Source organism: Enterobacter cloacae complex sp. P2B (genome assembly GCF_014895985.1).
Taxonomy (GTDB): domain Bacteria; phylum Pseudomonadota; class Gammaproteobacteria; order Enterobacterales; family Enterobacteriaceae; genus Enterobacter; species Enterobacter bugandensis.
The window spans coordinates 1-57,671 of the sequence record NZ_JADBQQ010000025.1 but is presented as its reverse complement, the minus strand read 5'-3'; the positions used below and the strand labels follow the sequence as shown (position 1 = coordinate 57,671).

48 protein-coding genes (1 of these 48 running past the window's edge) are annotated in these 57,671 nt (G+C 58.1%); 26 read left to right on the top strand and 22 right to left on the bottom strand.

Features of this window, described 5'->3' with window-relative positions:
• The 6 genes from IM313_RS20950 to IM313_RS20925 form a co-directional block, all read left to right on the top strand.
• A protein-coding gene (locus IM313_RS20950; protein ID WP_192971721.1) for a LysR family transcriptional regulator crosses the window boundary here: on the top strand, positions 1–144 show its 3' end. The gene continues 759 nt to the left of window position 1, outside the view; only the last 144 of its 903 coding nucleotides appear in the window; its start codon lies off the left edge, out of view; the stop codon is at positions 142–144.
• Between the two features lie 416 nt (positions 145–560).
• On the top strand, positions 561–917 hold the full coding sequence (locus IM313_RS20945) for a hypothetical protein (protein WP_028014145.1): 357 nt from the start codon (positions 561–563) through the stop codon (positions 915–917).
• An 830-nt stretch (positions 918–1,747) separates the two neighbouring features.
• A complete protein-coding gene (locus IM313_RS20940) occupies positions 1,748–11,857 on the top strand; it encodes a BapA/Bap/LapF family large adhesin (protein ID WP_192971720.1) in 10,110 nt (3,369 codons plus the stop codon).
• Between the two features lie 80 nt (positions 11,858–11,937).
• Positions 11,938–13,341, top strand: coding sequence for a TolC family outer membrane protein (locus IM313_RS20935; protein ID WP_192971719.1), 1,404 nt, complete (start codon positions 11,938–11,940; stop codon positions 13,339–13,341).
• Positions 13,338–15,533, top strand: a complete 2,196-nt coding sequence (locus IM313_RS20930) for a type I secretion system permease/ATPase (RefSeq protein WP_028014148.1) — start codon at positions 13,338–13,340, stop codon at positions 15,531–15,533. Before IM313_RS20935 ends, IM313_RS20930 begins: the two co-directional genes overlap by 4 nt.
• Positions 15,534–15,543: 10 nt before the next feature.
• Positions 15,544–16,713, top strand: a complete 1,170-nt coding sequence (locus IM313_RS20925) for an HlyD family efflux transporter periplasmic adaptor subunit (protein WP_088204896.1) — start codon at positions 15,544–15,546, stop codon at positions 16,711–16,713.
• A 152-nt stretch (positions 16,714–16,865) separates the two neighbouring features.
• On the opposite strand, the gene IM313_RS20920 is transcribed toward IM313_RS20925, so the two are convergent.
• A complete protein-coding gene (locus IM313_RS20920; protein WP_192971718.1) occupies positions 16,866–17,582 on the bottom strand; it encodes a helix-turn-helix domain-containing protein in 717 nt (238 codons plus the stop codon).
• A 97-nt stretch (positions 17,583–17,679) separates the two neighbouring features.
• On the opposite strand from IM313_RS20920, the gene IM313_RS20915 reads away from it, so the two are divergent.
• Entirely contained in the window at positions 17,680–18,099 is a 420-nt protein-coding gene (locus IM313_RS20915; protein WP_023619020.1) for a nuclear transport factor 2 family protein, read from the top strand.
• A 45-nt stretch (positions 18,100–18,144) separates the two neighbouring features.
• On the opposite strand, the gene IM313_RS20910 is transcribed toward IM313_RS20915, so the two are convergent.
• Entirely contained in the window at positions 18,145–19,326 is a 1,182-nt protein-coding gene (locus IM313_RS20910) for a PLP-dependent aminotransferase family protein (protein WP_192971717.1), read from the bottom strand.
• Positions 19,327–19,346: 20 nt separating this feature from the next.
• Positions 19,347–20,234: a LysR family transcriptional regulator gene (locus tag IM313_RS20905; protein WP_192971716.1), complete on the bottom strand. Its 888-nt coding sequence runs from the start codon at positions 20,232–20,234 to the stop codon at positions 19,347–19,349.
• A 97-nt stretch (positions 20,235–20,331) separates the two neighbouring features.
• Here IM313_RS20905 and IM313_RS20900 point away from each other — a divergent pair, with 97 nt between their 5' ends.
• Positions 20,332–20,934, top strand: coding sequence for a short chain dehydrogenase (locus tag IM313_RS20900; protein WP_192971715.1), 603 nt, complete (start codon positions 20,332–20,334; stop codon positions 20,932–20,934).
• Here IM313_RS20900 and IM313_RS20895 read toward each other — a convergent pair.
• The 5 genes from IM313_RS20895 to IM313_RS20875 all read right to left on the bottom strand — a co-directional run bounded on the left by IM313_RS20895 (position 20,928) and on the right by IM313_RS20875 (position 25,710).
• Positions 20,928–21,662 (bottom strand): bifunctional 2-polyprenyl-6-hydroxyphenol methylase/3-demethylubiquinol 3-O-methyltransferase UbiG, encoded by a 735-nt coding sequence (locus IM313_RS20895; RefSeq protein ID WP_192971714.1) that lies wholly within the window; start codon positions 21,660–21,662, stop codon positions 20,928–20,930. The genes IM313_RS20900 and IM313_RS20895 overlap by 7 nt on opposite strands.
• A 74-nt stretch (positions 21,663–21,736) precedes the next feature.
• Positions 21,737–22,735: a transketolase family protein gene (locus tag IM313_RS20890; protein WP_047364369.1), complete on the bottom strand. Its 999-nt coding sequence runs from the start codon at positions 22,733–22,735 to the stop codon at positions 21,737–21,739.
• A complete protein-coding gene (locus IM313_RS20885) occupies positions 22,735–23,580 on the bottom strand; it encodes a transketolase (RefSeq protein ID WP_192971713.1) in 846 nt (281 codons plus the stop codon). Before IM313_RS20885 ends, IM313_RS20890 begins: the two co-directional genes overlap by 1 nt.
• Before the next feature lie 12 nt (positions 23,581–23,592).
• Complete coding sequence (locus IM313_RS20880; RefSeq protein ID WP_003862216.1) at positions 23,593–24,342, bottom strand: SDR family NAD(P)-dependent oxidoreductase; 750 nt, start codon at positions 24,340–24,342, stop codon at positions 23,593–23,595.
• Between the two features lie 36 nt (positions 24,343–24,378).
• Positions 24,379–25,710, bottom strand: a complete 1,332-nt coding sequence (locus IM313_RS20875) for an MFS transporter (protein ID WP_192971712.1) — start codon at positions 25,708–25,710, stop codon at positions 24,379–24,381.
• Between the two features lie 215 nt (positions 25,711–25,925).
• On the opposite strand from IM313_RS20875, the gene IM313_RS20870 reads away from it, so the two are divergent.
• On the top strand, positions 25,926–26,846 hold the full coding sequence (locus IM313_RS20870; RefSeq protein WP_028014161.1) for a LysR substrate-binding domain-containing protein: 921 nt from the start codon (positions 25,926–25,928) through the stop codon (positions 26,844–26,846).
• 18 nt (positions 26,847–26,864) lie between these two features.
• On the opposite strand, the gene IM313_RS20865 is transcribed toward IM313_RS20870, so the two are convergent.
• The 6 genes from IM313_RS20865 to IM313_RS20840 all read right to left on the bottom strand — a co-directional run bounded on the left by IM313_RS20865 (position 26,865) and on the right by IM313_RS20840 (position 34,429).
• Positions 26,865–28,244, bottom strand: a complete 1,380-nt coding sequence (locus IM313_RS20865; RefSeq protein ID WP_192971711.1) for an amidohydrolase family protein — start codon at positions 28,242–28,244, stop codon at positions 26,865–26,867.
• A 1-nt stretch (position 28,245) separates the two neighbouring features.
• Positions 28,246–29,202: a carbamate kinase family protein gene (locus IM313_RS20860; RefSeq protein ID WP_192971710.1), complete on the bottom strand. Its 957-nt coding sequence runs from the start codon at positions 29,200–29,202 to the stop codon at positions 28,246–28,248.
• Positions 29,199–30,749: a xanthine permease gene (locus tag IM313_RS20855; protein WP_192971709.1), complete on the bottom strand. Its 1,551-nt coding sequence runs from the start codon at positions 30,747–30,749 to the stop codon at positions 29,199–29,201. The genes IM313_RS20860 and IM313_RS20855 overlap by 4 nt, the downstream gene beginning before the upstream one ends.
• Before the next feature lie 11 nt (positions 30,750–30,760).
• Entirely contained in the window at positions 30,761–32,176 is a 1,416-nt protein-coding gene (locus tag IM313_RS20850) for a DUF1116 domain-containing protein (RefSeq protein ID WP_192971708.1), read from the bottom strand.
• Positions 32,176–33,717, bottom strand: coding sequence for an acyl-CoA synthetase FdrA (gene fdrA / locus IM313_RS20845; RefSeq protein WP_048998559.1), 1,542 nt, complete (start codon positions 33,715–33,717; stop codon positions 32,176–32,178). The genes IM313_RS20850 and fdrA overlap by 1 nt, the downstream gene beginning before the upstream one ends.
• 106 nt (positions 33,718–33,823) lie before the next feature.
• Entirely contained in the window at positions 33,824–34,429 is a 606-nt protein-coding gene (locus tag IM313_RS20840) for an ankyrin repeat domain-containing protein (RefSeq protein WP_192971707.1), read from the bottom strand.
• A 319-nt stretch (positions 34,430–34,748) separates the two neighbouring features.
• Between IM313_RS20840 and IM313_RS20835 the strand changes: the two genes are divergently transcribed.
• Positions 34,749–35,678 (top strand): LysR substrate-binding domain-containing protein, encoded by a 930-nt coding sequence (locus IM313_RS20835; protein ID WP_028014168.1) that lies wholly within the window; start codon positions 34,749–34,751, stop codon positions 35,676–35,678.
• Here IM313_RS20835 and IM313_RS20830 read toward each other — a convergent pair.
• On the bottom strand, positions 35,675–35,833 hold the full coding sequence (locus IM313_RS20830) for a YqaE/Pmp3 family membrane protein (RefSeq protein ID WP_032644909.1): 159 nt from the start codon (positions 35,831–35,833) through the stop codon (positions 35,675–35,677). The genes IM313_RS20835 and IM313_RS20830 overlap by 4 nt on opposite strands.
• A 179-nt stretch (positions 35,834–36,012) precedes the next feature.
• Here IM313_RS20830 and IM313_RS20825 point away from each other — a divergent pair, with 179 nt between their 5' ends.
• Together IM313_RS20825 and IM313_RS20820 are read left to right on the top strand one after the other, a co-directional pair.
• Positions 36,013–36,534 carry a rhodanese family protein gene (locus IM313_RS20825; protein WP_192971706.1) on the top strand — a complete coding sequence of 174 codons (522 nt, stop codon included), beginning with the start codon at positions 36,013–36,015 and terminating at the stop codon, positions 36,532–36,534.
• A 79-nt stretch (positions 36,535–36,613) separates the two neighbouring features.
• A complete protein-coding gene (locus tag IM313_RS20820) occupies positions 36,614–36,793 on the top strand; it encodes a hypothetical protein (RefSeq protein ID WP_192971705.1) in 180 nt (59 codons plus the stop codon).
• Between the two features lie 38 nt (positions 36,794–36,831).
• On the opposite strand, the gene stpA is transcribed toward IM313_RS20820, so the two are convergent.
• Positions 36,832–37,236, bottom strand: coding sequence for a DNA-binding protein StpA (stpA, locus tag IM313_RS20815; protein WP_041908535.1), 405 nt, complete (start codon positions 37,234–37,236; stop codon positions 36,832–36,834).
• Between the two features lie 493 nt (positions 37,237–37,729).
• Between stpA and alaE the strand changes: the two genes are divergently transcribed.
• Positions 37,730–38,179, top strand: a complete 450-nt coding sequence (gene alaE / locus IM313_RS20810) for an L-alanine exporter AlaE (protein ID WP_028014172.1) — start codon at positions 37,730–37,732, stop codon at positions 38,177–38,179.
• 32 nt (positions 38,180–38,211) lie between these two features.
• Here the strand turns inward: alaE and IM313_RS20805 are convergent, their stop codons facing one another.
• Positions 38,212–38,556: a DUF2002 family protein gene (locus IM313_RS20805; RefSeq protein ID WP_023308923.1), complete on the bottom strand. Its 345-nt coding sequence runs from the start codon at positions 38,554–38,556 to the stop codon at positions 38,212–38,214.
• A gap of 160 nt (positions 38,557–38,716) precedes the next feature.
• Between IM313_RS20805 and IM313_RS20800 the strand changes: the two genes are divergently transcribed.
• The 13 genes from IM313_RS20800 to leuA all read left to right on the top strand — a co-directional run bounded on the left by IM313_RS20800 (position 38,717) and on the right by leuA (position 53,444).
• Positions 38,717–39,043, top strand: coding sequence for a DUF883 domain-containing protein (locus tag IM313_RS20800; RefSeq protein ID WP_023308924.1), 327 nt, complete (start codon positions 38,717–38,719; stop codon positions 39,041–39,043).
• A 243-nt stretch (positions 39,044–39,286) separates the two neighbouring features.
• On the top strand, positions 39,287–39,526 hold the full coding sequence (nrdH, locus tag IM313_RS20795) for a glutaredoxin-like protein NrdH (protein WP_041908533.1): 240 nt from the start codon (positions 39,287–39,289) through the stop codon (positions 39,524–39,526).
• A complete protein-coding gene (gene nrdI, locus IM313_RS20790; protein WP_192971704.1) occupies positions 39,523–39,933 on the top strand; it encodes a class Ib ribonucleoside-diphosphate reductase assembly flavoprotein NrdI in 411 nt (136 codons plus the stop codon). Before nrdH ends, nrdI begins: the two co-directional genes overlap by 4 nt.
• On the top strand, positions 39,906–42,050 hold the full coding sequence (nrdE, locus tag IM313_RS20785) for a class 1b ribonucleoside-diphosphate reductase subunit alpha (RefSeq protein WP_192971703.1): 2,145 nt from the start codon (positions 39,906–39,908) through the stop codon (positions 42,048–42,050). Before nrdI ends, nrdE begins: the two co-directional genes overlap by 28 nt.
• A gap of 9 nt (positions 42,051–42,059) precedes the next feature.
• Positions 42,060–43,019, top strand: a complete 960-nt coding sequence (nrdF, locus tag IM313_RS20780; protein ID WP_045260892.1) for a class 1b ribonucleoside-diphosphate reductase subunit beta — start codon at positions 42,060–42,062, stop codon at positions 43,017–43,019.
• Between the two features lie 333 nt (positions 43,020–43,352).
• A complete protein-coding gene (gene proV / locus IM313_RS20775) occupies positions 43,353–44,555 on the top strand; it encodes a glycine betaine/L-proline ABC transporter ATP-binding protein ProV (RefSeq protein WP_028014177.1) in 1,203 nt (400 codons plus the stop codon).
• Positions 44,548–45,612, top strand: a complete 1,065-nt coding sequence (proW, locus tag IM313_RS20770; protein ID WP_192971702.1) for a glycine betaine/L-proline ABC transporter permease ProW — start codon at positions 44,548–44,550, stop codon at positions 45,610–45,612. The genes proV and proW overlap by 8 nt, the downstream gene beginning before the upstream one ends.
• Positions 45,613–45,621: 9 nt before the next feature.
• On the top strand, positions 45,622–46,617 hold the full coding sequence (gene proX / locus IM313_RS20765; RefSeq protein WP_045260894.1) for a glycine betaine/L-proline ABC transporter substrate-binding protein ProX: 996 nt from the start codon (positions 45,622–45,624) through the stop codon (positions 46,615–46,617).
• Between the two features lie 179 nt (positions 46,618–46,796).
• Entirely contained in the window at positions 46,797–47,981 is a 1,185-nt protein-coding gene (locus tag IM313_RS20760; protein WP_028014180.1) for an MFS transporter, read from the top strand.
• A gap of 315 nt (positions 47,982–48,296) precedes the next feature.
• Complete coding sequence (mprA, locus tag IM313_RS20755; protein WP_041911975.1) at positions 48,297–48,827, top strand: transcriptional repressor MprA; 531 nt, start codon at positions 48,297–48,299, stop codon at positions 48,825–48,827.
• Positions 48,828–48,955: 128 nt separating this feature from the next.
• The gene (gene emrA / locus IM313_RS20750) at positions 48,956–50,128 is read left to right on the top strand and encodes a multidrug efflux MFS transporter periplasmic adaptor subunit EmrA (RefSeq protein WP_048998549.1); all 1,173 of its coding nucleotides are present in this window, start codon (positions 48,956–48,958) and stop codon (positions 50,126–50,128) included.
• 16 nt (positions 50,129–50,144) lie between these two features.
• On the top strand, positions 50,145–51,692 hold the full coding sequence (emrB, locus tag IM313_RS20745; RefSeq protein WP_028014182.1) for a multidrug efflux MFS transporter permease subunit EmrB: 1,548 nt from the start codon (positions 50,145–50,147) through the stop codon (positions 51,690–51,692).
• A 96-nt stretch (positions 51,693–51,788) separates the two neighbouring features.
• On the top strand, positions 51,789–53,444 hold the full coding sequence (leuA, locus tag IM313_RS20740) for a 2-isopropylmalate synthase (protein ID WP_192971701.1): 1,656 nt from the start codon (positions 51,789–51,791) through the stop codon (positions 53,442–53,444).
• On the opposite strand, the gene IM313_RS20735 is transcribed toward leuA, so the two are convergent.
• The 5 genes from IM313_RS20735 to yqaB form a co-directional block, all read right to left on the bottom strand.
• The gene (locus IM313_RS20735; protein WP_192971700.1) at positions 53,431–54,195 is read right to left on the bottom strand and encodes a helix-turn-helix domain-containing protein; all 765 of its coding nucleotides are present in this window, start codon (positions 54,193–54,195) and stop codon (positions 53,431–53,433) included. The genes leuA and IM313_RS20735 overlap by 14 nt on opposite strands.
• A gap of 53 nt (positions 54,196–54,248) precedes the next feature.
• On the bottom strand, positions 54,249–54,764 hold the full coding sequence (luxS, locus tag IM313_RS20730) for an S-ribosylhomocysteine lyase (RefSeq protein WP_008499539.1): 516 nt from the start codon (positions 54,762–54,764) through the stop codon (positions 54,249–54,251).
• Positions 54,765–54,917: 153 nt separating this feature from the next.
• Complete coding sequence (gshA, locus tag IM313_RS20725) at positions 54,918–56,462, bottom strand: glutamate--cysteine ligase (protein WP_041908520.1); 1,545 nt, start codon at positions 56,460–56,462, stop codon at positions 54,918–54,920.
• An 83-nt stretch (positions 56,463–56,545) separates the two neighbouring features.
• Entirely contained in the window at positions 56,546–56,974 is a 429-nt protein-coding gene (locus IM313_RS20720) for a YqaA family protein (protein ID WP_008499541.1), read from the bottom strand.
• Positions 56,971–57,537, bottom strand: coding sequence for a fructose-1-phosphate/6-phosphogluconate phosphatase (gene yqaB / locus IM313_RS20715; RefSeq protein WP_028014186.1), 567 nt, complete (start codon positions 57,535–57,537; stop codon positions 56,971–56,973). The genes IM313_RS20720 and yqaB overlap by 4 nt, the downstream gene beginning before the upstream one ends.
• Positions 57,538–57,671: the final 134 nt, after the last annotated feature.

Genomic DNA, 57,671 nt, shown 5'->3' with positions numbered 1-57,671 from the left:
GGGCAGCTTGTTGCCCTGCTGGATACGTTTCTTCCGTCTTTTCCAGGCTTTTATCTCTATTTCCCCCAGCGTCACAATATGGCGCCTAAGCTAAGAGCCCTGATCGAGCACGTCCGCCAGTGGCGACAGCCAGCGGCAACGTAAAGCGTACAACGCTAACAAGGCCAGTAACTTTCATGCAGATTTTCCTTACCCTGCCGCTGCCCTTTGATAAACATCAACGACACCGCCCTCCTCCCATGGAAAAGTAAAAACGGACACAATTCACTCAGGGGATATGTCGTGCCGGGGATGGCTTAACGATGTATCTCGTACGCTGGACAAGACATCACACAAGGATGGAGCCTTAAAATGTACAGACCCATGGTCGTTATTTTCTTTATTCTGCTGACCCTTGCAGCCCTCATAGAAATAGGTTTTTTATCCTTCGGGTGATCCTCAAGCAAGGAGGCGCTTACCTGGGTACTTTGATCTCATTACAGTTTTTTCCTAAAGCCACCCCGCTTCGTCTGTGCCATGCTGAATCACGCTCATAACCGATAACGTTAAATGAGGATATTATGAAAAAAACAATTATCGCATTATCTGCCGTTCTGCTGGCTTCCCCAGTATTTGCTGCGACCACACATGCAACTGACGATACCGTCGCTGCGGCGAACGCAAACGCCAACGAAGCGAAGCAAAAACTGCACGAAGAGCAGAACAAAGGCGAAGAGCTGAAGCTGAAACAGCAGCATGCTGCGGAAGGTAAAAGCGAAAGCTTTGGCAGCAAAGTCAGCGAAGATTCCCAGAAAGCCTGGCATAAAACCAAAGAAGGCACCGAGAAGGGGTGGGATGCCACTAAAGAAGGCGCAGAGAAAGGCTGGAACAAAACCAAAGAAGGTGCCAGCGAGCTGGAAAAGAAAGTCACTGAATAACCGACATACTCACCTCAGGGCCGCGTTAGCGGCCTTTTTTATTGCTTCGAATAAAAGCGATACGTCGTGTATATCTGCCCCTTTTTGTTCGCCGCCTTATGACGACAGATAGGATTGATGCAAATGTCCGGATGCCCATCCCTGCGGTCATTTTTTTTCGCCCTCAGTATCAGGTTAATGAATGACCGTATTGAAAATACAGCAGGTTATTATATTTCCTGCTCGCAGTAGCATAATTCCAACACCGCATAAGAATATATTTTAAATCCCTATTAATATAATATAATATAATATATCCTACATCAAGAATGTTATCCTAACTTAAACCATGATTAAGCAGCTTTAAATAATAACCTTTTTAATTGCATTCTAAAACGCCACTACCAATTATTAAATCACATCTAAAACATAAATAAAAAGCATACTGCGATCAGAAAAAAACCAACAAAAACAATCTAATAATAAAATAAATACATAAACCTCATCAATAAATTAATGGCCTCTTTACGACCTACCTCTTTATTTACGAAAGCTTAATTTGCACATTCACCGTTTTCTGGCTATATCATTTTTATATTCTCAAAACCAAATCCTCTATTAATTACAGGGTTTTATAAGGCACAAAATACGCATAACAAACATTCTGTCTCGTAAGTAATTACATTCGCTCTGATGTTGCCACTCTGAATCCTGGCGGGCATCGTTCGCTCTAAAAAAGACGGTGAGTGCTGTTTAAAAAACAGTAACTCCGCCGGGGGCGCCCTTTACCTTCTCCAGAGATGGCTCGTCTTGCTCGTCGTTCACGATAACTCTGCTGGAGTAATACCTAAATGAGCCAAATCTCTGTTATATCAAAACTCACTGGCGTGGAAACGACTACGGAAGGCACACAGGTTACGCTGAGCCATTCCTCTATCGTTGAGCTTCATGTAGAGCGAGCCGATGTCTCCCACTTCGCGCGAAGTGGTAACGATCTGGTGGTGACACTGCACTCAGGGGAAGTGATCACCCTTAAAAATTTCTATGTCACCGACGCGCAGGGCGTGAGCCAGCTGGTGCTCCAGGAGAGTGACGGTGCGTTATGGTGGATTGAAGATCCCACCGGAGCCGCCACGTACGAATCCATCGCGTCCACGGACGCCTTGCTGGCCGCATCCGGGAGTGATGCAGGTGGTGCCGCCATCTGGCCGTGGGCGCTGGGCGGCATTGTCGCGGCTGGCGCCATCGCGGCGGTGGCAAGCTCCAGCGGCGGGGGCGGCGGGGATGACGATGATGGGAATAACAACAATCCTAACCCTAACCCCAGTACGCCAGTCGATCCCACCAACCCGGATACAACACCGCCGAATGCACCCTCCGGCCTTCAGTTCTCGTCGGACGGTAAAAGCGTCACCGGTACCGCCGAGCCCGGCAGTACCATCACGCTGAAAGACGCGAACGGCAACGTCCTTGGCACCGGAAAAACAGGCAGTGACGGCAACTTTACCGTGTCTCTCGGCACTCCGCTGACCAACGGCGAACAGGTGACCGCCACCGCGACGGATGCGGCCGGGAATACCAGCCAGGGCACAACGATTACGGCGCCGGATCTCACCGCACCCGATGCCCCAACGATCGGCAGCGTGACGGACGATATTGATCCTCAAACGGGGTCGGTCACAAACGGCGGCAGCACCAACGATCCACGCCCGCAGCTCAGCGGCACCGCGGAGGCGGGCTCCACCGTAACCATCTATGATGGCGGAGTCGCCATTGGCACGGCGCTCGTCGCCAGCAACGGCACCTGGACATTTACCCCGTCAACCGATCTGACTGAAAGCACCCACCAGATTACCGTGCGGGCAACCGATGCCGCCGGCAACCTCGGACCGGCCTCACCGGTATTTACCCTCACCGTGGATCTTACTCCGCCGACCGCGCCAACCGCGATTGTGCTGACCGACGACACGGGTGCGATCAGAGGGACCATAACCGCAGGCACGCCTACCGATGCGTCAAAGCCGATCCTGGCGGGAACGGGCGAGCCCGGTGGCACAATCACTATCTACGATAACGGCGTTGCGGTTGGAACCACAACGGTGCTGCCGAACGGCACCTGGAGCGTCACGCCAGACGGCCCGCTCGCGGACGGAACGCACACGATAACCGTCGTTGAAACCGATGCAGCCGGAAACCAGAGTGCGGCCTCAGAGCCAATCATCTTCACCGTGGACACCACGCCGCCGCTGGCCCCCGGCGACCTCGTCGTATCGAATGATGGCGGCACCATCACCGGCACCGCGGAGCCTGGCAGCACGGTAACCATCCGTGAAGGCGACGCTATCCTTGGCACCCCTGTGGCCGACAGCGAGGGCAACTTTAGCCTGACGCTGACCCCGCCTAAGCTCAACGGCGAAATCCTGACCGCAGACGCCACCGACGCTGCGGGCAACACGGGGCCAGCAACCTCCGCAGCAGCGCCGGATATCACCCCACCGCAGGCCCCGGTTATCGTGTCGGTGATTGACGACGTGCTGAACACAACCGGTCCCGTGGACCAGAATGGGCTGACCAACGACCGGGCGCCGACCCTGAACGGCACGGGCGAACCCGGTTCGACCATCACGATTTTCAACGGCAGCGATATCATCGGCACGGTGGTCGTCCCCTCATCCGGCCTGTGGAACTTTACGCCGCCCTCACCGCTGGCCGATGGCACATACGTGCTGACGGCAACGGCGACGGATGCCGCCGGTAACCCGAGCGGACAATCGAACGCGTGGACCATTATCGTCGACGGGACGGCACCGGCCGCCCCGGTGATTACGCAGGTCGTTGACGATGTGCCTGAACGTACTGGCTCGCTCGACCTCAATGAGACCACCAATGATTCAACTCCGACGCTCAGCGGTACCGCCGCGGCCAACGCCACGGTCACCATCCGCGTGGATGGGGTTGATATTGGAACCGCCGTCGCCGATGGCCTCGGCGCGTGGAGCTTTACTCCGGACACCCCGATCGCTGAGGGTCAACATACCCTGACCGCCGTCGCAACTGACGCGGCGGGCAACATTAGCGACGTTTCCAACAGCTGGGGCATCATCATTGACAGCGTTGCCCCGGATGCGCCGGTCATTACCCAGGTGGTGGATGATGTGCCAGAGCGCCTCGGCGCGCTCAACTCTGGCGACAGCACCAATGACACCACGCCGACGCTCAACGGCACCGCGGAGCCGGGCTCAACCGTCACCATCCGCCAGGACGGCGTCGATCTCACGACAATTGTGATCGACAGCAGCGGCACGTGGACCTATACCCCAACCACACCGCTTGTTAACGGCACCTATACCTTTACCGCCGTCACCACCGATGGAGCGGGTAATACCAGCCAGCCGTCAGGCGGCTTTACCCTGACCGTCGATACCACGCCGCCAGCGGCGGCCACTATCGCCACCGTAACCGATGACGTCGGCGGCGTTAACGGGCCGCTTACCAGCGGCGACACCACCGACGACACCACGCCGACCCTGAGCGGCACCGCGCCGGCAGATGCGGTGATTACCGTCTATGACGGTACCACCCTGCTCGGCACCGCGACCCTCGACGGCAGCGGCGGCTGGAGCTTTACCCCCATTATCCCGCTCACCGACGGCCCGCATACGCTGACGGTGCATGCCACGGATGCCGCGGGCAATACCACCATCTCAACGCCGTTTGAACTGACGGTAGATACCGTTCCGCCAGCCACGCCGGAGATCCCGGCAATCACCGTCAATCCTGACGGCACAGAAACGCCGCTGAACCCGGGAGAAACCACCCGCGACACCACGCCGACCCTGAGCGGCACCGGCAATCCGGGCGATACCGTGACCATCTACAACGGTGGGGTCAAGCTTGATGATGTGCTCGTGGACGGCACCGGCAACTGGACCTGGACGCCAGCTACCCCGCTGCCTAACGGCACCTATGACATTACCCTTACCGTCACCAATATGGACGGCACGGGCAACGAAAGCGCCCCGTCGCAGCCGGTCACCATCACCATTGATACCGATGCGCCAACAGCACCAGCAGCACCGGTGATTACCGACAGCGTCAGCCAGATAACCGGCCCCGTTCCCGATGGCGGAACCACCAACGATCCGCGCCCGATCCTGAGCGGCACCGGTACGGCGAATGACGTTATCAACATCACTGATACCGTTAACGGCACACCGACCATCGTGGGCACCGTGACGGTAGACAGCAACGGCAACTGGAGCTGGCGTCCTGACAGTAATATTGGGGAAGGCAGCCACGTCTATACCGCCACCGCCACCGATGAGGCGGGCAACGTCTCTGACCCGTCGCCAGCGATTACGATTACCGTGGATACCGTAGCACCGGATGTCCCGGTGTTTGACGCCGTCGGGGGCCAGCCGAATGGGGGCTTAATCACCGATGCGACGCCAACCGTCGGAGGTACCGGCACGACTGGCGACACGGTCATCGTTTACAATAACGGCGTTGAGGTAGGACGTGTCGATGTCGTTAACGGAGAATGGAGCTTTGTCCTGCCACCACAGCAGGACGGCCTGCTGAACATCACCGTTGCGGGAGTCGATGCCGCGGGTAACGTCAGCGCGCCGAGCCCGGTCGTTTCCGTCACGCTTGATACCCTTGCGCCGGAAATCCCCGTCATTAGCGCCGTTGCTGACAGCCAGCTCTCCAACAACCAGCTGTATACGCAGGACGGCACGCCAACCCTTACCGGGACCGGTGAGCCGGGAACTACCGTGATCGTTTCCGTAAACGGCACGCCATCTGCCGTGACGGTAACAGTGCAGCCGGATGGCACCTGGGGCTGGACTGCCGACGCGACGCTGCCGGATGCTACATATACCTTCACCGTCTCTTCCAGCGATCCGGCGGGTAACCTCTCTGGCAGTTCAGCACCGCTGAGCGTGACGGTCGATACCGTCGCCCCGGCCGATCCGGGCAATATGCTCCTGGCTGATGAAGGAACACCGCTGACCGGTACCGGCGAAGAGGGAAGCACCATTACCGTGAAAGACAGCGGTGGCACGGTCATTGGTACCGGCGTTGTCGGCAGCGACGGCAGCTTCTCCATTGCGCTGAGCCCGGCGCAGCTGGATCCAACCACGCTGACCGTGACCGCCACGGACGCCGCAGGAAATGCCAGCGCTGACGTGCCTTTTATCGTCACCGACTCGCCGCTTGAGCTGCCGCAGGTACCCGTCATTACGGCCATCGTCGATGACGTGGACCCGGTCACCGGCGATGTGAAAGGCAAAACCACCAACGACACCACGCCAACGCTTACCGGTACGGCCGAAGCGGGCAGCGTGATTACTATCTATCAGGACGGTAGCACGACGCCATTGACAACGGTGACCGCCGACGGCAGCGGCAACTGGAGCTATACGCCGGCCGCGCTTGGCGAGGGGCTGCACACCTTTGAGGTGACCGCGACCCTCAACGGTGCCACCAGCGGCCGCTCTCCGGCGGCCAGCGTAACCGTCGATCTGACCGCGCCGGGCACGCCAACTATTGGCTCGGTCATTGACGACGTGGGTCCTGTCACCGGTCCGCTGACCAGCGGCCAGACCACCAACGACAGCCAGCCGACCCTCACCGGCACCGGCGCGGTGGGTGATACCATCTCCATCTACAACAACGGCGTGCTGCTGGACAGCGTGGTGGTTGGTAATACCGGCACCTGGAGCTACACCACGCCCGCCCTGCCAGAAGGCAGTAATGTTCTGACCATCCGCGAGACCGATCCGGCGGGAAATCAGAGCGGTCCTTCGGCGGACTTCACCATCGTGGTAGATTCCATTTCCACCACGCCGGTCATCACCAGCGTAACGGATAATGTGGGCAATACCGCCACCCCGGTAGCCAGCGGCAGCGAAACGAACGACGCCACGCCAACCCTTTCGGGGACAGCGGACGCAAACAGCATCGTGACCATTTTCGATGGCGCTACCCAGATTGCCGTGGTTACGGCTGATGGCACCGGCGCGTGGAGCTTTACGCCAGAGACCGCGCTTGTCGAAGGGCCACACGCGTTCACGGTTCAGGCAACCGATCCGCAGGGTAACCTGAGCCTGGTCTCCGCCCCGTGGAGCGTGGTGGTTGACCTCACGGCGCCGACGGTTCCAACGCTGGATACGGTAAGTGATAACGTCCCTGGCGGCGTCACGGGCAACCTCACCAGCGGGCAGGCGACCAACGACAACACCCCAACGATTAGCGGCACCGGACAGGCAGGCAGCACCATCTACATCATGAATAACGGTACGCAGTTGGGTACGACGACCGTCGACGGAAACGGTAACTGGTCCTTCACCCCGACCACGCCGCTGGACGACGGCAGCTACTCCCTGCGCGCGTACGCAACGGATGCCGCGGGCAACGCCTCGGCGAACTCGTCGGTCTTCGCCTTCACCGTCGATACCGCAGGCCCCGGCGTGCCGGTGGTGACCAGCGTGATTGACGATGTCGCACCGACCACGGGGACGCTCACGTCGGGTAACAGCACTAACGACGCGCGTCCGACCTTCAACGGTACGGGCGACGTGGGTTCTACGGTGCACGTGATTGTTGATGGCAACGAAATTGGCACCGCCGTGGTCAATGCCCAGGGCAGCTGGACCTTCACGCCGGGTATCGATCTGATCGACGGACCGCATGCCATTACTTTCAACGCCACCGACGCGGCGGGCAACGTGGGTACTGCAACGGCACCGTTTAACCTGACGGTGGATACGGGCGTGCCGTCTGCGCCGGTCATTTCAGCCGCGGCAGATAACGTGGGCAGTATTCAAACCCCGCTCACTTCCGGGCAAAGCACCGACGACACCACGCCAACGCTGAGCGGCACCGCGACGGCCAACGCCACGGTCACTATCTATGAAAACGGGCAGCCTGTCGGCACCGCGCTGGCTGACGGTACCGGTGCATGGAGCTTTACGCCGTCCACGCCGCTGGCGGCTGGCAGCCACACCTGGACCGCCACGGTCACCGATGCCGCAGGGAACATCAGCCCCGCCTCGCCAGGCTTTACGCTGGTTGTCGATAGCACGGCACCCACCGCGCCGGTTATCAGCCAAGCGATTGACGATGTGGGGAGCATTACCGGGCCAATCACGTCCGGGCAGACGACCGACGACACCGTACCGCGGCTGGTCGGAACCAGCGAACCGTTTGCCACCGTGAATATCTATGAGGGAACCACGCTGGTCGGGACGGGCACCGCAGACGGCAGCGGCAGCTGGAGTATCTTACTCAATACCACGCTGACAGAGGGGGCGCACAGCTTCACCGCGCAGGCTACGGATGCCGCAGGCAACACCAGCGCGTCGTCCGCAAGCTTCAGTCTGACGATTGACACCGCGCCGCCAGCGCTGCCGGTGCTCACCAGCATTCTGGATGACGTCGGCAATGCGGCAACGCCAGTAGCGAACGGAGGAATAACCAACGACGCGCAGCCAACCCTCAGCGGTACGGCGGAAGCGGGTTCTACGGTGAAAATCTTCGATAACGGCGTGCAGATCGGCAGCGTGATCGCCACCGGCGGGGCGTGGAGCTATACGCCTTCTCCGGCGCTGGGCAACGGCCCGCACACGTTGACCTTTACCGCCACCGATGCGACGGGCAATGCCAGCGCGCCAACCGCCGGGTACACGATTAACGTCGATACCCTTGCTCCGGCAGCGCCGGTCATCAGCTCGGTAATTGATGATGTCGGTAGCGTCATCGGTCCGGTAACCGGCACCAACCCGACCAACGACACGCGTCCGGCCCTGAGCGGGACCGCCGAAGCGAATGCAACGGTACGGATCTACGATGGCATCACGCTGGTGGGCATCGTCACCGCCGACGGCAATGGCAACTGGACGCTGCCGGAAACCACCACGCTGACGCAGGGCACCCACAACTTCACCGCCACGGCCACCGATGCCGCAGGCAACACCAGCCCGGCATCGGCCGTGACGACGATTATCGTCGATCTGACCGCGCCAACGGCCCCAACCGGAACCTTCAACGCCGACGGTAGCGTATTAACCGGGAATGCTGAAGCAGGCAGTACCGTCACCATCCGACTCACGGACGGCTCGACGGTCACGACCACAGCGGGCAGCAACGGCACGTACAGCTACACCTTCGTTAACAAACAGACTGAAGGCCAGACGCTGCAAATCACCGCCACCGACGTGGCGGGCAATATCTCGCAGCCCGGCTCGGCGCTCGCGCCGGTGGTGCCGCTCTCCGCCAGCAATAATGTCGAAGAGCTGGATCTCAGCACCACGGCCACCGTCACCAACAGCCAGTACAGCGACTACGGCTTCCTGCTGGTCGGTGCCGTGGGCAACGTCCTGACGCTGCTCGGTAATGACACCGCTCAGGTCAACTTCACCGTGGGCAGCGGCGGCAGCGCGGATATCGTCGTGAACGCCAACGCCACGGGGGCCGTGCTCTCTCTGCTCAACACCCTTGAGCTGGTGGTTCAGCGCTTTGACACCGTTAACAACACCTGGACTACCGTAGTCGATACCGGACAGCCGCAGTTTGCCGACCTGCTGACCCTGGGGGCAACCGGCGTTTCGCTAAACCTGACCGGGCTGGCGGACGGCAACTACCGCGTGCTGAGCTATAACACCAACCTGCTGGCAACCGGCTCCTACACCAGCCTCGACGTGGCGGTGAAAGAGACCGGGCCGGGCACCGTTACGGGCGACACCAGCCTCGGCGGTAACGTGATCACCGACGTTGACCCAACCGCAGGCAGCGACAACGCTCCGGCAGGGGCAACGGTCACGGCCGTCACTAACGCCCAGGGTGTCACCACCAGCGTCACTGCCGACGGCACGGTGATCCAGGGTCAGTACGGTACGCTGACCATTAACCGCGACGGCAGTTACACCTACGATCTGACCAACACCAGCGCATCGGTGATTGGCCGGACGGAGAGCTTCAGCTACACCATCACGCATAACGGCGTCAGCGCGTCGGCGAATCTGGTGCTGTCGCTGGGCACCGGTACCGCCACCAGCGGTATTGTCGCGGTTGACGATACGAACTCGCTGACCTTCGATACCACCGTCAACGCGATTAACAACGGTACGTCGTCCCAGGGCGGCTTTACCCTGGTGGGAATCAATCTTGGCAACACGCTGGGGCTGAACCTGCTGGACGATATGACCAATCCCATCATCTATAACGTGGAGGAAGGCACTACCCGCACCATGACCATCCAGGCCTCCGTGGGCGGCGTGGCGCTGGCGTCGGTGTTTGATCTGTACGTCTACAAGTTCAACAACGCGACCCAGACCTTCGAGCAGATGCGCGTTGAACCAGGCTGGCTGCGCGCGCCGCTGTTGGGCGGCACCTCGCCTCAGCTGACGCTGCAGCTGCCGGCCGGTGAGTACCTGTTCCTGCTGAATACGGCAGCGGGGATCACCGCCCTGACGGCCTACACGCTGGACGTACTGCAGGATCATGTCTACAGCGTGGCGAGCGTCAGCGCGAGCACTACCGGGGACGTTCTGTCGGATGATATTGCGCCAGTCGGCACGCTGGTGACGGAAGTTAATGGCGTAGCGGTGAACAGCAGCGGTCTGACGAACATTACCGGTGAGTACGGTACGCTGAGCATCAACGCGGCCGGGGAGTACACCTACACCCTGAATAGCGGCGTCGGCGTTGACCACATCAGCACCCCGGATACCTTCGTCTACACCATTACCGCGCCGGACGGCACGAAAGACACGGCTTCGCTCAACATCACCCCAACCGCGCAGCCGATGGATGCGGTGAATGATGTCAGCACCGCAATGGACGTGACGTCGGTACACCCCACCGCCGCGTACTCGGATACAACCGTCGGGTCGGCGAGCTGGAACGCCGCGCTGCTCGCTTCAACCCAAGGCTCCGGCTCCGGCACCTTCGTGGTGGATGCCAATACCGCGCTGCACAACGTGGTGCTGTCGTTTAACGTCGCCTCGTTGCTGACGCTTACAGGGTTGACGGTTGACTGGACGCTGACCAACGGCGCCACCACCGTCAGAACCGGCTCGTTCAACGGCGGGCTGCTGCTGGGCGGCACGGCAACGGTCAACCTGACGGGTCTCGACCTGGAGGCGGGGACCTACACCCTGAGCTATACCGGCAGAATGGGGCCGCTGGGAGTAGGAAATATCACCATCACCCCAAGCGTCACCGGCACAAGCTACTCGCTGTCGCAGTTCGACGCCACGGGCACCCACACCGTTGACGGCAACATTTTCGACGGCACCGGTTCCGCAGGGACGATGGACCAGCTGCACTCGGTGGATACCCGCGTGAGCATTACCGGCTACGACGGCGTTACCACTACGCTGGATCCCTACACCGGCAGCACGCAGTCGAGCATCACGGGTCACTACGGCACGCTGGCGATTGCCGCAGACGGCAGTTACACCTATACGCTCAACCCGGGGATATCGCTCTCTACCATTACCACGAAGGAGGTCTTTAACTACACCCTGACCGCTGCCAACGGCACCACGGACACCGCGTCGCTGACCATCAACATGGCGCCGAAATTTATCAGTTCGGAGCATAACGATGTGATTAGCGGTACGGCCTACGGCGACACCCTGATTTATCAGGTGCTGAACAGCACGGCGGGCAACGCGACGGGGGGCAACATCACCAGCGCCGGCGGCGACCACTGGACGAACTTCTCCCTGGCGCAGGGAGACAAGATCGACATTGGCGATCTGCTTGTGGGCTGGGACGGTAATACCGCCTCGCTGGGGAATTATATCAATGTCACGCAAAGCGGTAGCAACACTGTGATCTCCATCGACCGTGACGGCGCAGGGAGCACCTACACTAATACTGCACTCGTTACGCTTGATAACGTGCAGACCACGTACGACGAGCTTGTGAACCAGCAACACATCATTACCTGATAACACCTGCAGGACATGACCCGGGCGCATAGCGCCCGGGCATAAATAATAAAGCTGTACTTTTTTATTAGGGACAAGACATGGGAATAAAGATTCCTTACTGGTGGCTCTCGTGCTGCCTGATATCTGTACCCGCCATCGCGGCAAACCCGGCGGCAACCATCAATACCGGACAGCTCCGCGAAACGCAGGAACTCCCCTCACTGAATGGCCGCGTCGCCCCGGTGGCAGGCAAAGCCGCTCCCGGTTCACTACAGCTTGGCGAGGCCGTTAATCGCGCCGTCACCTGGCACCCGGCGATCGCTGAAGCCGTGGGCAAACTCTACGAACAGAACGAAGAGGTCGACGTCGCCAAATCGAAATACTATCCGCAAATCAACGCCGGCATGGACAACGGGTATTCCCACGACGGCGACCAGAACGGCTTTACGCCGTCGCTGGTGCTCTCTCTTTCACAGATGCTCTACGACTTCGGCAAAGTGGCAAGCCAGGTGCGGGCCGAAAACGCCGGGGTCGCCCAGCAGCAGGCCAACGTGCTGGTCAGTATCGACACCATCGCCCACGATACCGCTATCGCCATGGTGCAGGTGCAAACCTGGCAGCAGATGGTCGACACCGCCAAAGAGCAGCTTGACGCCCTCTCATCAATAGGCACCCTGACCCGCCAGCGTAACGACGAAGGGGCCACTTCCCTGTCTGACGTGGTGCAGACCGACGCGCGCATTGAAGGGGCGCGCGCCCAGCTGATGCAGTATCAGGCCAGCCTCGACAGCGCCCGCGCCACGCTGATGAGCTTTCTCGGCTGGAACAGCCTGAACGATATCAGCAATGACTTTCCGCAGAAGCTGGCCCGCAGTTGCGATATCGCCGAGCCGGACGATCGTCTGGTGCCTGCGGTCCTCGCCGCCTGGGCACAGGCGAACGTCGCTCAGGCTAACCTTGACTACGCCGACGCGCAGATGACGCCAACCGTCTCGCTGGAGCCGGAAGTCCGTCACTACCTGAACGATCGCTACGCGGGTAACGAAACGCGGGACCGCACCCAATATTCCGCCTGGGTGAAAGTCCAGATGCCGCTCTATCAGGGCGGCGGACTCACCGCCCGACGCAACGCCGCCGGTCACGCGGTGGAAGCGGCGCAGTCGACCATTCAGCGCACGCGCCTCGATGTCCGCCAGAAGCTGCTGGAGGCCCGCAGCCAGGTCATGAGCCTGCAAAGCACGCTGCAAATTCAGGGCCGCCAGGAGGCGCTCAGCGCCCGCACCCGCGAGCTCTACCAGCAGCAGTATCTCGATCTCGGCTCGCGCCCGCTGCTGGACGTGCTCAACGCCGAGCAGGAGGTCTATCAGGCGCGCTTTACCCAGCAGCAGACCCTCGGTCAGCTGCATCAGCTGCAGCTCAACTGCCTCTATAACACCGGGCAATTGCGTCATGCGTTCGATCTTGATAACCGCACCATCCAGACCGTGGAGATCCAGCCATGAAGCAACGCGACATCCCGCAGGGGGAAACGATGACGGATGAGGCGCTGGAGCAGTGGGCTCAGGCGTTTGGCTTTGTCGCCACGCGCTACCGCGTTGCCTGTTCGCCAGGCTCGCTCGTCGCGGGCGCGCCGTGGCTGAAAGGCAAACCGATGGTGCCCGCGCTGACTCAGCTTGCCCGTGAAGCCGGGCTGACGTTCCAGCTGCTGACGGCCGATCAGCAGTCGATCAACAGCTGGCGTCTGCCGGTGGTGGTGGCGCTGAACGACGGAAAAATCGGCGTGATCGAGAATTTCGACGGAGAAGATACGCTCGAGGTCAGCTTTTTCGACGACAAGACATACACCAACCGCCTGTCGATGAGCGCAATGTTGCCCGCCATCCGCCACGTTATCGCCCTGCGTCCGCTGGCCGCGCTTAAGGACAGCCGCGTGGACGCCTACATCTCAAAGTACCGTCCGGACTGGCTCTACCGGCTGGTGATGCGCGACCTGCGCCCCTACAGCTGGGTGATGCTGGCGGCGCTGTTTATCAATGTGCTCTCCCTCTCCGGCATTGTCTTTTCCATGCAGGTGTATGACCGGGTGATCCCCGCCCAGTCCTACCCGACGCTCTACGTGCTGACCATCGGGGTGCTGATCGCCACCCTGTTTGGCTTTGTGCTGCGCGTTGCGCGCGGGCACATTATGGATCTGCTGGGCAAACGCTCGGATCTGCGCGTCTCGGATCGCGTGTTCGGCCACGCGTTACGGCTGCGCCACAGCGCCATTCCGCGCTCCACCGGCAGCTTTATCTCCCAGCTGCGCGAGCTGGAGCAGATCCGCGAGATGGTCACCTCCTCCACCATCTCGACGATTGTCGATCTGCCCTTCTTCTTCCTGTTTGTGGTGGTGCTGGCGATCATCGCCCCGCAGCTGGCGTGGATCGCCCCGGTAGCGGCAGTGATCATGGTCCTGCCGGGCCTGCTGCTGCAAAAGAAGCTGGCGGAGCTGGCGAAGCAGTCGGCGCATGAATCCACCCTGCGCAACGCGGTGCTGGTGGAGAGCGTGCAGGGGCTGGAGGACATCAAGCTGATGCAGGCGGAGAACCGCTTTTTACAGCAGTGGAACAGCTATATCCAGATCACCGCGGAATCCGGCCTGCGCACCCGCGAGCTGACGCAGAACCTGATCAGCTGGGGGATGACCGTTCAGAGCCTGGTTTACGCAGCCGTGATCGTGGTTGGCGCGCCGATGGTGATTGATGGCACGCTGACTACCGGCTCGGTGGTAGCCGCCTCGATGCTGGCCTCGCGGATGATCGCCCCGATGGCGACGCTGTGCGGCGTACTCGCCCGCTGGCAGCAGGTGAAAGCCGCCAAAGAGGGGCTGGACAGTATTATGCAGCTTCCTACTGAAAATCAGCGTGAAGAGACGCCGATCCGCCAGGACGTGCTGCGCGGACACTATCTTTTCGAGCAGGCGCAGTTCCGCTATCAGCCGGAAGATCCGCGCATGGCGCTGCGCATTAACCGTCTGGAGATCAGGCCGGGCGAGAAAGTGGCGATCCTCGGGCGTAACGGCGCGGGCAAATCCACTCTCCTGCAGGCGATGGCGGGCGGCATGGATCTGGCCGCCGGCGAGTTGCGGCTCGACAACCTCAGCCTGCCGCATCTGGACGTGGCCGACGTGCGGCGAAACGTCGGCTTTATGACCCAGAACGCGCGGCTATTTTACGGCACCCTGCGCGAGAACATCACCCTCGGCATGCCGCGCGCCACCGACGAAGAGATCTTCGAGGTGCTGGAGATGTGCGGCGCGGCCAGCTTTGTGCAGAAGCTGCCGAAGGGGCTGGACTACCCGATTATGGAGAACGGCGTGGGATTGTCCGGCGGGCAGCGGCAGTCAATTCTGCTGGCGCGGATGCTGCTGCGCGATCCGAATATCGTGCTGATGGACGAGCCGACCGCTTCCCTTGACGAGCACACCGAGCGGGAATTTATCCAGCGCCTGGGGGCGTGGCTCGGCAACCGGACGCTGGTTGTCGCCACCCACCGCGTGCCGGTGCTGGAGCTGGTGGAGCGCGTGGTCGTGCTGAAAGATGGGATGCTGGTCATGGACGCGCCAAAAGCGCAGGCGCTGAACAACAGCCGAATGCAGCAACAGCAGCAGGCAGCAACCGGACGGGAGTGGAAAAATGAAAATCAGTCAGCGTGACGTAGCCGCGATGGACGATCTGGATAATGCGCTCGACTCAGAAAGCGGCTATACCGGCGCGCGGCGGATTGTGATCTTTTCGCTGCTGATGTTTGTGGCGCTGGGCGTCTGGGCGTGGTTTGGGATGCTGGATGAAGTCTCAACGGGAACCGGAAAAGTGATCCCCAGCTCGCGCGAGCAGGTGCTGCAGTCGCTGGATGGGGGGATCCTCACCGAGCTGAACGTACACGAAGGCGATCAGGTGCAGGCCGGACAGGTGCTGGCGCGGCTGGATCCAACGCGTTCCGAATCGAACGTCGGCGAAAGCGCGGCGCGCTATCGCGCGTCGCTGGCCTCCAGCGCCCGTCTGTACGCCGAGGTGAACGATCTGCCGCTGAAGTTCCCGCCTTCGCTGGAGAAATGGACCGAACTGACCGCCGCCGAAACGCGGCTCTACAATTCGCGCCGCGCGCAGCTTGAGGACACGCAGCGTGAACTGCGTTCAGCGTTAGATCTCGCAAACAAAGAGCTGGCGATCACCCAGCGGCTGGTAAAAACCGGCGCCGCCAGCCACGTGGAAGTGCTCCGCCTGCAGCGGCAGAAAAGCGACCTGGAACTGAAGCTCACCGACGTGCGTTCCCAGTATTACGTTCAGGCGCGCGAGGCGCTATCCAAGGCCAACGCCGAGGTGGATATGGTCTCGGCGATCCTCAAAGGCCGCGAGGATTCCGTCACCCGCCTGACGGTAAAATCCCCGGTGCGCGGGATCGTGAAAAACATCAAAGTCACCACCATCGGCGGCGTGATCCCGCCCAACGGCGAACTGATGGAGATTGTGCCGGTGGACGATCATCTGCTGATTGAAACCCGCCTCTCGCCGCGCGATATCGCCTTTATCCACCCGAACCAGGAGGCGCTGGTGAAGATCACCGCCTACGATTACGCCATCTACGGCGGGCTGCACGGGGTGGTGGAGACCATATCACCGGACACTATCCAGGACGAGGCCAAGCCGGAGGTGTTCTACTACCGCGTGTTTATCCGCACCAGCCAGGATTACCTGGTGAATAAGGCGGGCAGGCATTTCTCGATCGTGCCGGGGATGATTGCCACAGTGGACATCAAGACCGGAGAGAAAACGGTACTGGATTATCTGATCAAGCCGTTTAACCGGGCGAAGGAGGCGCTGAGGGAGCGATAGTCTTAGCCGGGCAGCGGCTACGATCTTCTCCCTCACCCCAAAGGCTGAGGGTTCCCCACACATTAATGCTAGCACTGAACAATCCCCTCGCCCCTTTGGGGAGAGGGTTAGGGTGAGGGGAACATACGGCTGTGGTGGTCATTCCGTTCACTTTAGCCACCTTTAATCCCCCACTGCCCCGGCGTTTTACCGGTCCACATTCTGAAAACCTCAATAAATGCGCTGACGCTGCTGTAGCCGCAGGACAGCGCAATCCATCCCACGGGCTTCCCCGCCGCCAGCCACTCCATTGCCTGCATGACGCGCGCCAGCTGCCGCCAGTTGACGAAGTTCATTCCCGTCTGGGCGCTAAATCGACGGTTAAACGTACGCACGCTCATCCCGGCATGGCTGGCATGGCTCTTGACCGTTTGATTATCATCGACACACTGCAGCAAGTGGCTGACCACGTTCTTCAGACGCGGATCCGTTGGTACGGGCAGATAAAAGCGCACCTGAGGCGTCAGGGCAAGCTCATCCAGCAGCAGGGTGAGCTTTCGCGGATCGTACTCGTTTTCTGCAACGCTTAAGCGGGAAAACAGTGCATGAGTGAGATCGTCGGGCTCGAACAGCGCGGGGGCATCGGGAAGCATTGCACAGCACGCAGGGTCAAGATAGATAGCGCAGCCTTTTATCGCGCTTTCAGAAAAGGCGGCGTGCTGCTGGCCCGGCGGGATCCAGCCAATATGGTTTGCCGGTACAACCGAACGCCCCTGTTGGGTCTCAATCACCAGCAGCCCCGTTGCAATACGCCAGAGCTGTCCGGTGGGATGGCTGTGCCACGCGGTGCGGTAACCGCCGGGATGGCGGAGCGTCTCTGTACCGATCATCTTATCCTGGCCGAAAATCGTTATTCATCGACGTATTACAGAAACTGCGACGTCGACTGTCAAGGATAATGGTGGCTCAACTACACAAGGAGCCAACATGAGCATCATCACAACCCTGATAGCCCAGCCTGACAATACCCTACAGCGCGAAAAAATGGCGTGCCTGTTAAGCCGCTTGTTCAAAGGCGAATTAGATCCCGCAGAGGTGTTCACGCCCGATTACCAGCAGTACACGGATGGTCACGCGCTTGATTATCGGGGTTTTGTGCAGCACCTGAACCACGTCCGCTCGCAGATCCGCGCGATCGCATTCAGGGTTGAAGAGCTGGCCTGTCACGAGAATCTTTTAGCAGACCGGCACTGGGCTACGGTGACATATCCAGATGGTCGCCAGGCGGAATTAGAGGTGTATATGTTTGCCGCACTGCGCGAGGGGAAAATCTGTCGTATCCATGAAGTGACGCAGACGATCGGCGGCGATGCTTCAGACCGCGCGCTCGCCCACGCCACGCAATAAGCTCACCCTGCGCGCAAAACGGCAACTGCCGTTATGCGCGCTCTGTTACAGGGAGATCTTCAGGCGTCGAACCGCTTCTTTAAGCTGCTCATCCGTTGGGGTGACGAATGACATGCGCAGCGTTGTCGGGTCCGGTTCGTTGCAGTAGAAGAACTCGCCCGGTACAAACACCACGCCGTTGCTTAAGGTTTTTTCCAGCCATTTCGTCGTATTCATGCCGTTGTTCATTTTTGCCCACAGGAACATCCCGCCCTTCGGCTTGTGGAACGACATCACATCGCCCAGCTCGGCTTCCAGTTCCGTTGCAAACGTCAGGTATTTCTGGCGATAGGCCTCGCGGATCATTTTAATCTGGTTCGCCAGACGCCCGGTTTTCAGGTACTCGTAGGTCATCAGCTGGGACAGCGTGCTGGTGTGCAGATCGGTGGTTTGCTTGAGGTTCACCACCGCGCGCTTCAGCCATTCCGGCACCAGCCCCCAGCCCACGCGGGTGCCCGGCGCGAGGATTTTGGAGAAGGTAGAGGTGTACACCACGTTATCCTCATTGCCGATATCTTTCGCATGGGCAATCAGCGGGCGGAACACGTCGTCGGTGTAGTTAATTTCGCTGTACGGATCGTCTTCGATAATCACGAAATCATAGCGCTTTGATAATTCCACCAGCTGTTTACGGCGCGCTTCGGAAAGCGTTACGCCGCCAGGGTTACCAAAGGTTGGAACGATATAAACCGCCTTGATGGTTTTCTTCGCCACCAACGCCTCAAGTTCATCGACCTTCATGCCGTCGCCGTCGGTGCCGACGGATTCAAAATTCGCCTGTGCCAGGCCAAAGACCTGCAGCGCGGCGAGATAGGTAGGACGTTCAACGACAACCGTATCGCCCGGATTAATTAACGCACGCGCCAGCACGTCCAGAGATTGTTGAGAGCCGGAAGTAATGACCACGTCATCGGCCTTACAGGCGATGCCGCGCCCCTCGCAGATGCGTTTAATTTCTTCGCGCAGCCCCGGTACGCCTTCCGTCAGGCCATACTGGAACGCCTCGCCAAAATTCTGTGACAACACGGCATCGGCGGCAATTTTAAGCCCTTCGCGATCGAACAGGTCCGGATTGGGAATACCGCCGCCCAGCGAAATCACGCCCGCCATTTTGCTATGTTTTAATAATTCACGGATGGCAGATGATTGCAGGCCCTGCGCGCTGCTGGCGAGTTTGTTTGCAGACATTCTTTGATTACCTTCTTTTTTTATATTGTGCCCAATCTTAGCAGAATATGCGCAATAAATTCCGTTAGCTTAGGGAGGGGACGCAAATCCTGACGCCACAGTAAATGCACCGGCCTCGGCGCGGGCGTGAACGGCTCCAGCACACGCACCAGCCTGCCGCTTGCCAGCTCTTCCGCCACCAGCACTTCCGGTTGCAGCAGCAGCCCTGCCCCGGCTCGCGCCGCCATGCGTAAGCCGTAGCCGTCGTTGCATCTTAAGATCGCATCCCGCTTCCAGCGCACCTCCCCTTCCGCACCCGGCAGCCGCCACTCGTTGCGCGCGGTCCACACCGTGTGCGACAGGCACAGATGATCCACCAGATCGGCGGGCGTCTGCGGCGTGCCGTGTCGCGCCAGATAATCCGGCGCGGCGCAGATCACCATGTTGTAGGGACACAGATATTTCGCCACCAGATCGTCATTGCGGATATCGCCAATGCGAATGGCCAGATCGACCCCCTCTTCCACCAGATCAACCATCCGGTTGGTGAGATCCAGTTCGATACGCACTTCCGGGTAGCGCTGCAAAAATGTGGCCGTCAGAGGGGCGATCGCGCAGCCGCCAAACGACGTGGGGGCGGTGACGCGCAGGGTGCCGGCGGGCGCCGCGCGCAGCCGTTCAACCGCGCTTTCGGCAATCGAGACCTGCTCCAGCACGCGCCTGGCCTCTTCGAAATAAACGCGTCCGGCGTCGGTCAGGCTCTGGCGACGGGTATTGCGCTCCAGCAGCCGCGTGCCGAGCTGAAATTCGAGCAGCGCAATATATTTCCCGACCATCACCGCCGACATCTCCAGCCGCGCCGCCGCGCCGGTGAAGCTGCCGCTCTCTACCACCGCGATAAACGTCTCCATGCCGCGAAGCTTATCCATATTCCAAACCCCTGGTTAGTAATCATCTAACTTTAGCCCAGTTTATCTGACTTTTTATTTATTAAAGAATGAGGGCTCACAACATGAGGAGTCGGATATGAAAATCGTCATTATTGGTGCCAGCGGTACGGTCGGTCGTGCCGTAACCGAAGAGTTAAGCCGTCGTCACGAGGTCATCCGCGTGGGTCGCACGCGGGGCGACTACCAGGTGGATATCACCTCGCAGGCGAGCGTGCAGGCGCTGTTTGAGAAAATCGGCCCGGTGGATGCGATTGTCTCCGCCAGCGGTGGTCTCTACTTTGGCCCGCTCGCGACCATGAAGGACAGCGACTTCAACCAGGGCCTGCAGGATAAGCTGCTCGGGCAGGTGCGCCTGGCGCTGACCGGCCAGCATTATCTGAACGAAGGCGGCTCGATTACGCTGATAAGTGGGATTGTGGCGCACAAGCCGATTGCGCAGGGCGTAAATGCCACCACGGTCAATGCGGCGCTGGAAGGGTTTGTCCGCGCCGCAGCCTGCGAACTGCCGCGCGGGATCCGCATCAACCTGATTAGCCCAACGGTACTGACGGAATCCGCCGAAGCGTATGACGGGTTTTTCCCCGGCTTTGAAAGCGTTCCCGCCGCGACCGTGGCCCAGGCCTACCGCCGCAGCGTGGAAGGGGTGCAGAGCGGGCGGGTGTACAAGGTAGGTTACTGAGCCTTACGGGCGGAAATCAGCACCAGCATCGGGCGCTCCGCCTCTTCGGACAATGCAGGCCAGGCGTCAATCTGCGCCTGCGTTGGTCCCCACTCATTGACTTCACTTATCGTTAACCCGGCCTTTATCAGCGCGTTAAGCGTGGTGCCCAGCGTGCGGTGGTATTTAATCACTCCATCCGCCAGCCAGTTGCTGACGCGATGGCTTTCGTCCTGATAATGGTTCACGCCCCAGAACCGCTCGCCGCTGTCGTCGGTCAGCCAGCCCTGACGGGTGGCGCAGGTGTAAATCGGGTGCTCCATCGAGAAGACCAGGCTGCCACCCGGTTTTAGCGCGCGCTGAACGTTGGCGAATAGCGTGTCCAGCTCCGGCAGGTAGTGTAGCGCCAGCGAGCTATAGACCAGATCGAGACTGTTTTCGCGAAGCTGAAGAGATTCCAGATCGCTACGCTGATAGTGAATCTCCGCGTCATCCGTCAGTTCAGCCGCGCGGGCAAGCATTTTTTCTGAGATATCGACGCCCGTAACGTCGCAAGCGCCCAGCGCGCGCGCCGCGCGGCAGAACCAGCCGTAACCGCAGCCGAGATCGATAACCGCTTTGCCGGTTAAATCAGGCAGCATTGCCTTGAGCGCAGGCCACTCAGGCGCACCGTCCAGCCCGTGCACCGAGCGCGGAAGCTGAGCGTAGCCTTCAAAAAACGCCGGGTTGTCGTAGATGTTTTGTGCCATGACGGACTCCTTTATCGCAACAGAGGCGAGGGTAAAGCCCCCCTCGCCCGTTGGCAACGTATCCGTCTGATAAATCACAGCCTGCGCCGGATTTTCTCCACCATGGCTGTGGTTGAGATCCCGTAGCGGTCATGGAGGGTGGGCAACGCGCCCGCATCAAGGAACGCGTCCGGCAGCGCGACGGTATCGAAATCCACGTTCACGCGGTTGCGCATCAACAGCGACGCGACGGCTTCGCACAACCCGCCTACGCTGCTGTGGTTTTCCGCCACGATGACCAGCCGTCCCGGCTTCGCGGCCTGCGCCAGGATCGTCTCTTCGTCCAGCGGCTTAATGGTGGGCGAGTGCAGCACCGCCACGCTGACGTTATCCTTACGCAGCTGCTTCGCCGCCTCCAGCGCACGCATGGTCATCAGGCCTGAGGCGACGATCAGGACATCGCTCCCCTCTTCCAGCAGCGCAGCTTTGCCAATCTTAAACTGGTAGTTGTACTGGTCCAGCACCACCGGCACCTTGCCGCGCAGCAGGCGCATATAGACAGGGCCATCGTGCGCTGCCATCGCCGGCACCGCCTGTTCCGTGTCGATTGCGTCACAGGGATCGATAATCGTCATGCCCGGAATACCGCGCATAATCGCAATATCTTCCGTCGCCTGGTGGCTCGGCCCGTAACCGGTGGTTAGCCCCGGCAGCGCCGCGCAGATCTTCACGTTCAGGTGCTCTTCAGCAATCACCTGATGGATAAAGTCGTAGGCGCGGCGGGTAGCGAAGACGGCATAGGTTGTGGCGAAAGGAATAAAGCCCTCTTTCGCCATGCCGCCCGCGGCCCCCATTAGCAGCTGTTCGGCCATGCCCATCTGGAAGAAGCGTTCCGGGTAGGCCTGGGCAAAAATGTGTAGATCGGTGTACTTCGACAGATCCGCCGTCATGCCGACGATCTCCGGTCGCTGTTCCGCCAGCTTCACCAGCGCGTGACCGAACGGTGCGGCGCGCGTCTCCTGGCCCTCTTCCGCGATAGAGGCAATCATCGCCGACGTGGTTAAACGCGGTTTTTTCTCCGTGGTCTGGCTCATTACAGCACTCCTTCAGGTTTGTTGGCATCCAGCACGGCGAGTGCCTTTTGCCACTCGTCAGCATCCACGCGAATAAAATGGTTCTTGTCACGCTTTTCGAGGAACGGCACGCCCTTGCCCATCAGCGTGTCGCACAAAATGACGCGCGGCTGGTTTTCCGGGTAGCGTTTGGCATTATCAAACGCCGTCACCAGCGCAGGAACATCGTTGCCGTTCACGCGCTGGACGTACCAGCCGAAGGAGGTCCATTTATCCTCCAGCGGCTCAAAGCCTAGGATCGCGTGCGAGTTGCCATCCGCCTGCTGGCGGTTAATGTCCACCAGCACGATCAGGTTCGACAGGCCGTGATGTGCCGCCGACATCGCCGCTTCCCAGGTTGACCCTTCGTCCAGCTCGCCGTCCGACATGGAGTTAACGACCCATGCCGCGCTCTGCTTGTGCTTCAGCCCCAGCGCCATGCCAACGCCAATGCTTAAGCCCTGCCCCAGCGAACCGCCGGAGATCTCCATACCTGGCGTGTAGGTTGCCATACCGGACATCGGCAGGCGGCTGTCGTCCGCACCGTAGGTCTCCAGCTCCTCTTCAGGAACGATCCCGGCTTCAATCAGGGCCGCATAACAGGCAATGGCGTAATGGCCGTGGGAGAGCAGAAAACGGTCACGCCCTTCCCACTCCGGCTCGCCCGGCTTAAGGTTCATTCCGTGGGTAAACGCGGTGGCCAGCACATCGGCATAGCCCAGCGCCTGCCCGATGTAGCCCTGCCCCTGCACTTCGCCCATGCGCAGCGCGTAGCGGCGAATGCGCCAGGCCGCGGCGGCAACCTGTTGAACTGTGGTATGCGTCATCGTCGTATCTCCTTAATGGATCAGCATCCCGCCGTTCACGTCGAGCGTGATACCGGTGGAGTAAGAAGAGAGGTCGCTGCCGAGGAACAGCGCGGCGCGGGCAATATCCTGCGCGTCTCCGAGGCGGTTAAGCGGAATGCCCGCCAGAATGGACGTTTTCATCTCATCGCTCAGCTTGCCTGCGGTGATGTCCGTCTGGATAAGACCCGGCGTGATGCAGTTTACCCGCACATTGTCGGGCCCCAGCTCACGCGCCATGGCTTTTGCCAGTCCCAGCACACCCGCTTTTGCAGCGCTGTAGTGTGGGCCGCCGAAGATGCCGCCGCCGCGCTGGGCCGATACCGATGAAATGCAGACGATGCTGCCCGACTTTTGCGCGCGCATAGTGGGAATAACCGCCTGGGACATGAGCAGCGTGCCGCGCAGGCTGACGTCAAGCACCGCATCGTAATTTTCGCGTTTGATATCCATCAGCTTGATCGGCTGAGTAATGCCGGCGTTATTCACCAGAATATCGATGCGCCCGTATTTCCCCAGCACCTGCTCAATGGCGGCATTAACCTGTAATTCATTGCTGACGTTCGCCGCAAGGCCCAGATGTTCGTCGCCCAGGCTCGCGGCGGCAGCCCGGCTGGCTTCAGCGTTTAAATCGATAATCACCACTTTCGCACCCTGTTCGGCATATAATTTCGCCGTAGCGAAACCCAAACCGCGTACGGAAGCCGCGCCGGTAATAACGGCGACTTTATTTTTCAGTAGCATATATTTACTCCATTCGGACAAGAGAGATTTAATGATTTATTTCGGTTCTTCCAGCAGCATAATCATAATTAAGCCAATGGCTGCGCAAATACCGAAATAAATAAACACGGAATTAAAACTACCTGTTTTATCCAGCAGATAACCTGCCAGCATAGGGGAAACAAATCCGCCGAGATTACCGCCGCTATTGATGATGGACGCGGCAATGGGATAGGTTTTACTGTCCGCAACAGCCATGCCATAAGCTGTAAAAGCGGGCCAGCCAATATTCAGACAGAGACCGACAAAAAATAGTCCGACGCAAACCGCCACGGTGCTTTGCGGAATATTCAGCATAATGACCATCATTAAAACGGTGCTGATGGCGGTAAACATCATGGTCGGTTTACGTCGGCGGCCGAGCAGTTTGTCTGAGACGTAGCCGCCAAAAATCGCACCGATAAATCCACCGATGCACGGCATGCTGGCGACCAGCCCCATGCTCATAAACGTAAAGCCTTTCTCTTTCACCAGATAGAGCGGGATCCACGTCAACAGTCCGTACAGCACGCTGACCATCATAAAATAGGCCAGGCAGTCGCCGAGAATATTCTTCGAGGTAAACAGCCCTTTCACCGTGCTTACCGGGGCTAACTCCCGCACGCGGATCAGCCGATCGAGGCGTGCAAAGCCTGGTGAAATCACGATGTTTTCACATCTGGCGTCCGGCGTCTCCTGACCGGCGGTAATGGTCTCCAGCTCCGCTTTAGAGACGAATGCGCTCTCGGACGGCTTCGTGCGTACCAGCAGATACCACAGGACGGCAATGACCAATCCAGGGATCGCAAAGGAGAAGAAGACCCAGCGCCAGCCCCAGGTCATGGCGATCCACACGGCCAGCGGCGGCACGAGGATGGGCGCGAACATGGTGGCGGCGATGTAGACGCCCGTGGCCGTGGCCTTCTCCTTTGGCGGAAACCAGTTATTGATGGTGGAGGCCAGCCCAACCGGGCACGGCCCCTCTGTTAACCCTAGCCCCAGGCGGATACACTTCAGGCCCAGAACCGAGGTTGCGGTGCCCATCAGCCAGGTAAAGGCAGAGAAGCCGAATATCGACAGTGCCACCATGCCGCGAATTCCCTTTTTGGCAATAAAAAAGCCCGCAGGAATTTGGCTCAGGGCGTATCCCAAAAAAAACATGCTGGCGATGGCACCGGCTTCGAAATTATTGATATGAAATTCGTCAATGATAAACGGCAGTACCGCACCAATATTTGTTCGGTCAGCATAATTAATGGCATAAACAATAAAAATTAATGCCAGCACAACGAAACGGTAATTGGTTTTTTTAGTCTTTATGTAGGGGACAGCTTGTTCTATACGAGACATAACTTACCTCATTATTCGAACACCGTGAGTCGTTTTATTATTGCGTTCAACGTCAATATATCGGCTCACCCATGAAACGCCATTCAATAAAGCTCATTTATTGCTGAGATAAATTTGATTCGCGATACAGCTCAAAAAAATAACATCGGGATAAAATTGCCCGCTCGCAGTCTCAATGTTATGTTTTTTATCAATTATCGTGTAAGGAGTAGGCCATGTCCGCGCAGGATCGCCAGACGTTATCGCTGCCCTCGCTCAGAAATTTGCAGGCGTTTATCGCCGTTGCTAACGCCCTGAGCATCCATCAGGCGGCGGAACAGCTCAACGTCACGCCTTCGGCGGTAAGCCACCAGATCGCGTCGCTGGAATCGTGGCTGGGCAAGAAATTATTTATCCGCAGCGGCAAAGGGGTTCAACTCACCCCGACGGGAGAAAAATATCTGCGGGAGGTCTCGGCGGCGATGAGCGCCATTGGGCGCGCCACCGATCAGATCGTGAAAGAAAAAGACAATGCTGTGCTTCGCGTGCACTCTTCCCCCACCTTCGGACTGTCATGGCTGTTGCGCCGTCTGGGCAGATTCCGCGCCGAATATCCTGATATCACCATCAATCTCACCTGCTCCTATGAGAACCTGCAGTTCGCCAGAGATAATATCGACATTGATATCCGTCATGGTATTCCGGACTGGGATGCTTACCGGGTGATGACCATTAAAAACGACACGCTGGTAGTATTGGCCTCGCCGGGCTATGCAGAAGAGCATCCCATCAGCACGCCCGCCGATCTGCTGCAACAGTCGCTTATCTCCTCCACCAGCACTCTGGTGAACTGGGAAAAATGGTTCGCCTGGCACAATATCGACAGGCCCTGGCTCAATTTCAGCCTCAGCTTCGACCGTTCCTACATGAGCTTTGAAGCGGCGCGCATGGGGCTGGGGTTTATTCTGGAGAGCAAAATGATGGCTACCGATCACCTGAAGGATGGCTCGCTGGTACAGGTGCTGCCGGATGAGATGGGAATCGCCATTAACGCGCATCATCTGGTGATGCCGCACATGAACGAACGCGCGTGGAAGATCCAGCAGTTCGTCGAGTGGATTGATCGGGAGTTGCGATTGTCGGGGTATCACCTTTAGCGATACCCCATCGTGGCGTCAGGCGACCGTGCCCCAGACGAGATTCCCCTTGTGGAACGTCGCGGTACGCGGAGAAATGCGCGCCACCGCCTCGGCGGAACAGGAGGCGTCCACCAGCACAAAGCTGGCGTCGTCCTGCGCTTTCGGCCATACGCGTTCACCTTTATCGTTCAGCGGCAGCACGTCGCCGGTGGCGATGCCGAGCGCGCGGGAGAGCGTCTGCTCGTTCGGGCGAATATAGAGCTGGGCGTACAGATTGGCTTTCTCCAGCATGTCACCCAGACCGTACGGCGACCAGTGGTCGATCACGCTGTCGGTGCCGGTCATAACAAACACGCCCTTCTCCCGCAGCTGCTTCAGCGGCATGTGCAGGGTGCCAATCGGCACGGTGGAGGCGATGGTCACCTGCTGCGCCGCCATGCGGGTGGCAATCTCATCCACCTGCTGCTCGTTGAGCGTCGCCAGCGCGAAGGCGTGGCTGATGGTCAGCTTGCCCTTCAGCTCCGGCGTTTTCTCCACGGTTTCCACCATGTAGTTCACCGCCGCCACGCCCGCCGGGCTGGTTTCATGGAGGTGAATATCCACCCCTTTGTCGTAATCCAGCGCAATCTGGAACATAGTATCGAGCGATTTCTCCATCGCGCCGTCAACGCTGGTTGGGTCCAGCCCGCCTACGTAGTGCGCCCCCGCCTGCATCGCCTCGCGCATCAGCTTTTCAGCGTTGGAGAGCAGCAGGCCGTGCTGCGGGAAGGCAACGATTTCGCAGTCAAAACTTGCGCTGCGGCGCGCCAGCACCGCCTGCAAATTTTCCAGGTTTTTCAGGCCGGAAACCGGCTCAATATTGCAGTGGCTGCGGGCGATGGTGGACCCTTTGGACTGGATCAGGTCGATCAGCTTTTCGGCGCGTTCTTGCGTGTAGGGCTGTAACTCCGGCAGCAGCTTCTGCTCCAGGCGGATCATGTCCTGAATGGTGGTGCCAGCCGGACGGTTCAGGGAGCGCCACGGGCCGCCGTAGAAGGTTTTATCCAGGTGAATGTGCATGTCGCGCATCGCCGGAAGCATCAGTTTTTTACCCGCGTCGTAGTGCGGCAGGGTCGCGTCGGCATGGCTGCCGTTGTCGCGCAGGGCGACAATTTTCCCGTCTTTAATCTCCAGCGTTTTCATCTCGGTGCGGGTGCTCGTCGCCACGCTGCCCTCGAAATTAAACCCGGCTTCAAGCAGCACGTTGTCCAGATAGTAATGTTTCGCGATGATCTTCATCGGTTTCCCCGTCTCACAGGTTGCCTTTGCAGAGTCGGCAGCATACGCGACGGAGCCGGTGGCGCCAAACAGCGCGCAGGCGGTGACCATTTTGCCGCTCTGGCTGATAAACTCGCGGCGGCTTTTGTTTTCACTCATCTTATCTTCCTTCATTAACAATGTGGGTACCCGTTTCACCGCGCAGCGCCGCAGGCAGGCAGTCCGGCGAGGTGATGATCACCCGCCTGCCGCCGTGGTGTAAAAATGCCAGCGAGGCGACGATTTTGGGCAGCATGCTGCCCGCCGGAAAGTGTCCTTCATCCATGTAGCGCTTCATCAGCGCCACGCTGACGGTGTCCAGCGCCTGCTGGTCTGGCTTGCCGAAGTTAACGCAGACTTTCTCCACGCCGGTGGTTATCACCAGCACGTCGGCGCAAATCTCACGGGCCAGCAGCGCGGTGGAGAGATCTTTATCGATAACCGCATCCACGCTCTGATAATCCCCCTGCTCGCTGCGCACAACGGGAATGCCTCCGCCGCCCGCGCCGATGACCACAAAACCTTTCTGCGTTAGCGCCTTAATCGCATCCGCCTCGACGATGCGCAGCGGCTGGGGCGAGGCCACCACGCGGCGATAGCCCCGGCCTGAATCCTCGACAAAATGCCAGTCCGGGTGCGCGAGCTGTAGCTCGTCGCGCTGCGCCTCGCTGAAGAACGCGCCGATCGGTTTTGTCGGGTGCGTAAAGCCGGGATCGTTTTTATCCACCTCCACCTGAGTGACGACCGTGACCGCCTTTTGCTCGCCACGCGCCGCCAGGCGGTTGTTGAGCGCCTGCTGGATCAGGTAGCCGATGCCGCCCTGGGTATCCGCCACGCAGTTTGCCAGCGGGGTCAGCGGCAGCCCTTCCCGCTCGTGGGCGATCTCGGCGCGGCGCAGATCCAGCCCCACCTGCGGGCCGTTGCCGTGGGTGAGGACGATGTCATAGTCGAAGGCCAGCATTTCAAGCACCGACTCGGCCACCGCTTTGACCGCCTGCGCCTGATGTTCAATCGACTGGCTGGCGTTGTCTTTGATAATGCTGTTGCCGCCGATGGCGACGACCATAAGCTCTTTCATACGTTTTCCTTCGCAACAGTAACTTCAGCGCTCGCAACTTCGCGGCTGTCGAGGAAATGCTTCACCACAAACATGCCGCCCATCATCAGGTAGGCCGTGACGAACATCAGGGAACTGCCCTCGGCAAAGCCCACCACTGGCGCGTGGATCACGCCAAACAGCGCCAGCAGCGCGCCTCCTGCGGCGGCGACGGCCCCGCGCAGCGGTTTGTTGATGATGGCGAAGATAGCGATACAGCCCCAGAGCATGCTGGCGAGCGGCGCGCCGTTGCCGAGGTGCATCAGCCCCTCGTAGTAGATCCCTTTGCTGTGCAGCACGTCGGTGCCAATTTTCGCCGCGCTGGTTCCCGCCGCGCTCATCACGCTGTTCATCATGGTCAGCGCCCAGTTAGCGATCCACGGGAACAGGCAGATAAAGATGACGGGCACCTCCACTTTGGGGGTTTCCCGCACCACCTGGTTGGCGGTGACGACGCCGATAAACACCAGAATCGGCACGATAGCGGTCATCGGTATGATGGCGAGCATAAAGGCCCCCAGCCCGAACAGCGGCACGATGAACATGGTCACGCCGGACGCCAGCGTGTAGCCGATGCTCGCCCCCATCGCCTTCCAGCCGGGATGGCCCACGTAGACCGTGACCGGGAACGGGTTGCCCATCAGGCAGCCGAGCATGGAAGCCAGGCCGTTCGCCAGCATCACCTTGCGGGTCGGGTACTCATCCCCCGCTGCGTGGGCGCTTTCGATGTTCTCCAGGTCAAAGATGTAGTTCGCCAGCCCCAGCGGTACGGCGGATGCCAGATACGGCAGCGCGTGCGGCAGGCCCTGCATAAAGCTGTCCACGTGAACCTCCGGCGGGTTAAAGCCGAAGGATGACATGGACGCCTTAATGGCATCCGGGCTTTGCAGTCCGGAAATCCACGCCAGCGCCGTTCCGGCAATCAGCAGCAGCAGGCCGGTCGGGATTTTGGCGAAAATCGGCTTTTTACCGAACCAGTTAATGAAGATCAGCAGCAGAACGATGAACGACACGGTGGGCGCTTCGAACGCCTGCAACATCGGGTTCATCGCCAGCAGCAGCAGGCCAAGACCGGACAGGCACGACAGCAGCACGGTACGCGGGATCATCTTGCGGATGGTCTCACCCAGGAACGAGCCGCCCGCGAGGATCATCGCTTCCACGAAGCACCACACCAGGCCAATCTGAATCGCGAAATCCGCATCGCCGGTTTGCTGGTAGACGGGCATCAGGACCAGGAAGGTCACGGTAAAAATCGAGGGTGCGCTCGGGCCGGACGGCAGCGCGGTGACGTCCGTACGTCCGGTGGTGCGCGCCATTTGCAGACCAAACCATGTGTAGCATAAGCTCGCTACCAGCACCGCCAGCCCGAAGGCCGGCGCGATGCGTCCATAAACAATCTCCTTCGGGATGCCGACGACAAAAATGAGCAACCCCATCATGGTCAGCAAATTAGTCAGGTTGTTGGTCATCAACCCGAAATAGGCCGCCCAGTCACCTTTTTTCCACTCCAGTTTCATGTTTTTCATGGATGCATACCTTATAGAACGTAGCGATCGCGGAAGGTCAACAGCGCCTTTTCAAAACAGCTAAACGGCGGGTGAACGATGCCCGCCCCAATCATGCCGATGCCCGCGTCTTTGTGGGCAATGGCGGTGTTGATCACCGGCAGAATGCCGCTGCCCGCCACTCTGGTGATGTCGATGGCGGTTGGAATGCCCATAAACGACAGCAGCGGAATGGTGACGTTCGGGTTCTCGCCGAGGGTGATTTCGCGCATCTGGCGCGAGAAGTCGATGGCTTCCTCCACCGTGCCGCCCACCAGCGCAACGATGGCCGGTGCCGTCGCCATCGCAAAGCCGCCGATGCCGTAGGTTTCGGTGATGGCGCTGTCGCCAATATCCAGTCCGGAGTCTTCCGGCTTGTAGCCTGCGAACATCGGGCCAATCACCTGCTGCGCCGGACCGGTAAACCACTGCCCCGGCAGGCCGGAAACGCGCAGGCCGAACTCGTAGCCGTTGCGCGCCATGGTGGTAACCACGGTGCTATATTCAATGCCGTGAGCGGCATCCAGCGCGGCTTTACACATCGCCATCCACGTCGGGCCGGAGAAGTAGTCGCTGCTGGCGACAAACTCGAACACCTCACGCTGCTGCTCCACCGGATAGCCCGCCTGAATCAGCCCCGGCGTCAGTGCCTGGATCAGCAGCGTGGTGCCGGCGTTGTTGCGGTTGTGGCACTCGTCGCCCATGTGCAGCGCCTGGGCCAGCATCAGGCGCAGGTCGATTTCGCCGATGATATTCATCGCGTCGCGCAGCATCGGGCCGAGCACGTCGCGCATCCAGTTCAGGCGGTCGATCACGCTCTGGTCGTTAGCCCCCATGCGCAGGATCTTCGCCATCTGCTCGCTGAGGTTGGTGAACGCCCGGTTGCCGTAGGTTTTGTTCTCAACGATGTGCATAAACATTGACGCGGAGGTGACGCCCGCCATGGAGCCCACGCAGTCGTGCTCGTGGCACGGCGAGAAGGTGATCTCACCTGAAGCCGCCAGCCTTGCGGCATCCTCCAGATCCGTTGCCAGCCCTTCAAATACCAGCGCACCGTTAACCGCGCCCTTCATCGCCCCGCACATGTTTTCCCATGCGACGGGCGGACCGGCGTGCAGAATGGTGGTGCGGGTCATGCCCGGCACTACGTTAATTGCCTGGTCATAGCCCACCAGCACCGGGTGAGACTGGATGATGCGCTCAAGGGCGATTTTGTTCGCGGCGGCGATCTTCTCCGCCAGCGGTTTTTCCGCCAGCTGGTCGAGCGCCTCCACCACCTGCATGTTGCCCTGCCCCGGCGGCGTCCAGTCGAGCTGGGTCACGGGAACGTGCTGCTTTTTGAGGTCGTCGCTGAACATCGCAATGCCGACGTTAATGACGTTAAGCGGCTGGTTGAATAAAGTGGTCATTATGCGTTCTCCCCTTTGCAAACAAATTCGCGTGCCAGTAATCCGGTGTTGGTGCTGCTGCTGGCCCAGATGACGCCTGCGTCGGTCAGCCGCTGGCACTGCTGCGCCAGCGACTGCGGATCCTGGTCGGTGCCGAGCACGTAGCCGAGAATTTCCAGCGGACGGTTATCTGCCCTCGCAATGGCCTGTGCCTCTTTGATCGCCTCGATCATCACCCCCACCGGATCCTCGTGCGCGCCGAAGCCGAGCACGAAGTCCATCACGATGACGCCCACCTGCGGATCCCGCGCCTCCTGCAGCAGCCTGCTGATGCGGTTGGTCGGGTCGATCATTGGGTGCGGCTTGCCGTTGGTGAAGTCGTCGTCACCGAAGTCAAGGAAGGTGTGGGCCTGGCTGATGCTGATGTCCTTCAGGCGCTTAGCCGGATCGGGCTGGATGTTGCTCCAGACGTCGTCGAACTTCTCCAGCGCGGCAAACATCGCCTCGTCGCACAGGGTGCCGCCGCAGAACAGGCCGCGAATGTACTTCTGCTGTGGGGTCAGGCGGGCGCGCACCTCTTCAATCAAAGGCCAGTTGAGCGGATGCAGATCCAGGGACTCTTTTTTAATGCCGGTAAGCAGCACCGCCTTCAGCGCCGCTTCTTTGGTGCCACGCGCAAACTGCAGGCCGTCTTCATCGGCGGGCGGTTCGCTGCGGCCGAGGAAGCAAACAACCACCGGCTTGCGGCAGGCTCTGGCGCGGGCCAGCACCTTTTTTGCAACCGCTGGCGCAGGCGGCTTGGAGATGAGCGCAATCACCTGAGTGCCCTCATCCGCCTCAAGCATGTCGATGGCGTCGAGCATCATCAGGCCGCCGATTTTCTCGCTGAGATCGCGCCCGCCGGTGCCGATCAGCTGCGACACGCCGCCGCCGAACTCGTGAATGCGCACGCTCAGCTCCTGGCTGCCGGTGCCGGAGGCGCCAACAATCCCAATCGGCCCGCGACGCACCGCGTTGGCGAAGCACAGCCCCGCACCGTTGATGATGGCGGTTCCGCAGTCAGGCCCCATCATCAGCAGCCCTTTCTCATGCGCCAGCTGCTTCAGCGCCAGCTCGTCGTCGAGCGACACGTTATCGGAGAACAGCATCACGTTAAGATCGTTTTCCAGCGCCTGACGCGCTTCGCGGGCGGCAAAGGTGCCGTTGACGGAAATGACCGCCAGGTTGCTGTCCGGGCGATGAGTTTTGGCGCTGGCAATCGTCGCGTAGCGTGCTTCATGGGTGCCGCCGCTCACTTTATGGGTAAATAAAGCTTCTATTTCCGCCAGCGTTTCATCGTTCGCCGCGTCGCCTTTAATCACGATCATCAGGTCGCCATTTTTGGCTTCCGCCAATTCCGGCGTGAGCAGCCCGAGATTTTTCAGAACGCCTTTATTCATTTCCGTCGCCATTGCCACAAACGCCTGTTCGACGCCCGGCAATTTATTGGCTTTGGTGGAAACCGACATTAAGGAAACCGAATCGAAATACGTATTCTTTTTTATGACGATTTTGGTTGGCATTGTTTTCTCCTGAATACGGATAAAAGGGGGCCGCCGTCGCGCAGAATGCACGTCGGTAAAAAACTTTTTGAATTAACGGCCAGCCGGACGTGGCTGGCCGAATGCGTTATGCGCCCGCCGCCAGCAGCAGGTCGGCTATTGCATCGAAGCCTTTTTCCCGCGCCAGTTCGAGCGGGGTTTTGCCGTATTTATCGGTCATGTGCGGGTTCGCGCCGTGGTCCAGCAGCAGTTTCACAATTTCCTGCTGCTTTGCGCCGCCGTCATTCAGCACGATGGCTTCCAGCAGCGGCGTCCAGCCGACAAAGTTAGTGTGGTTGACGTTAATATCGGTTTTTTCCAGCAGCTCGCGCACGATTTCAACGTGGCCTTTTTCACTGGCAGGGGTAATGCCCACGCCGCCGAAGCGCGTCAGACGGTCGAGATCCGGATTCGCCGGAAGAACGATGCGCAGCAGGGTTAAATCATTAGTCAGGCAGCTTATCAGGAAGGGGTTAAAACAGGTCTGGTCCTGTTTATCAATATCCGCGCCGGCGGCAATTAAAAATTCCACGCAGGTATAATGCTTTTTCAGGCTGGCAATAATAATGGCGGTTCTTTTCTGGCGGTTGGTGGCGTTAATATCCACGCCGTTATCCAGGCAGGCTTTTAGCGCGTCGATGTTGCCCTCTTCTGCCGCCAGCAGAAATTCCGTAACGAGTGCGTTTGCAGACATATTCAGTCTCCCAATGTTTCACTTCTGATGACCTGAGAATAGCAACAGCCTGGTCACAAAAGAATCCGCTTAAAAATGATTCATCGACACGCAATTCATTGTTGAGTTAAATTCAACAGTCAGGCTAAAACGTGCGTCTGTGCAACCTTTTTCTTATGGTTTACCGTTTTTTAGCGCCTCAGGCAGCATTATCCTTATGGTTGTAAAAGCCTTGCAGGACGCGGCTCCGCGTAAATAGTCAGAACTGTGACACACTTCAAATATGATGTAACGGCGCTGTTAAAATATGTTCAAAACTGATGGCTGAGGATGCTGTGATATGAATTCCATCTTTACCGAAGAGAACCTGCTGGCCTTCACCACCGCGGCGCGCTTCGGCAGTTTCAGCAAAGCCGCCGCCGAGCTGGGCGTGACGACCTCCGCCATTAGCTATACCATTAAGCGCATGGAGACCGGGCTGGACGTGGTGCTGTTTGTGCGCAACACGCGCAGCATCGAGCTGACGGAGTCCGGGTTTTATTTTTACCGTAAGGCCACCGACCTGCTGAACGACTTCCACGCCATCAAGCGCGGGATTGATACCATTTCGCAGGGCATCGAGGCGCGAGTACGCATCTGCATTAATCAGCTCTTGTATACGCCGCGCCATACCGCGCGTTTGCTGCAGGTGCTGAAAAAGCAGTTTCCCACCTGCCAGATCACGGTGACGACCGAGGTGTATAACGGCGTCTGGGATTCGATCATCAACAATCAGGCCAACATCGCGATTGGCGCGCCGGATACGCTGCTGGACGGCGGCGGGATTGATTACACCGAAATTGGCGCCATTCGCTGGGTGTTTGCCATCGCGCCGGAACATCCCCTCGCCTTTGTTCCCGAACCGATTGCGGAGAGCCAGTTGCGCCTGTACCCCAACATCATGGTGGAAGATACCGCGCATACCATCAACAAGAAGGTCGGCTGGCTGCTGCACGGGCAGGAGGCAATTCTGGTGCCGGATTTCAACACCAAGTGCCAGTGCCAGATTCTGGGGGAAGGGATTGGCTTTTTGCCGGAATACATGGCAAGAGAAGCGATGGAAGACGGTCTGCTCATCACGCGGCGTATTAACAATCCGCGTCAGGACTCGCGCATGCTGCTCGCCACGCAGCATGCGGCGACCGGCCAGGTAACGCGCTGGATCAAACAGCAGTTTGGCCCGGAAGGCGTATTAACCGGTATATACAGTGATTTACTGTGGCGTGCTTAGTTTTTCGTCTGCACCCAAAACGCGTGGATAAGGCCCGGGAAGTAACCCAGGATGGTCAGAAGGATGTTCAGAATAAACGCCCAGCCCAGTCCCTTGCCAAGCAGCACGCCCAGCGGCGGGAGAATAATCGTAAAAACAACGCGCCAAAAACCCATAATCACTCCGTGCAAGCTAACCAATTGAAAATTAAAAAGAGACATTTCTCTAAGCATAGCCAGTTTACGGGTTACTGCCATTCGTCTCTCGCGCTTTTACCTGCCTTTACCCTCTTTACACTGGCTTAAGCCCTTCCTTAAATGTTCTACTACTCATAAATTGACCGTAAGGAAACACCATGTCTCTTTCTCTTATTTCGCCACAGCAGGCGAATGCGCTTATTAAAGAAGGCGCAAAACTGATTGATATTCGCGATCCCGACGAGTATGCCCGCGAGCATATTCCGGCAGCACGCTCCATACCGCTGGATTCTTTACCCGGCGGGCTCAACGCTGCCCCTGGTGAAACGGTGATTTTCCACTGTCAGTCCGGGACACGGACATCAAACAATGCTGCGCGACTTGCGCAGGCAGCGTTGCCGGCTCAGGCCTTCGTGGTTGAGGGGGGCATTCAGGGCTGGAAGCAGGCCGGGCTGCTGACCGTTGAAGATAAATCCCAGCCGCTCCCGCTGATGCGGCAGGTACAAATTGCCGCCGGGCTGCTGATCCTCTGCGGCGTGGTGCTGGGTTATAGCGTCTCCAGCGGCTTTTTCCTGCTGAGCGGTTTCGTCGGTGCCGGGCTGCTGTTCGCCGGTGTGACAGGTTTTTGCGGTATGGCACGGTTGCTGAAAGTGATGCCGTGGAAGCGTCATACCTCATAAGCAGTAATCAATGAATTACGCTGTACCCGGCATCAGACGTCGGCTAAGGTGGAGATCGCTAAAACGATGAGGAGGTTATATGTTTTCTGTCGGTGATTATGTGCAACCGCTAAAAGGCGGCCCAAAGCTGAAAGTGCTCGAAGTGAACGGTGAAAACGTGGTGGCGGTACAGGCCAGCAATGATCAAGGCGAGAAATATACGCTGAAAGCGGCCGATTTGGCGCCGTATAACGAAGAAGGTGATTTCGGCGTCTGCTGAACAGACAACCGGGCGGCTTGTTCCGCCCGGTCCACGTATTAGATCAGAAAATCATCCAGTGATTTACCCTCTGCCAGCGCGCTGGCAATAGGCTTCGGCGTGCGGCCCTGGCCGGTCCACGTTTTTTCTTCACCGTTCTGGTCAATAAAGCGATATTTCGCTTCGCGCGGTTTACGCTTTTTAGTCGGTTTACCCGCCTGCGCCAGTTCTGAACCCAGCAGGTCAGTCGGAGAAATACCATCGGCTTTCATCAGTTCCAGCAGGGTATTAATTTTTTCCTGCTGTTCAGCGCGCTGCTGCTCTAATTCCGCCAGCTCATTGCGTTTTTCTTCAGTAACGACCCTGACCTTTTCCAGCATTTCCTCAAGAACGTCCAGGGTTAATTCTCGCGCCATCGCGCGCAGGGTTCGGATATTATTAAGATTCTGTAACGTCAAAGACATATTATTGAAAACCTTTTCTTTGGGGTAAATAGATAAATCGCCCCAAGAATAATTCATTTCAGTTGAAATATCTACCCAAAGGTCCAAACGGGCATAAATGTAAATATATTTAAATATCGCCGTTAATAATAGCGCATAGCATTGGCGGGAAACACGTAGATCTAATCACCAAATCAATATAAATGGTCAACTTTAATCCAAATCACAGCATACTGCGCTCTCATCAGGGGAGTGAATTTCTGCGTCAAAAGCAAAACACCTAACCCACTGATTTATATCAGTAAAACATTTGATGAGACAGATTATAACGAACCGGATAAAAAACAACCAATTTTAGAGAATTTTGTGGACAAAAGGCGAGTAAATAAAAATTAATCACTAGTTGTTAGTTCAAACATAGAGATATACGCTATACACCTCAAACAAACCAACCTAAAGCACTAGCCGCTGAAGGAAAACCGATTCCACTGCGTTCTTCTCAAGGAGTTCAGACATGTTCTCGCCGCAATCTCGCCTGCGCCACGCGGTGGCGGATACTTTCGCGATGGTTGTCTACTGTTCCGTTGTGAACATGCTGATTGAAATATTCCTCTCCGGAATGACCTTCGAGCAGTCACTTTCTTCTCGTCTGGTGGCGATCCCGGTCAATATTATTATCGCATGGCCTTACGGGCTATACCGCGATGCCGTTATGCGTTTCGCGCGCCGCATCAGCCCGGCGGGCTGGATGAAAAATCTTGCCGACGTGCTGGCGTACGTCACGTTCCAGTCGCCGGTCTACGTGGCTATTCTCCTGACAGTGGGCGCGGACTGGCACCAGATCGCCGCAGCGGTCAGTTCGAATATCGTGGTATCAATGCTGATGGGTGCGGTATACGGCTATTTCCTCGACTACTGCCGCCGCCTGTTTAAGGTCAGCCAGTACGGCCAGGTAAAAGCGTAATGTGAAGCGACTGGCGAAAGCCAGTCGCAGCTTTACTGTACGTCGCCAAACAGTCCCTTCAGAAACCGCTCCAGCGCCATACGCGAACTGAAACCGTGCGGAATACCATAATGCTCATGCCGTTCACCGCCTAAATAGAGCGGAAATTGCTGATAGTGGTCGCAGGTTTTAATATCCGAGGCAGGCTCAGCAAATGACAGACTTCTGTCTTTCAGCGTCGGGTGAATAATGAGAGCGGTACGTCCCATCCTGGCTTCACGATTAACATAAACATAATTCTCGCCGCGGCGATATCCATACGCTTTTGGCGTCACCTCATCCATGGTGAATCCCTCTTTTTCAAGAACGCGTGCCACCTCGTCAGGTCGTAAATACATATCTTTTCCTCGTTATCTTTTCCTGCCCGGCAACCTTACAGTAATCAGCATTAGCAGGGCTTTCAGAATAGTCCATAAACTGGCGGATAACGCGTGACGCGCTTCAGATATTAAATTTCTGAACTAAACTAAACGGGAACACAAAATTACGGAGGATCGTATGTTTAACAGACCGAACCGAAACGATATTAACGACGACGCGCAGGATATTCGTAATGATGTCAGCCAATTAGCGGACACGCTTGAGGAAGTGCTGAAATCCTGGGGATCGGATGCGAAGGATGAAGCAGATGCTGCGAAACGTAAGGCTCAGTCTCTGCTCCGTGAAACCCGTGCCCGTATGAACGGACGTTCACGCGCTACGCAGGCGGCCTGCGACATGGCAAGCTGTGCTACGACCTTCGTACGTGAAAAACCACTGTGTACGCTGGGAACCGTCGCGGCGGTCGGCATTTTTGTCGGAGCCCTGCTCAGCCTGCGTAAGTAAGCCCGCATTCACAACCCCGGTAGCCTCAGGCGCCGGGGCTTTTTTATGCCTGTAAGCCTGAAAAACCCGTACAGCCCGCCCTGCCCCGCTGTGCTCATCACCAGGGCAATATTAATCTGAATTTCCCATATCTTGTATGGTTGAATCTTTTATCAACTACATCTAGTATTCTCTTTAGAAAGACACACACTCTATGACGCGTTAACTCGCGCCGTTTTCTCATTCTAAATGGAAATACGAATCATGAGCATTATTATTTACACTCGTAACGATTGTGTTCAGTGCCACGCCACCAAACGGGCGATGGAGAGCCGAGGCGTGGCGTTTGAGATGGTAAATATCGACCTGGTGCCCGATGCCGCGGATACCCTGCGCGAACAGGGATTTCGTCAGCTTCCGGTGGTGGTTGCCGGTGATACCAGCTGGTCTGGCTTTCGCCCGGACATGATTAACCGCCTGAGCGCTCAGGCCACGCGTGCATGAGTGGGCTGGTCTTCTTCTCCAGCAGCTCAGAAAACACGCTCCGCTTTATTGAGCGCCTCGGGCTGTCTGCGGTGCGTATTCCGCTCAACGAGCGGGAGCGCATTCAGGTAGACGAACCTTACATTCTGGTGGTGCCCAGCTATGGCGGCGGCGGTACGGCAGGAGCAGTACCCCGCCAGGTGATCCGCTTTCTGAACGATCCTCATAACCGGGTACTGATTCGGGGCGTGATCGCGGCGGGCAATCGTAATTTTGGCGATGCCTTTGGCCGCGCCGGGGATGTCATCTCTCAAAAATGCGGCGTGCCGTATCTCTATCGTTTTGAACTGATGGGGACACAGCAGGACGTAGAAAACGTGCGTAAAGGAGTGAACGAATTTTGGCAACGACAACCGCAGAACGGGTAATTCAGGCGACGCCGGACTACCACGCATTAAACGCGATGCTTAACCTCTATGACCGGGAGGGGCGCATTCAGTTTGGCAAAGATCGCGAGGCGGTAGAGGCTTTTTTCGCCGCCCACGTGCGGCCCAACAGCATGACGTTTGCAAGCCAGAATGAACGTCTCGACTATCTGGTTAACGAGGGCTACTACGAGGAGCGCGTCCTGGCCCGCTACGATCGTCCCTTCGTGGTAAGACTGTTTGAACGTGCGCACGCCAGCGGTTTTCGCTTCCAGACCTTTCTTGGCGCATGGAAGTATTACACCAGCTACACCCTGAAAACCTTCGACGGCAAACGCTACCTGGAAAGCTTTGAAGATCGCACCGTGATGGTGGCCCTGACGCTGGCCCAGGGCGATGAAGCGCTGGCTGAACGGCTGACGGAGGAGATCCTCTCCGGCCGCTTCCAGCCCGCTACGCCCACCTTCCTCAACTGCGGCAAGGCCCAGCGCGGCGAGCTGGTCTCCTGCTTCCTGCTGCGCATCGAAGACAATATGGAGTCGATTGGCCGTGCGGTGAATTCGGCGCTGCAGCTTTCCAAACGCGGCGGCGGCGTGGCGTTTCTGCTCTCGAACCTGCGGGAGGCGGGCGCGCCGATCAAGCGCATCGAAAACCAGTCCTCGGGCGTCATCCCGGTGATGAAGATGCTGGAAGATGCGTTTTCCTACGCCAACCAGCTTGGCGCGCGCCAGGGGGCGGGGGCGGTTTACCTGCACGCGCACCACCCGGACATCCTGCGTTTTCTCGATACCAAACGTGAAAACGCCGACGAAAAAATCCGCATCAAAACCCTGTCGCTCGGCGTGACGATCCCGGATATCACGTTTAAGCTGGCCAAAGAGAATGCCGATATGGCGCTCTTCTCGCCGTACGACGTGGAGCGGATCTACGGCAAAGCGTTTGGCGACGTGGCGATAAGCGAGCTTTATGACGAGCTGGTTGCAGACGATCGCATCCGCAAAAAATACATCAACGCCCGCGATTTCTTCCAGACGCTTGCGGAAATTCAGTTTGAATCCGGCTATCCGTACATCATGTACGAGGATACGGTAAACCGCGCCAATCCGATTGCCGGGCGCATCAACATGAGCAACCTGTGCTCGGAAATTTTGCAGGTCAACAGCGCCTCCGCTTACGACGAAAACCTGGACTACGCGGAGATCGGCAAAGATATCTCCTGCAACCTCGGGTCGCTGAATATTGCCCACACCATGGATTCGCCGGATTTTGGCCGCACGGTGGAAACTGCCGTTCGCGGGCTGACGGCGGTATCGGACATGAGCCACATCCGCAGCGTGCCGTCCATTGAGGTGGGCAACGCCGCGTCGCACGCCATCGGCCTGGGGCAGATGAACCTGCACGGCTATCTGGCAAGGGAAGGCATCGCCTACGGCAGCCCGGAAGGGCTGGATTTCACGAATCTCTATTTCTACACCGTCACCTGGCATGCGCTGCATACCTCAATGATGCTGGCGCGCGAGCGCAACCAGCGGTTCGCAGGCTTTGAGCAGTCGCGCTACGCCAGCGGGGCGTATTTCAGCCAGTATCTGGAAGGCGACTGGCAGCCGAAAACCGAAAAAGTGCGCGCGCTGTTTGACCGCGCCGGCATTACCCTGCCGACGCGCGAGATGTGGCAGCAGCTGCGCGACGACGTGATGCGCTACGGCATTTATAACCAGAACCTGCAGGCGGTACCGCCGACCGGTTCGATTTCCTACATCAACCACGCCACGTCGAGCATTCACCCGATCGTGTCGAAGATTGAGATTCGTAAGGAAGGCAAAACCGGACGCGTCTACTACCCTGCCCCGTTTATGACCAATGAGAACCTGGCGCTGTACCAGGACGCGTACGAGATCGGCCCGGAGAAAATCATTGATACCTACGCCGAGGCCACGAAGCACGTGGACCAGGGGCTGTCGCTGACGCTCTTCTTCCCGGACACCGCCACCACGCGGGATATCAACAAAGCGCAGATTTACGCCTGGAAGAAAGGCATCAAAACGCTGTACTACATTCGCCTGCGCCAGCTTGCGCTGGAAGGCACCGAAATTGAAGGCTGCGTGTCCTGCGCGCTGTAAGGAGAAAGGATGAAACTGTCACGCGTGAGTGCCGTTAACTGGAACAAGATTCAAGACGATAAAGACCTGGAGGTGTGGAACCGCCTGACCAGCAACTTCTGGCTGCCGGAAAAGGTGCCGCTCTCCAATGATATTCCAGCCTGGCAGACGCTGAGCCACGCCGAACAGCAGCTGACGATCCGCGTCTTTACCGGCCTGACGCTGCTGGACACCATTCAGAATACCGTCGGTGCCCCCGCATTGATGAGCGACGCGCTGACGCCGCACGAAGAGGCGGTGATGTCGAACATCAGCTTTATGGAGGCGGTGCACGCCCGCTCCTACAGCTCGATTTTCTCGACGCTGTGCCAGACCAAAGACGTGGATGCGGCCTACGCCTGGAGCGAAGAGAGCGCGTCATTGCAGCGAAAGGCGGAGCTGGTGCTGGAGTATTACCGCGCCGACGAGCCGCTGAAGAAGAAGATCGCCAGCGTGTTCCTGGAATCCTTCCTCTTCTATTCCGGCTTCTGGCTGCCCATGTACTGGTCGAGCCGGGGCAAGCTCACCAACACCGCCGATTTGATTCGCCTCATTATCCGTGACGAGGCGGTGCACGGGTATTACATCGGTTATAAGTATCAGAAAGGGCTGGAGAAAGTCAGCCCGGAAAAACGCGAGGAACTCAAAGGTTTCGCCCTCGATTTGCTGATGGATCTGTATGACAACGAGTTGAGCTATACCGAAGAGCTGTACGCCGGAACGGGCTGGGAAGAGGACGTGAAGGCGTTTCTCTGCTACAACGCGAACAAAGCGCTGATGAACCTGGGCTACGACGCGCTTTTCCCGCCGGAGATGGCGGAGGTAAACCCGGCAATCCTCGCGGCGCTGTCGCCCAATGCGGACGAAAACCACGATTTCTTCTCCGGGTCCGGATCGTCGTACGTGATGGGTAAAGCGGTGGAGACAGAAGATGAGGACTGGGATTTTTAATGTATGAATTAACGTTCATTAATTAAATATAAATCTCATTATTTCCACACCACTATTTCACCAGGCACTACACTGTAATTTCCCCGTCATATTCGCCTGAATCACACCGATTCAGGCGAATTTCCCGACGCAGCAGCAAAAAAATTGAGAAAAATTCAAACCGTCCTCAGCCCTTTATTCATGGGAAATTCAGCCGTTTCGCTTGCATCAAAATTCCGGCGTCAGGCCAACTCAGGGTTGTCTCAGATTCTCAGTATGTTAGGGTTATGCCCGTTAACAATTTACCATGGTAATCATATCGACATAAACAAATAACAGGACACTCTCTATTGCATGGCAATTAAATTAGAAGTGAAAAATCTTTATAAAATATTTGGCGAGCACCCGCAGCGCGCATTCAAATATATTGAGAAAGGCCTTTCGAAAGAGCAAATTCTGGAAAAAACCGGGCTGTCGCTTGGCGTTAAAGACGCCAGTCTGGCCATTGAAGAAGGCGAGATTTTTGTCATCATGGGGTTATCCGGTTCGGGTAAATCCACTATGGTTCGCCTTCTCAATCGCCTGATTGAACCCACCCGCGGACAGGTGCTGATTGACGGCGTGGATATCGCCAGAATCTCAGACGCAGAACTCCGCGAGGTGCGCAGAAAGAAGATCGCAATGGTGTTTCAGTCATTCGCGCTGATGCCGCATATGACGGTGCTCGATAATACCGCCTTCGGTATGGAATTAGCCGGCACGCCCGCTCAGGAACGTCAGGAAAAAGCCCTGGATGCTTTGCGTCAGGTTGGGCTGGAAAATTACGCTCATGCCTACCCGGACGAGCTTTCGGGCGGGATGCGTCAGCGCGTTGGATTAGCCCGCGCGTTAGCCATTAATCCAGACATATTATTAATGGATGAAGCCTTCTCCGCCCTCGATCCTTTAATTCGCACCGAGATGCAGGATGAGCTGGTAAAATTACAGGCCAAACACCAGCGCACCATTGTCTTTATTTCTCACGATCTCGATGAAGCCATGCGTATTGGCGACCGCATTGCCATTATGCAAAATGGCGAAGTGGTGCAGGTCGGCACGCCGGATGAAATTCTGAATAATCCGGCGAATGATTACGTGCGCACCTTCTTCCGCGGCGTGGATATTAGCCAGGTATTTAGCGCGAAAGATATTGCCCGCCGAACGCCAAACGGCATTATTCGAAAAACGCCAGGCTTCGGCCCGCGCTCCGCGCTGAAGCTGTTGCAGGATGAAGACCGTGAATACGGCTATCTGGTTGAACGCGGCAATAAATTTGTCGGCGTTGTCTCCATCGACTCTCTGAAAAACGCCCTGAGCGAAAACCAGGGAATCGATGCGGCGTTGATTGACGCTCCGCTTGCCGTGGATGCCGAAACGCCGCTTAGCGAGTTGCTCTCTCACGTGGGTCAGGCGCCTTGCGCCGTGCCGGTTGTCGGTGAAGAACAACAGTACGTTGGCATCATCTCAAAACGGATGCTGCTACAGGCTTTAGATCGCGAGGGGGCAAACAATGGCTGATCAATCAAACCCATGGGGTACCACTGAAGCTGCGGACAGCGCGGCGCAATCTGCCGATGCGTGGGGTTCCACGCCCACACCTGCCGACGGCGGCGGCGCGGCGGACTGGCTCAACAGCGCACCCGCGCCTGCGCCAGAGCATTTCAATATTATGGATCCGTTCCACAAGACGCTGATCCCGCTGGACAGCTGGGTGACAGAGGGGATCGACTGGGTCGTTACCCATTTCCGCCCGGTGTTCCAGGGGATCCGCATCCCGGTGGATTACATCCTGAACGGCTTCCAGCAGCTGATGCTGGGCATGCCTGCGCCCGTGGCGATTATCCTGTTCTCGCTGATCGCATGGCAGTTCGGTAGCGCGGGTATGGGCGTCGCCACGCTGATCTCCCTGATTGCCATCGGCGCGATTGGCGCGTGGTCTCAGGCGATGATTACCCTGGCGCTGGTGCTGACCGCCCTGCTCTTCTGCATTGTCATCGGCCTGCCGATGGGGATCTGGCTGGCGCGCAGCCCGCGGGCGGCGAAGATTATTCGTCCCCTGCTGGATGCGATGCAGACCACCCCGGCGTTCGTCTATCTGGTGCCTATCGTGATGCTGTTCGGCATCGGTAACGTGCCGGGCGTGGTGGTGACCATTATCTTCGCCCTGCCGCCGATTATTCGCCTGACGATCCTGGGGATTAACCAGGTGCCGGCGGATCTGATTGAGGCCTCGCGCTCGTTCGGCGCCAGCCCGCGTCAGATGCTGTTTAAGGTTCAGCTTCCGCTGGCGATGCCGACCATTATGGCGGGCGTTAACCAGACGCTGATGCTGGCGCTGTCCATGGTGGTGATCGCCTCGATGATCGCCGTTGGCGGTCTCGGCCAGATGGTGCTGCGCGGTATTGGCCGTCTCGACATGGGGCTGGCGACCGTCGGCGGCGTCGGGATTGTGATCCTCGCCATTATCCTTGACCGCCTGACCCAGGCTGTCGGTCGTGATTCACGCAGTCGCGGCAACCGTCGCTGGTACACCACCGGCCCTGTCGGGTTACTCACCCGCCCCTTTACAAAATAAGGAACAACGATGCGACATAACGTACTTTTTGCCACAGCGTTTGCCACCCTTGTCTCCACCAGCGCGTTTGCCGCTGACCTGCCGGGCAAAGGCATTACCGTGCAGCCGGTGCAGAGCACCATTTCGGAAGAGAGCTTCCAGACCCTGATCGTCAGCCGCGCGCTGGAGAAGCTGGGCTATACGGTCAACACGCCGAGCGAAGTGGATTACAACGTGGGCTACACCTCGATTGCCTCCGGTGATGCCACCTTTACCGCCGTGAACTGGCAGCCGCTGCACGACGACATGTATGCCGCCGCAGGTGGCGATAAGAAATTCTATCGCGAAGGCACCTTCGTGACCGGCGCGGCGCAGGGTTATCTGATCGACAAGAAAACCGCTGATAAGTACCACATCACCAATATTGAGCAGCTGAAAGATCCGAAGATCGCCAGACTGTTCGACACCAACGGTGACGGCAAGGCCGACATGATGGGCTGCTCGCCGGGCTGGGGCTGCGAAGCGGTGATTAACCACCAGAACAAAGCGTTCGATCTGGCGAAAACCGTCGACGTGAGCCACGGCAACTACTCCGCGATGATGGCCGACACCATTGCCCGCTTTAAGGAAGGCAAGCCGGTGATCTACTACACCTGGACGCCGTACTGGGTGAGCGACGTGCTGAAGCCGGGCAAAGACGTGGTGTGGTTACAGGTGCCCTTCTCCTCCCTGCCGGGCGAGCAGAAAGATATCGACACCAAACTGCCGAACGGCATGAACTATGGCTTCCCGGTGAACACTATGCACATCGTGGCGAACAAAGCCTGGGCGGAGAAAAACCCGGCTGCGGCGAAGCTGTTCTCGGTGATGAAGCTGCCGCTGGCGGACATCAACGCCCAGAATGCGATGATGCACGCGGGCAAATCCTCTGAGGCGGATGTTAAAGGCCACGTGGATGGCTGGATCAAAGCCCACCAGCAGCAGTTTGATGGCTGGGTGAAAGAGGCGCTTGCGGCGCAGAAGTAAAAACACAACACAACCTTACCCCTCACCCCGGACCGTTACCCCTCTGGGGAGAGGGGTAACGGTCCGGGGTGAGGGGATTAACCGCACAAACACACACATAACAATCCCCCAACAATCTCAATCATTAGCTATTATGGTTTCCGGAAAAATAATCACTTAACTCACGATTCCTGAAACTAATGACAAAAACATCTCAGGGGCTTAGCCCCGCACTCATCCTTTTAATGTCCGTGGCAACGGGTCTGGCAGTCGCCAGCAACTATTACGCACAACCTCTGCTTGATACTATCGCGCGCGCCTTCGATCTTTCAGCCAGCTCCGCCGGCTTTATCGTCACCGCTGCGCAGCTCGGCTATGCGGCAGGGCTGCTATTCCTGGTGCCATTGGGCGATATGTTTGAGCGCCGGATGCTTATCGTCTCTATGACGCTTCTGGCGGCAGGCGGCATGCTGATCACCGCCAGCAGCCAGTCGCTGACGATGATGATCGTCGGTACCGCGCTAACGGGGCTTTTCTCCGTCGTCGCGCAAATCCTGGTGCCTCTCGCCGCAACGCTCGCCTCGCCGGAAAAACGCGGCAAAGTGGTCGGCACTATCATGAGCGGCCTGCTGCTGGGCATTCTGCTGGCGCGAACCGTTGCCGGGCTGCTGGCAAGCCTCGGCGGCTGGCGCACCGTTTACTGGGTGGCGAGCGTATTGATGGTGGTGATGGCGCTGGCGCTGTGGCGCGGGCTGCCGAAGGTGAAGCAGGAGAACCACCTGAATTACCCGCAGCTTCTGGCCTCCGTGTTTAGCCTGTTCACGCAGGATAAACTGCTGCGCACCCGCGCTCTGCTGGGGTGTTTAACCTTCGCCAACTTCAGCATTCTCTGGACGTCGATGGCATTTCTGCTGGCAGCACCGCCGTTCAATTATTCCGAAGGGGTGATTGGTCTGTTCGGTCTGGCCGGTGCCGCCGGTGCACTGGGCGCTCGCCCGGCAGGCGGGCTGGCTGATAAAGGCAAATCGCACATGACCACGACAGCCGGACTGATTTTGCTCCTGCTCTCCTGGGCGGCCATCTGGTATGGGCACGTCTCGGTGCTGGCGCTGATCGTCGGTATTCTGGTGCTCGATCTCACCGTACAGGGTGTGCACATCACCAACCAGACCGTGATTTACCGCGTGAAGCCCGAGGCGCGTAACCGCCTCACGGCCGGATACATGACCAGCTACTTCATTGGTGGTGCGGCGGGTTCGTTAATATCAGCGTCGGCGTGGCAGCATGCCGGCTGGTCAGGTGTGTGCGGGATAGGGGCACTCGTCGCCGCGCTTAACCTGGTTGTATGGTGGCGCGGCTATCATCGTCAGGAAGCAATTCATTAAGTTTTACATTGCTTTGGGCCTCTTAGGGTGTAAAGGGGCCCGGCAGTCTGTTAATGTAAACGTAATCATTTATCCCAGAAATTTTAATGTGGGTGACATATCTACAATTGGCATGAATAGTTCAGACCCCCGTCCCCACATCCTCTCTTCAGCGGGTTTATACCCTACGCTTTCTGTGCTCACCGGGTCACGGACTTACCCGGCGCTCTTTGATGGTGGCATTCGTTTGGCGGATATAACCGCACAAATAATTCATTTACATTATTTGTCACCATCGTTACTATATCGGCTGTAATTAATGAGGTTATGCCCAAAATGGATAGTTCGTTTACGCCCATTGAACAAATGCTTAAATTCCGCGCCAGTCGTCATGAGGACTTCCCGTATCAGGAAATCCTGCTGACCCGCCTGTGCATGCACATGCAGGGTAAGCTACTGGAAAATCGTAATAAAATGCTGAAAGCTCAAGGGATTAACGAGACGTTGTTTATGGCGTTGATTACGCTGGAGTCTCAGGAAAACCATAGCATTCAGCCTTCTGAGCTGAGCTGCGCGCTGGGATCGTCCCGTACCAATGCGACCCGTATTGCCGATGAGCTGGAAAAGCGCGGCTGGATTGAGCGCCGTGAAAGCGATAACGATCGCCGCTGCCTGCATCTGCAATTGACCGATAAAGGTCACCAGTTCCTGCGTGAGGTGCTGCCACCTCAGCACAATTGCCTGCACAAACTCTGGTCTGCCCTCAGTACTTCCGAGCGCGACCAGCTTGAGCACATCACTCGCAAGCTGCTCACCCGTCTGGACCAGATGGATGAAGAAGGCGCTGTTCTTGAGGCGCTGCGCTAACGCGACGACACGCTCAACAATCCAGATTTATATAAGAAAACCGACAGGCCAGCACGTCACACTGCTGGCCTTTCTGACAACAGGTCGGCTTAGCCGATGTGAAAATAAGAAGATCGTGGAGAACAACAATGAGCGCAAATGCGGAGAGCACTACCCCGCAGCAACCGGCCAATAAGAAAGGCAAACGTAAAAGTGCCCTTCTTCTGTTGACCTTGCTCTTTATTATTATTGCCGTGGCATATGGGATCTATTGGTTTTTAGTATTGCGTCATGCAGAAGAGACTGACGACGCATACGTGGCAGGGAACCAGGTACAGATTATGGCGCAGGTGTCGGGCAGCGTGACGAAAGTCTGGGCTGACAATACCGACTTTGTGCAAAAAGGCGATGTGTTGGTGACCCTCGATCCAACCGACGCCCAGCAGGCCTTTGAGAAAGCCAAGACCGCGCTGGCCTCCAGCGTCCGTCAGACCCGCCAGCTGATGATCAACAGTAAACAGCTGCAGGCCAACATCGACGTGCAGAAAACCGCACTTGCGCAGGCGCAGAGCGACCTGAACCGCCGTGTACCGCTCGGCACCGCTAACCTGATTGGCCGTGAAGAGCTGCAGCACGCGCGCGACGCGGTTGCCAGTGCCCAGGCACAGCTGGACGTGGCGATTCAACAGTACAACGCCAACCAGGCGATGGTGCTCGGCACCAGCCTCGAAAACCAGCCCGCCGTACAACAGGCGGCGACTGAAGTACGCAACGCATGGCTTGCCCTGCAGCGTACCAAAATCGTCAGTCCGATGACCGGCTACGTCTCCCGCCGTTCCGTCCAGCCAGGGGCGCAGATTAGCCCGACCACGCCGCTGATGGCGGTCGTGCCGGCAGACAACCTGTGGGTAGACGCCAACTTTAAAGAGACGCAGCTCGCCCATATGCGTATCGGCCAGACCGCGACGGTCGTCAGCGACATCTACGGCGATGACGTGAAGTACACCGGGAAAGTGGTGGGTCTGGATATGGGGACCGGCAGCGCTTTCTCCCTGCTGCCTGCGCAAAACGCCACCGGTAACTGGATTAAAGTGGTTCAGCGTCTGCCCGTGCGTATCGAGCTGGATGCCAAACAGCTGGCGGATCACCCGCTGCGTATCGGCCTCTCCACGCTTGTGACGGTCGATACCGCCAACCGCGACGGTCAGATCCTGGCAAGCCAGGTGCGTAGCAGCCCGGTTTATGAAAGTAACGCCCGTGAAATTAGCCTCGATCCGGTCAACAAACTGATCGATGACATCGTGAAGGCAAACGCCGGTTAATCCGAAGGTGAGCGTTATGCAACAGCAAAAGCCGCAAAAACCGCTGGAAGGCGCGCAGCTGGTCATTATGACCATTGCGCTGTCGCTGGCGACATTCATGCAGGTGCTGGACTCCACCATCGCAAACGTGGCGATCCCAACCATCGCCGGCAACCTTGGCTCGTCGCTGAGCCAGGGGACCTGGGTCATTACTTCGTTTGGGGTGGCAAACGCCATCTCCATCCCTATCACCGGCTGGCTGGCGAAGCGCGTCGGTGAGGTGAAGCTGTTCCTCTGGTCCACGGTAGCGTTTGTTCTTGCCTCCTGGGCGTGCGGCATGTCCAGCAGCCTGACGATGCTGATTTTCTTCCGCGTCATTCAGGGGATTGTCGCCGGGCCGCTGATCCCGCTGTCGCAGAGTTTGCTGCTGAGCAACTACCCCCCAGCAAAACGTTCGGTCGCGCTGGCGCTATGGTCAATGACCGTTATCGTCGCGCCTATCTGCGGACCGATTCTGGGCGGGTACATCAGCGATAACTACCACTGGGGCTGGATCTTCTTTATCAACGTACCGATTGGCGCCGTCGTGGTATTGATGACGCTGCAGTCGCTACGGGGACGAGAGACGCGCACCGAACAGCGCCGTATCGACAGCATCGGGCTGGCGCTGCTGATCCTGGGTATCGGCAGTCTGCAGATCATGCTCGACCGCGGTAAAGAGCTCGACTGGTTCAACTCGCAGGAGATCATCATCCTGACCATTGTCGCGGTGGTGTCGATAAGCTTCCTGATTGTCTGGGAGCTGACGGACGACAACCCGATTGTCGATCTCTCGCTCTTCAAATCGCGAAACTTCACCATCGGCTGCCTGTGTATCAGCCTCGCCTATATGCTCTACTTCGGCGCGATTGTTCTGCTGCCGCAGCTGTTGCAGGAGGTGTATGGCTATACCGCGACCTGGGCGGGTCTGGCCTCAGCGCCCGTTGGGGTGATCCCGGTTCTGCTGTCGCCGATTATTGGCCGCTTCGCCCACAAGCTCGATATGCGTCGGCTGGTGACGTTCAGCTTCATTATGTACGCCGTGTGCTTCTACTGGCGCGCGTATACCTTTGAGCCGGGAATGGACTTTGGCGCCTCGGCGTGGCCGCAGTTCATTCAGGGCTTTGCGGTGGCGTGCTTCTTTATGCCGCTGACCACCATTACGCTCTCTGGCCTGCCGCCTGAGCGTCTGGCGGCGGCATCAAGCCTGTCGAACTTCACCCGTACGCTAGCAGGTTCCATCGGGACGTCGATCACCACCACCCTGTGGACCAACCGTGAATCGATGCACCACGCCCAGCTGACCGAAGCGGTGAACCCGTACAATCCGAATGCCCAGCAGATGTACAGTCAGCTTCAGGGCATGGGGATGACGGAGCAGCAGGCATCCGGCTGGATTGCCCAGCAGATCACCAACCAGGGGCTGATTATCTCAGCAAACGAGATTTTCTGGATATCGGCGGGGATCTTCATCGTCCTGCTGGGGCTGGTGTGGTTTGCCAGACCGCCGTTTGGCGCCGGTGGCGGCGGCGGAGGGGCGCACTAATTCGCGTTGTCCAGAACGCGACAGCGATTGTCAGTTTCGATAAAGCAGCGCTCCTGAAATCAATTCACGATAGTGAAAAGACAACAGGAGCGCATCATGCTGAACACACCTGCCGACAAATACCAGCCTTATCCCACCGTTTCATTGCCCGACCGCCGCTGGCCGGAGCAGACCATCACCCGCGCGCCGCGCTGGCTCTCGACAGACTTACGCGACGGCAACCAGGCGCTTGCCGAGCCGATGGACAGCGCGCGCAAGCTGCAGTTCTGGGATTTGCTGCTGGGCTGCGGATTTAAAGAGATTGAGGTCGCCTTCCCGTCCGCCTCGCAGACCGACTTCAACTTTGTCCGCCAGCTTATCGAAGAGAACCGCATTCCGGATGACGTCACGATTCAGGTGTTAACACAGGCGCGGGAAGATCTCATCTATCGTACTTTTGAATCCCTGCGCGGCGCGAAGCAGGCCACCGTCCACCTGTATAACGCCACCGCCCCGCTGTTCCGCCGCCTGGTGTTCGGTATGGAGAAAGCGCAGATCGTCGAGCTGGCCACCCGCGCCACGCGGCTTATCCGCCAGCTTTTTGAAGAGAACCCTGAAACCCGCTGGCAGTACGAGTACTCCCCGGAAACTTTCTGCTTTACCGAGCCGGAGTTTGCGCTGGAGATTTGTGAAGCCGTGGCGGAGATCTGGCAGCCGTGCGATGAACGGCCAATGGTGATCAACTTACCCGCTACCGTCGAGGTCAGTACGCCGAACGTCTATGCCGATCAGATAGAGTATTTCTGCCGCCACTTCAGCCGCCGCCGCGACGTTTGCATCAGCGTGCATCCGCATAACGACCGCGGAACGGGCGTCGCCAGCGCGGAGCTGGCGGTGATGGCCGGGGCCGACCGCGTAGAGGGCTGCCTTTTTGGCAACGGCGAACGCACGGGCAACGTTTGCCTGGTAACGCTGGCGATGAACCTCTACAGCCAGGGCATTAGTCCCAATCTGGACTTTAGCGATATGAATCGGGTGGTCGAAACGGTAGAGGCCTGCAATCAGTTGCCTGTCCATCCGCGCCATCCGTGGGCAGGACGGCTGGCCTATACCGCCTTCTCCGGCTCGCACCAGGACGCCATCAAGAAAGGCTTTGATGCCCGCAGGCCTGGCGATCGCTGGGAGATGCCCTATCTGCCCGTCGATCCGCAGGACATCGGCTGCACCTACGAAGCGGTGATCCGCGTGAACAGCCAGTCAGGAAAAAGCGGCAGCGCCTGGCTTATTGAGCAAAACCACGGCCTGAAGCTGCCCCGCGCCCTGCAGCAGGATTTTAGCCAGCACGTGCAGCAGGAAACGGATCGCCACGGGAAAGAAATGACGCAGAACGCGCTGTGGCAGCTATTCCGCACCCGCTACGGGCTGGTAACGACCCCGCAGCTGGCGCTGCAATCCTACCGCAGCGACGGCCAGCAGGACGGCCAGCTGCGGCTGACGGCAAGCGTCGTCACGCAGGGGGGAACGCGCCAGCTGGAGGGTCAGGGCAACGGTCTGCTCTCCGCTGCCGCGCAGGGCCTGAGCCGCTGGGTCAACGCGCCGTTTGTGATTAAGGATTATCACGAACATACGCTGGGCGAACGCAGCGACAGCCGCTCGGTGGCCTATATCCGCTGCCTGTTCCAGGACGGCACCAGCAGCTGGGGCGTGGGCATTGACAGCGACGTGGCGCGCGCGTCGCTTCAGGCGCTGTTTAACGCGGTTAGTCGTTCTTAAAGTAATCGCTGGGTGAGATACCCATCGCCCGGCGGAACATCGCCGTAAAGGCGCTGTGGCTGCCGTATCCCAGATCCAGCGCCACGCGCAGCACCGGCTGGCCCTGCGCCAGCCGCACTAAGGCTTCCAGCAGGCGCGCCCTCCTCACCCACTCGCCGTAGCTTAACCCGGTCTGCTGCTGAAAATGGCGGTTCAGCGTACGCTCGCTCATGCCGAGCAAGCTCGCGCTCTGTTGACCGCTCCAGCTTTCACCTGGTAACTGACGGACCTGCCGACACAGCTGGCGTAACGCTTCACTTTCCGGTTCCGGCAGGTGAAACGGCAGCACCGGCATGATGCGAATTTCATCCAGAATGAGCTCATACACGCGCTCGTCACGGCTTCCCGGCGAGTACGACTCAGGTAGCGTCAGGGAGGTGAGGATCAGCTCGCGCAGCAGCAGGGAGATCTGCACGATCTGACAGGTCGCCGGGAGATCGGCTCGCGCCAGCGGATCGATAAACAGCGTGCGGGCTGCAACGTTGCCGGTGATGCGAAGCGAGTGCTGTGTCCCCGCCGGTAGCCAGACGCCGCGCCCGGGCGGCACTACCCAGCAGCCGGATGCGGTATCGACCCGCACGACGCCCGTCAGGCTGTGCAGCAGCTGCGCGCAGTCGTGCTCATGCCACGGCTCGCTATCGCCATGAGCATAATCATGCGAAAACGGCACAAGTGGGCGATGGGTAAAGGAGAAGGTGGTGGTTGTCGTCATGAGGATTGTAGGCCCGGCCAGCGAAGCGCCACCGGGCATCCACAGGCACAATACTAGATGTGCAGCTCCTGCAGTTTTTCTTTTGGCAGGGCCAGCTCTTCATTGCTGTTTACGCGAACGTCACGCTCGATGATGTGACGGGCAATTTCCTGGGCTTCTTCCAGAGAGTGCATCTGGTAAGTGCCGCACTGGTAAACGTTCAGCTCAGGGATCTGGTTCTGCTCTTTCACTTTCAGCACGTCTTCCATCGCCGCTTTCCACGCATCGGCGACGCGTTTCTCTTCTGGCTGACCAATCAGGCTCATGTAGAAGCCGGTACGGCAGCCCATCGGAGAGATGTCGATGATCTCAACGCCGTTGCCGTTCAGGTGGTCACGCATGAAACCGGCGAACAGGTGTTCCAGGGTGTGAATGCCTTTCTCCGGCATCACTTCTTTATTCGGCACGCAGAAGCGCAGATCGAAGACGGTGATCGTGTCGCCGTGCGGGGTGTGCATGGTCTTCGCCACGCGGACTGCAGGTGCTTCCATACGGGTATGGTCGACAGTAAAGCTATCTAATAACGGCATACGTCACCTCCGATAGTGATTTTTTTTAAAATAAACTGAACTCTTCTACAGAATGCACGTCTGAGTATATGAAAGACGCGCATTTGTTATCATCATCCCTGAATTCAGAGATGTATATTTTGGCCACAGCGATGTGGCCTTTTTCTTTTCTGCTTAAGCCTGCTTCGCCAGAAACGCCTCAAACGACTCCGTATCCGCCGCTTCAACCTCTTTCTGACGCACCAGGGACGCGTCGCGCTCCGCGACAAAATCCGCTTCGCTCAGGATCTCTAACGGCTCCTGCATCAGCATCTCACGGTACTCCGCTGAGAGTGAACGCCCCGTGCCGCCAATCCCCTGCTCGATCATGGTGCGCAATATGCGCGCAGAGAACGTCAGTTCCGGGTTATCAAAGCATTCCACCAGCTGGTCGCAAATCTGTTGATACGCGTCGCCGCCGTCGATGCTGTCCAGGGTGCGGGCAACACGCTTCAGGTCACGGAACAGATCCTTACCTACCTTAGCCAGCGGGAACTGCGCTGTTTCGCAGCCAATACCCAGCGTCAGACCCGGTTTACGGCCTTCCAGAATCACGCGGTTCCAGTTCGTGCGCGTACAAAGCAGTTCGTCTGAACTCATTTCCGGCGCATCCGCCAGCGCGCACCAGACCATAAACAGATCCAGGAAGCGAACCTGCTGCTCGTCAACGCCAATCGGTGAGAACGGGTTGATATCCAGCGAGCGCACTTCAATGTATTCAATGCCGCCGCGCTGCAGCGCATCCGACGGCGTTTCACCGCTGCGCGTCACGCGCTTCGGACGAATTGGCGCATACAGTTCGTTTTCAATCTGCAATACGTTGCTGTTGATTTGCAGGCGCTTTCCGTCTTTTTCGAGGCCGATTTTCGCGTACTCTTCCGACGGAGTTTTAATCGCCCGCTTCAATCCTGCCACATATTCGTGCAATTCGTTAAACGTAATACCGAGATTGCTTTGCGATTTATTGGTATAGCCCAGATCGCTCATGCGCAGAGAAGTCGCGTACGGGAGATAGTACATTCCGCACTCGGTTTTTTCGAACGGCAGCGTGGTCGGTTTCCCCTGCAGGAACGATGAACAAATGGCAGGCGACGCGCCAAACAGATACGGAATCACCCAGCCAAAACGGTAATAGTTGCGGATCAGACGGAAATAACCGGCGGAGATCGCTTCTTTATCCGTTTCTCCCCCCTTCGCCTGCCAGAACGCCATCGGCAAAGAGAAATTGTAGTGCACGCCAGAGATCGTCTGCATCAGCGCGCCGTAGCGATTTTTAAGACCTTCGCGATAGAGCGTTTTCAACCGACCAATGTTTGACGTGCCGTACTGCGCCAGCTCAATCTCCTGGCCCTGCTCGATATAGCACGGCATGCTGAGCGGCCACATACGCTCATCGCCGAGATTGCGCGCGGTGTAGCGATGGATGTCGCGCAGGATCGTCAGCATATGATCAATATCGCCGTCCACCGGCGTAATGAACTCCAGCAGCGCTTCAGCGAAATCGGTTGTGATCCATTTATGTGTCAGCGCCGAGCCTAACGCCTTCGGGTGACCCGTCGTCGCTAAGCTACCGTCCGCGTTAACGCGCAGCGTTTCACGCTCAAGACCACGCTGAATACCCTTCAGAGCCTGAGGGTGGTTTTCCAGCCAGGCCAGCGCCTGAGATACGTCCGGGATCAAATTGACCTCCCGCCTGTCAAAGTAATGTTACTCAGCATAATTGTAATGGTTGACGATTGAAGGTCGCGTATTCATTCCACCAATTAGTGCCACCACGTCATACCCTGTAGTGTTGCCCACGCCACGAGAACATAGCGCAACGCCTTGCCAAGGCACAAAAAAAAGAGCACCGGTCCCCAGGAGATGCGCATCCATCCCGCCAGCAGACACAGTAAATCGCCTATTACAGGCATCCAGCTTAATAACAGCGTGGCAGCGCCATAGCGTTTTAGCCAGCCGACTGCCTTTTCCTGCCAGCGCGATTTTTCGCGCAGCGGAAAGAAACGCCCAAGAATAACGTTAGTCAGCCCTCCAAGGCTATTACCCATTGTTGCTATTAATACAAGCAGCCAGGGCTGACTCACGCCGGACAACAGCATCGCCACCAGTACCACTTCCGAATTTCCCGGTAACAGCGTGGCGCTTAGAAAACTGCTGGCGAATAATGAGGCAAGTGACAGCGCGTCACTCACAGTAAGCGCACATCCACCGCCGCCATTCCGGCATCACGCGCGGCCTGAATACCGAAGTCGGCATCTTCAAACACGACGCATTTTGCCGCCGGTACGCCCATTAATTCTGCGCAAAGCAGGAAGGTGTCCGGCGCGGGCTTGTGATTTTTAACATGATCGGCGGCCACCACGGCAGAAAAATAGTGGCGCAGGCCAAGATGGTTGAGCAACGCTTCTGCTATCGCGCTCTCGCTGCCCGTCCCGACAGACATCGGGCGACGCCCGTGCCACTCTTTTACCACATCAATCAGTGGCAGAGGGCGTACGGTATCTAAAAGCATGGCTTTTACCGCATCGGTTTTTTCACGCGCGAGAAGGTGTGGGTCGAGATCGGCCTGATTCAGTTCAATCACGGCCTGCGCAATACGCCAGGTTGGGGATCCGTTGAGGGCAATCATCGCCTGAAGGTCGAAACGCATGCCGTAGCGGCCAAGGACCTCGGTCCAGGCTTGACGATGCGTGGGTTCAGTATCCAGGATGGTGCCATCCATGTCGAAGATCAAACCGTCATACTGTGCGTACATCGTGCTCTCGCTAAACGATTAACAAAGCATTACTTTATCGTAAAAGGGGGTTTTTGTCGCTGACAGAGAGTGTGATTGCTGACGGAACGTCGAAGGAATAGACAAAAGAAGAGAAGATGGTGCATCCGGGAGGA

Excerpts from the sequence above, each read along its gene's own strand:
- IM313_RS20945 (WP_028014145.1), top strand. The coding sequence starts at position 561 with ATGAAAAAAACAATTATCGCATTATCTGCCGTTCTGCTGGCTTCCCCA.
- IM313_RS20940 (WP_192971720.1), top strand. The coding sequence starts at position 1,748 with ATGAGCCAAATCTCTGTTATATCAAAACTCACTGGCGTGGAAACGACT.
- IM313_RS20935 (WP_192971719.1), top strand. The coding sequence starts at position 11,938 with ATGGGAATAAAGATTCCTTACTGGTGGCTCTCGTGCTGCCTGATATCT.
- IM313_RS20930 (WP_028014148.1), top strand. The coding sequence starts at position 13,338 with ATGAAGCAACGCGACATCCCGCAGGGGGAAACGATGACGGATGAGGCG.
- IM313_RS20925 (WP_088204896.1), top strand. The coding sequence starts at position 15,544 with ATGGACGATCTGGATAATGCGCTCGACTCAGAAAGCGGCTATACCGGC.
- IM313_RS20920 (WP_192971718.1), bottom strand. The coding sequence starts at position 17,582 with ATGATCGGTACAGAGACGCTCCGCCATCCCGGCGGTTACCGCACCGCG.
- IM313_RS20915 (WP_023619020.1), top strand. The coding sequence starts at position 17,680 with ATGAGCATCATCACAACCCTGATAGCCCAGCCTGACAATACCCTACAG.
- IM313_RS20910 (WP_192971717.1), bottom strand. The coding sequence starts at position 19,326 with ATGTCTGCAAACAAACTCGCCAGCAGCGCGCAGGGCCTGCAATCATCT.
- IM313_RS20905 (WP_192971716.1), bottom strand. The coding sequence starts at position 20,234 with ATGGATAAGCTTCGCGGCATGGAGACGTTTATCGCGGTGGTAGAGAGC.
- IM313_RS20900 (WP_192971715.1), top strand. The coding sequence starts at position 20,332 with ATGAAAATCGTCATTATTGGTGCCAGCGGTACGGTCGGTCGTGCCGTA.
- IM313_RS20895 (WP_192971714.1), bottom strand. The coding sequence starts at position 21,662 with ATGGCACAAAACATCTACGACAACCCGGCGTTTTTTGAAGGCTACGCT.
- IM313_RS20890 (WP_047364369.1), bottom strand. The coding sequence starts at position 22,735 with ATGAGCCAGACCACGGAGAAAAAACCGCGTTTAACCACGTCGGCGATG.
- IM313_RS20885 (WP_192971713.1), bottom strand. The coding sequence starts at position 23,580 with ATGACGCATACCACAGTTCAACAGGTTGCCGCCGCGGCCTGGCGCATT.
- IM313_RS20880 (WP_003862216.1), bottom strand. The coding sequence starts at position 24,342 with ATGCTACTGAAAAATAAAGTCGCCGTTATTACCGGCGCGGCTTCCGTA.
- IM313_RS20875 (WP_192971712.1), bottom strand. The coding sequence starts at position 25,710 with ATGTCTCGTATAGAACAAGCTGTCCCCTACATAAAGACTAAAAAAACC.
- IM313_RS20870 (WP_028014161.1), top strand. The coding sequence starts at position 25,926 with ATGTCCGCGCAGGATCGCCAGACGTTATCGCTGCCCTCGCTCAGAAAT.
- IM313_RS20865 (WP_192971711.1), bottom strand. The coding sequence starts at position 28,244 with ATGAGTGAAAACAAAAGCCGCCGCGAGTTTATCAGCCAGAGCGGCAAA.
- IM313_RS20860 (WP_192971710.1), bottom strand. The coding sequence starts at position 29,202 with ATGAAAGAGCTTATGGTCGTCGCCATCGGCGGCAACAGCATTATCAAA.
- IM313_RS20855 (WP_192971709.1), bottom strand. The coding sequence starts at position 30,749 with ATGAAAAACATGAAACTGGAGTGGAAAAAAGGTGACTGGGCGGCCTAT.
- IM313_RS20850 (WP_192971708.1), bottom strand. The coding sequence starts at position 32,176 with ATGACCACTTTATTCAACCAGCCGCTTAACGTCATTAACGTCGGCATT.
- fdrA (WP_048998559.1), bottom strand. The coding sequence starts at position 33,717 with ATGCCAACCAAAATCGTCATAAAAAAGAATACGTATTTCGATTCGGTT.
- IM313_RS20840 (WP_192971707.1), bottom strand. The coding sequence starts at position 34,429 with ATGTCTGCAAACGCACTCGTTACGGAATTTCTGCTGGCGGCAGAAGAG.
- IM313_RS20835 (WP_028014168.1), top strand. The coding sequence starts at position 34,749 with ATGAATTCCATCTTTACCGAAGAGAACCTGCTGGCCTTCACCACCGCG.
- IM313_RS20830 (WP_032644909.1), bottom strand. The coding sequence starts at position 35,833 with ATGGGTTTTTGGCGCGTTGTTTTTACGATTATTCTCCCGCCGCTGGGC.
- IM313_RS20825 (WP_192971706.1), top strand. The coding sequence starts at position 36,013 with ATGTCTCTTTCTCTTATTTCGCCACAGCAGGCGAATGCGCTTATTAAA.
- IM313_RS20820 (WP_192971705.1), top strand. The coding sequence starts at position 36,614 with ATGTTTTCTGTCGGTGATTATGTGCAACCGCTAAAAGGCGGCCCAAAG.
- stpA (WP_041908535.1), bottom strand. The coding sequence starts at position 37,236 with ATGTCTTTGACGTTACAGAATCTTAATAATATCCGAACCCTGCGCGCG.
- alaE (WP_028014172.1), top strand. The coding sequence starts at position 37,730 with ATGTTCTCGCCGCAATCTCGCCTGCGCCACGCGGTGGCGGATACTTTC.
- IM313_RS20805 (WP_023308923.1), bottom strand. The coding sequence starts at position 38,556 with ATGTATTTACGACCTGACGAGGTGGCACGCGTTCTTGAAAAAGAGGGA.
- IM313_RS20800 (WP_023308924.1), top strand. The coding sequence starts at position 38,717 with ATGTTTAACAGACCGAACCGAAACGATATTAACGACGACGCGCAGGAT.
- nrdH (WP_041908533.1), top strand. The coding sequence starts at position 39,287 with ATGAGCATTATTATTTACACTCGTAACGATTGTGTTCAGTGCCACGCC.
- nrdI (WP_192971704.1), top strand. The coding sequence starts at position 39,523 with ATGAGTGGGCTGGTCTTCTTCTCCAGCAGCTCAGAAAACACGCTCCGC.
- nrdF (WP_045260892.1), top strand. The coding sequence starts at position 42,060 with ATGAAACTGTCACGCGTGAGTGCCGTTAACTGGAACAAGATTCAAGAC.
- proV (WP_028014177.1), top strand. The coding sequence starts at position 43,353 with ATGGCAATTAAATTAGAAGTGAAAAATCTTTATAAAATATTTGGCGAG.
- proW (WP_192971702.1), top strand. The coding sequence starts at position 44,548 with ATGGCTGATCAATCAAACCCATGGGGTACCACTGAAGCTGCGGACAGC.
- proX (WP_045260894.1), top strand. The coding sequence starts at position 45,622 with ATGCGACATAACGTACTTTTTGCCACAGCGTTTGCCACCCTTGTCTCC.
- IM313_RS20760 (WP_028014180.1), top strand. The coding sequence starts at position 46,797 with ATGACAAAAACATCTCAGGGGCTTAGCCCCGCACTCATCCTTTTAATG.
- mprA (WP_041911975.1), top strand. The coding sequence starts at position 48,297 with ATGGATAGTTCGTTTACGCCCATTGAACAAATGCTTAAATTCCGCGCC.
- emrA (WP_048998549.1), top strand. The coding sequence starts at position 48,956 with ATGAGCGCAAATGCGGAGAGCACTACCCCGCAGCAACCGGCCAATAAG.
- emrB (WP_028014182.1), top strand. The coding sequence starts at position 50,145 with ATGCAACAGCAAAAGCCGCAAAAACCGCTGGAAGGCGCGCAGCTGGTC.
- leuA (WP_192971701.1), top strand. The coding sequence starts at position 51,789 with ATGCTGAACACACCTGCCGACAAATACCAGCCTTATCCCACCGTTTCA.
- IM313_RS20735 (WP_192971700.1), bottom strand. The coding sequence starts at position 54,195 with ATGACGACAACCACCACCTTCTCCTTTACCCATCGCCCACTTGTGCCG.
- luxS (WP_008499539.1), bottom strand. The coding sequence starts at position 54,764 with ATGCCGTTATTAGATAGCTTTACTGTCGACCATACCCGTATGGAAGCA.
- yqaB (WP_028014186.1), bottom strand. The coding sequence starts at position 57,537 with ATGTACGCACAGTATGACGGTTTGATCTTCGACATGGATGGCACCATC.